General features: G+C 33.4%; 40 protein-coding genes (2 of these 40 only partly in view). 9 read left to right on the top strand and 31 right to left on the bottom strand.

Annotated features, from left to right (window positions below):
- Positions 1-215: the 3' end of a DoxX family membrane protein gene (locus DK508_RS02450; protein WP_109299157.1), read on the top strand. 235 nt of this gene lie to the left of the window's left edge; only the last 215 of its 450 coding nucleotides appear in the window; its start codon lies off the left edge, out of view; the stop codon is at positions 213-215.
- Positions 216-288: 73 nt separating this feature from the next.
- Here the strand turns inward: DK508_RS02450 and DK508_RS02445 are convergent, their stop codons facing one another.
- The 13 genes from DK508_RS02445 to DK508_RS02385 all read right to left on the bottom strand — a co-directional run bounded on the left by DK508_RS02445 (position 289) and on the right by DK508_RS02385 (position 30,752).
- Positions 289-6,813 carry a T9SS type A sorting domain-containing protein gene (locus tag DK508_RS02445; protein ID WP_109299156.1) on the bottom strand — a complete coding sequence of 2,175 codons (6,525 nt, stop codon included), beginning with the start codon at positions 6,811-6,813 and terminating at the stop codon, positions 289-291.
- Positions 6,814-6,822: 9 nt separating this feature from the next.
- Positions 6,823-8,928, bottom strand: coding sequence for a fibronectin type III domain-containing protein (locus DK508_RS02440; RefSeq protein ID WP_109299155.1), 2,106 nt, complete (start codon positions 8,926-8,928; stop codon positions 6,823-6,825).
- Entirely contained in the window at positions 8,921-13,660 is a 4,740-nt protein-coding gene (locus DK508_RS02435) for a hypothetical protein (RefSeq protein WP_109299154.1), read from the bottom strand. The genes DK508_RS02440 and DK508_RS02435 overlap by 8 nt, the downstream gene beginning before the upstream one ends.
- Positions 13,661-13,719: 59 nt before the next feature.
- A complete protein-coding gene (locus DK508_RS02430) occupies positions 13,720-14,313 on the bottom strand; it encodes a porin family protein (RefSeq protein ID WP_109299153.1) in 594 nt (197 codons plus the stop codon).
- A 357-nt stretch (positions 14,314-14,670) separates the two neighbouring features.
- Entirely contained in the window at positions 14,671-15,384 is a 714-nt protein-coding gene (locus DK508_RS02425; protein WP_109299152.1) for a hypothetical protein, read from the bottom strand.
- A gap of 3 nt (positions 15,385-15,387) precedes the next feature.
- Positions 15,388-21,684: a DNA/RNA non-specific endonuclease gene (locus DK508_RS02420; protein WP_109299151.1), complete on the bottom strand. Its 6,297-nt coding sequence runs from the start codon at positions 21,682-21,684 to the stop codon at positions 15,388-15,390.
- A 3-nt stretch (positions 21,685-21,687) separates the two neighbouring features.
- Positions 21,688-24,171, bottom strand: coding sequence for a hypothetical protein (locus tag DK508_RS02415; RefSeq protein WP_109299150.1), 2,484 nt, complete (start codon positions 24,169-24,171; stop codon positions 21,688-21,690).
- Positions 24,172-24,286: 115 nt separating this feature from the next.
- Positions 24,287-26,032, bottom strand: coding sequence for a YfiR/HmsC family protein (locus DK508_RS02410; protein WP_160114529.1), 1,746 nt, complete (start codon positions 26,030-26,032; stop codon positions 24,287-24,289).
- A gap of 68 nt (positions 26,033-26,100) precedes the next feature.
- The gene (locus DK508_RS02405) at positions 26,101-28,758 is read right to left on the bottom strand and encodes a TonB-dependent receptor domain-containing protein (RefSeq protein WP_255411286.1); all 2,658 of its coding nucleotides are present in this window, start codon (positions 28,756-28,758) and stop codon (positions 26,101-26,103) included.
- 217 nt (positions 28,759-28,975) lie between these two features.
- Complete coding sequence (locus tag DK508_RS02400) at positions 28,976-29,389, bottom strand: response regulator (RefSeq protein WP_109299147.1); 414 nt, start codon at positions 29,387-29,389, stop codon at positions 28,976-28,978.
- Between the two features lie 12 nt (positions 29,390-29,401).
- Positions 29,402-29,800, bottom strand: coding sequence for a response regulator (locus tag DK508_RS02395; RefSeq protein ID WP_109299146.1), 399 nt, complete (start codon positions 29,798-29,800; stop codon positions 29,402-29,404).
- Between the two features lie 158 nt (positions 29,801-29,958).
- Complete coding sequence (locus DK508_RS02390) at positions 29,959-30,345, bottom strand: response regulator (protein ID WP_109299145.1); 387 nt, start codon at positions 30,343-30,345, stop codon at positions 29,959-29,961.
- Positions 30,346-30,347: 2 nt separating this feature from the next.
- Positions 30,348-30,752, bottom strand: coding sequence for a response regulator (locus DK508_RS02385; protein WP_109299144.1), 405 nt, complete (start codon positions 30,750-30,752; stop codon positions 30,348-30,350).
- Between the two features lie 230 nt (positions 30,753-30,982).
- Here DK508_RS02385 and DK508_RS02380 point away from each other — a divergent pair, with 230 nt between their 5' ends.
- Together DK508_RS02380 and DK508_RS02375 are read left to right on the top strand one after the other, a co-directional pair.
- A complete protein-coding gene (locus DK508_RS02380) occupies positions 30,983-32,221 on the top strand; it encodes a hypothetical protein (protein ID WP_235016248.1) in 1,239 nt (412 codons plus the stop codon).
- 5 nt (positions 32,222-32,226) lie between these two features.
- Positions 32,227-33,240, top strand: coding sequence for a metal-dependent hydrolase (locus DK508_RS02375; protein ID WP_109299142.1), 1,014 nt, complete (start codon positions 32,227-32,229; stop codon positions 33,238-33,240).
- A 55-nt stretch (positions 33,241-33,295) separates the two neighbouring features.
- On the opposite strand, the gene DK508_RS02370 is transcribed toward DK508_RS02375, so the two are convergent.
- Positions 33,296-33,796, bottom strand: a complete 501-nt coding sequence (locus tag DK508_RS02370) for a DUF1761 domain-containing protein (protein ID WP_109299141.1) — start codon at positions 33,794-33,796, stop codon at positions 33,296-33,298.
- A gap of 57 nt (positions 33,797-33,853) precedes the next feature.
- The gene (locus DK508_RS02365; RefSeq protein WP_109299140.1) at positions 33,854-34,453 is read right to left on the bottom strand and encodes a LysE family translocator; all 600 of its coding nucleotides are present in this window, start codon (positions 34,451-34,453) and stop codon (positions 33,854-33,856) included.
- A gap of 206 nt (positions 34,454-34,659) precedes the next feature.
- On the opposite strand from DK508_RS02365, the gene DK508_RS02360 reads away from it, so the two are divergent.
- Genes DK508_RS02360 through DK508_RS02350 form a run of 3 tightly spaced genes read left to right on the top strand, consistent with a single transcriptional unit; the run spans position 34,660 to position 38,184 of the window.
- On the top strand, positions 34,660-35,145 hold the full coding sequence (locus DK508_RS02360; RefSeq protein WP_109299139.1) for an acetyl-CoA carboxylase biotin carboxyl carrier protein subunit: 486 nt from the start codon (positions 34,660-34,662) through the stop codon (positions 35,143-35,145).
- Positions 35,146-35,196: 51 nt separating this feature from the next.
- Positions 35,197-36,639 carry an acetyl-CoA carboxylase biotin carboxylase subunit gene (gene accC, locus DK508_RS02355; protein WP_109299138.1) on the top strand — a complete coding sequence of 481 codons (1,443 nt, stop codon included), beginning with the start codon at positions 35,197-35,199 and terminating at the stop codon, positions 36,637-36,639.
- A gap of 3 nt (positions 36,640-36,642) precedes the next feature.
- On the top strand, positions 36,643-38,184 hold the full coding sequence (locus DK508_RS02350) for an acyl-CoA carboxylase subunit beta (protein WP_109299137.1): 1,542 nt from the start codon (positions 36,643-36,645) through the stop codon (positions 38,182-38,184).
- A 141-nt stretch (positions 38,185-38,325) separates the two neighbouring features.
- Here DK508_RS02350 and DK508_RS02345 read toward each other — a convergent pair whose 3' ends face one another.
- The 6 genes from DK508_RS02345 to DK508_RS02320 all read right to left on the bottom strand — a co-directional run bounded on the left by DK508_RS02345 (position 38,326) and on the right by DK508_RS02320 (position 43,998).
- A complete protein-coding gene (locus DK508_RS02345; RefSeq protein WP_235016247.1) occupies positions 38,326-39,495 on the bottom strand; it encodes an ectonucleotide pyrophosphatase/phosphodiesterase in 1,170 nt (389 codons plus the stop codon).
- 484 nt (positions 39,496-39,979) lie between these two features.
- A complete protein-coding gene (locus tag DK508_RS02340; protein WP_109299135.1) occupies positions 39,980-41,464 on the bottom strand; it encodes a serine hydrolase domain-containing protein in 1,485 nt (494 codons plus the stop codon).
- Positions 41,465-41,598: 134 nt separating this feature from the next.
- A complete protein-coding gene (locus tag DK508_RS02335; protein ID WP_109299134.1) occupies positions 41,599-41,994 on the bottom strand; it encodes a hypothetical protein in 396 nt (131 codons plus the stop codon).
- Positions 41,995-41,996: 2 nt separating this feature from the next.
- Positions 41,997-42,371, bottom strand: a complete 375-nt coding sequence (locus DK508_RS02330; protein ID WP_109299133.1) for a DoxX family protein — start codon at positions 42,369-42,371, stop codon at positions 41,997-41,999.
- Between the two features lie 4 nt (positions 42,372-42,375).
- Positions 42,376-43,038, bottom strand: coding sequence for a peroxiredoxin-like family protein (locus tag DK508_RS02325; protein WP_109299132.1), 663 nt, complete (start codon positions 43,036-43,038; stop codon positions 42,376-42,378).
- 84 nt (positions 43,039-43,122) lie between these two features.
- Positions 43,123-43,998 carry an AraC family transcriptional regulator gene (locus tag DK508_RS02320; protein WP_109299131.1) on the bottom strand — a complete coding sequence of 292 codons (876 nt, stop codon included), beginning with the start codon at positions 43,996-43,998 and terminating at the stop codon, positions 43,123-43,125.
- A gap of 178 nt (positions 43,999-44,176) precedes the next feature.
- On the opposite strand from DK508_RS02320, the gene DK508_RS02315 reads away from it, so the two are divergent.
- On the top strand, positions 44,177-44,995 hold the full coding sequence (locus DK508_RS02315; RefSeq protein WP_109299130.1) for a ThuA domain-containing protein: 819 nt from the start codon (positions 44,177-44,179) through the stop codon (positions 44,993-44,995).
- A 13-nt stretch (positions 44,996-45,008) separates the two neighbouring features.
- On the opposite strand, the gene DK508_RS02310 is transcribed toward DK508_RS02315, so the two are convergent.
- The 4 genes from DK508_RS02310 to DK508_RS02295 all read right to left on the bottom strand — a co-directional run bounded on the left by DK508_RS02310 (position 45,009) and on the right by DK508_RS02295 (position 49,469).
- Positions 45,009-46,118, bottom strand: coding sequence for a hypothetical protein (locus DK508_RS02310; RefSeq protein WP_160114528.1), 1,110 nt, complete (start codon positions 46,116-46,118; stop codon positions 45,009-45,011).
- A 42-nt stretch (positions 46,119-46,160) separates the two neighbouring features.
- Entirely contained in the window at positions 46,161-47,165 is a 1,005-nt protein-coding gene (locus DK508_RS02305) for a M23 family metallopeptidase (RefSeq protein WP_109299128.1), read from the bottom strand.
- 25 nt (positions 47,166-47,190) lie between these two features.
- Positions 47,191-47,952, bottom strand: a complete 762-nt coding sequence (locus DK508_RS02300; protein WP_109299127.1) for a cyclase family protein — start codon at positions 47,950-47,952, stop codon at positions 47,191-47,193.
- A gap of 293 nt (positions 47,953-48,245) precedes the next feature.
- Positions 48,246-49,469, bottom strand: coding sequence for a S8 family serine peptidase (locus DK508_RS02295; protein ID WP_109299126.1), 1,224 nt, complete (start codon positions 49,467-49,469; stop codon positions 48,246-48,248).
- Positions 49,470-50,151: 682 nt separating this feature from the next.
- Here DK508_RS02295 and DK508_RS02290 point away from each other — a divergent pair.
- Positions 50,152-50,508, top strand: coding sequence for a hypothetical protein (locus DK508_RS02290; protein ID WP_109299125.1), 357 nt, complete (start codon positions 50,152-50,154; stop codon positions 50,506-50,508).
- A 180-nt stretch (positions 50,509-50,688) separates the two neighbouring features.
- Here DK508_RS02290 and DK508_RS02285 read toward each other — a convergent pair whose 3' ends face one another.
- Together DK508_RS02285 and acs are read right to left on the bottom strand one after the other, a co-directional pair.
- Positions 50,689-51,201, bottom strand: coding sequence for a GNAT family N-acetyltransferase (locus tag DK508_RS02285; RefSeq protein ID WP_109299124.1), 513 nt, complete (start codon positions 51,199-51,201; stop codon positions 50,689-50,691).
- Positions 51,202-51,257: 56 nt separating this feature from the next.
- On the bottom strand, positions 51,258-53,165 hold the full coding sequence (gene acs / locus DK508_RS02280; protein ID WP_109299123.1) for an acetate--CoA ligase: 1,908 nt from the start codon (positions 53,163-53,165) through the stop codon (positions 51,258-51,260).
- A 134-nt stretch (positions 53,166-53,299) separates the two neighbouring features.
- Here acs and DK508_RS02275 point away from each other — a divergent pair, with 134 nt between their 5' ends.
- Complete coding sequence (locus DK508_RS02275) at positions 53,300-53,656, top strand: hypothetical protein (protein WP_160114527.1); 357 nt, start codon at positions 53,300-53,302, stop codon at positions 53,654-53,656.
- Between the two features lie 3 nt (positions 53,657-53,659).
- Here the strand turns inward: DK508_RS02275 and DK508_RS02270 are convergent, their stop codons facing one another.
- From DK508_RS02270 to DK508_RS02255, 4 genes are all read right to left on the bottom strand, one after another.
- Positions 53,660-54,559, bottom strand: a complete 900-nt coding sequence (locus DK508_RS02270) for a hydroxypyruvate isomerase family protein (protein WP_370443811.1) — start codon at positions 54,557-54,559, stop codon at positions 53,660-53,662.
- A 53-nt stretch (positions 54,560-54,612) separates the two neighbouring features.
- Entirely contained in the window at positions 54,613-55,497 is an 885-nt protein-coding gene (locus DK508_RS02265; RefSeq protein WP_109299120.1) for a carbohydrate kinase, read from the bottom strand.
- A gap of 124 nt (positions 55,498-55,621) precedes the next feature.
- Positions 55,622-56,899 carry an argininosuccinate lyase gene (gene argH, locus DK508_RS02260; protein WP_109299119.1) on the bottom strand — a complete coding sequence of 426 codons (1,278 nt, stop codon included), beginning with the start codon at positions 56,897-56,899 and terminating at the stop codon, positions 55,622-55,624.
- 30 nt (positions 56,900-56,929) lie between these two features.
- Positions 56,930-57,671, bottom strand: partial view of a M20 family metallo-hydrolase gene (locus DK508_RS02255; protein WP_109299118.1) — the 3' portion only. It continues 323 nt past the right edge of the window; 742 of the gene's 1,065 nt are visible here — the last part of the coding sequence; its start codon lies beyond the right edge, outside the window; the stop codon is at positions 56,930-56,932.

Raw genomic sequence — 57,671 nt, 5'->3', positions numbered from 1 at the left:
TATTTGGGATATTATTAATTATGCAAGGCACCGGATTTATTGGAGCTATTTTTTTACTTCCTATAACATTGCATATTTTTTTATTTCATTTGTTTCTAGAATCAGATGAAGTTGGAGAATTATTTCTTACAGGAGGGTATTTTCTTGTTAATACACTATTGATTGTTAAAGAATATGAGCGGTGGAAAAAGCTAGTGTGGATTAAAATTTATTAGCACAAAAAAGCATAAAATCAAAAGGGGAAACTAATACACAGTTTCCCCTTTTTTTGTATTGGTTATTTAGTATTTATTCCATGATTAATTTACGTACTTGACTTCCTGATCTAGTCTCTAACAAGATAAAGTAAATACCCGAGTTGAGCGAAGACATATCGTAATCAAACATATATGAGTCTTTACCTTGATCACTTCTCGAATCAATCAAGTTATTATTGACCATATTAAAAATTTTCACATTTATTGGCGATGGTTTTGCTAAACTAACATCTACTTTAAATATACCATTTGAAGGGTTAGGATATACTTTATACTCTATAGATGAAGTAATTGATTCATCTTCTTCATTTTCTTCCTCATTTTCATCAAATTCTTTTTCTACAACAATAACTTTCTTTGTTTGGGTCGCACTACACAATCCTCTAAAGGTGGTTACAGTAATTTCATACTCTCCCGGAGTATCAAATACAAGTTCTGCATAATTATCATCAGCAAAAACAACCTTAGCTTCTTCTGGGAATGTCCAATCCAAACTATCCGGTATCGGATTACTTATGTTTACAATCACAAATTGTTCATTAACAAAAACCTGCGTGGATGCAATAAATTGAGCCGCTACTATATCTGTAGTTCTATCTATAAAAATATCATCTGTTGCTATACAACCCTTGCCATCTGTTACTTCTACTGTATAGATACCAATAGCATCTACTTCTACGACTGGATCTGTACTTGTAAATCCGTTATCCGAACTCCATAAATAAGTTGCTGTAGGATCTGTAACAGTAGCATTTATTTCTGCTACCTGATCCTGGCATAATGTAATATCCTCACCTATATCAACAATGAATTCTTCTGGGCTATCCACCAATATTTCCTTACTAATTTGACACCCTTTGGCATCTGTAATAGTTACTTGATATGTATTTGCACAAATACTTACCAAATCTTCAGAAGTACTACCATTACTCCATTGATAACTATACGGTGGTGTTCCTCCACTCGTTTCTAATAAAATCTTACCATCACACCCAGCATAACATGTAGGATCTGTAACAATATGATCTGAAGTTAACGCTAGTGGAGCTGTTAGTACAACTGTACCCGAAGTAGTACATCCTCTAGCATCGATAATATCCAAAGTATACGTGCCTGCAATTACATTTTCTAACCTATCCGTACTAGCTCCTGTACTCCAAAAATACCTATATGGTGCCGTACCACCCATTACAGAAGTAGTAATTGTCCAATCGTTTTGATCACCACAGTTTACAAAGTCTGAAGATATTTGTAAGTCTAAAGCATCAGGTTCACTTAACTCAAATACATCACTAGTTGTCGATGTACTAACGGCATCAGAAACAATAATATAATAGTTTCCTGCAGGAATACCCTGTAATAAGAAACCATCAATTCCTATTGGTGTATTTAAATCAGCGTTATACCATTGATAGTTATACTGTTTTGTAGAGTTAAAAGGTACTCCACCTTGCACTACAGCAGTAAGACTTCCCGAGGTTGCACTTCCAAAACAAGAAATCACACTAATCGGCTCTATACGTACTTCTAAAACTGGCGGTTCAAATAGATCAACATCATCTATTTGTAATACACACATATTAGCATCTGTTACTGTAAGTGAATATTTTTCTGCTCCAACATTACTTAACACATTAGTTGTCGATGATTGTGGTACTCCATTAAAATCAAACCACTCAAAAGTATATGGTTCTGTTCCTCCACCAATATTTACTCTAATACTACCATCTGTTGCTCCAGCAGAAGAAGGGTATTCTCGATCTATTGTACCTCCAATAACAAATAAGCTTTGAGGTTGTCTTACTTGAATTTCTTTCTCTACAATACAATCATTAGCATCGGTTACTGTGATTGTATAGAAACCTGCTCTTAAAGAAGATACATCTTCAATAAGATCACCATTACTCCAACTATACGAGTAAGGCTCTACCCCACCAGTAACTGTTATATCTATTGCTCCATCACTATCTCCATTACATAATAAGTGAGTAGTAACTTCATTTATTTCCAAAAGATCTGGTTGTTGAACAGTATACGTGTGATCATCGGTATTACCATTCTCATCAGTTACCACCACGGTATATACTCCATAAGGTAATGTGGTATCTGTATTTGGTGTAGTAAACAAAATCGTAGTAGGATCATCTTGTTCGTACCATTGATACGTATAACTTCCAAAACCTCCAACTGTAGTTGTTATTAATGGTATTTGAGTTTCTTCTCCGAAACATTGAATTCCTTCCTCTAAAGTAATTGACTGAATTTCTACAATTAACTCATCGGGCTGTGTTAATCTTTCGGTAATTGTGGCTATACAATCATTATCATCGGTAACCACTAATCTATAATTACCAATAGGTACATCTTCTAAATCTTCTGTAGATGCCGAAAATGATGGATCATCTAGGTCCACCCACTCATAAGTATAAGGAGTGGTACCCCCAGTAACATCAAGTGTGATTTCTCCATTATTCGTTTCATAACCTGTAAGATTTACAGGAGTAACTCCCGTGATTTCTAAAGGTGCGTCTGGTTGGGTAATAACTACACTTGCGGGTAATGAAGTTGTACATAAATTATCATCAATAACTACCACTTCATATGTTCCCGATGACAACCCTGCTAAATCTTCAGTTGTTTCTTCAAAATCAATATCTTCTAATTTTGTCCAGTTAAAACTATATGGAAGATATGCTCCTGTAGTTTCATCTTTTGGTCCACCTACAACGGTAATATTAATTACTCCAGTAGATTCTCCGTGACAATTTACATTTATTGGGTCTCCATCAAGAGTAACTACCAAATCATCAGGTTGAGTAAGATTAAAAGTATCCTCTGCTTCTTCTCCTTTAGAATCCGTAGCAACAATTTTATACAATCCAGCTTCTAAATCTGATATTTGATCCAAAGTAAGGTCAGTATTAAGTGGTGTTTCGATTGCACCTTCAACCAAATACCATTGATAATCAAAATCAGCTGGTACAGACTCTATCGGAAAACCACCGCTTACTACTGCCTTTATTTCTCCTAGTGCATCATCATGACATAATATCGGTGTAACTCCTTCGATTTCTACGGTTATTGGTAAGGGTTGCAACACGACAAAAGTTTCATTTACTTCACAGTCTCTTTCATCTTTAACCGTAATTGTATATGATCCCTGGGATAAATTATCTATAAATAATGTATTACGTGAAAAAGAAATATCACCATCCTTAGTCCAAGTTAAAGTATGACTACCTGTTCCTCCTACTACATCAATTAAAATATTACCATCTGTCCCACCTATTGATGTGGCATGTTCAAAAGAAACTCTTGTAATTTCTATTTCTTCGGATTCTATAATAGTAATGGATTTAGATGTATCGAGTTCACAATCATTTGCATCTTTAATCCAAACCTCGTATGTGCCTTGAACTAATCCCTCTATGGTAAAGCTTGTTAAATCATCTTCAGAAACATAGGTCGCTTTATTATCTATCGAAAAATAATAAGGTCGCGTTCCTCCTCCTGGCGTTAAAACTATCTCTCCTGTATTTTCTCCAAAACAAGCAACATCGGTTTTCCCTAAACTTAAAGTTAAAGGATCAGGATCTTCAAATAGAAGATTATCTTCTTTAAAAGTAAACCCATCGTTTACTCTTACTCTATAATTTCCTGTTTGGATATTTGTAATACTTTGATTGTTTTCTCCTGTAATTAAGGTTCCCTCTCTATACCACGTATATGTATATGTTTCAGAACCCCCAATAGGTTCGGCCAGTAAAGTACCCACTCCTCCATCACAAGGTATGGCCATATCTATTTTAATAGAAACCAATAATTCATCAGGTTCATCAACTACAATAATGTTAGATGGTTTAGAACATGTACCTGTACCATCAGTTACTGTCGCTACATAATCTCCAGCTAAAAGATTAGAAATATTCGTACCTACATCTGATATTGCAGTTCCATTTCTAGACCAGGTCACAGTATACTCAGAACCTGATGGTCCTGGTGTACCACCAGATACGGATATTTGTATTGCTCCTTTATTATCACCAAAAATATCGTTATCTACAACACTTGTTGGAGTTATTCCTATTTCGATAGGTTGACTAATCGTTAGGTTTCCAGCAATATCCGACCTACATGTTGTTACATCTCTATCGCGAGCAACAAAACGATAAGGCGCTGTTCTTGCTGCCAAAGCAAATACATTACTATCCTGCCATGTAGTGGTGGTTGGCCCATTCCAAACGGCATATTGATATATTCCAGATTTACCTCCTTCAACGGTTAGCGTTACTGCAGCATTATCTCCAAAACATGTAATAGGCTGATCATCAATATCTGTGATTCTTATTGGTAACGGGATATTAGTAAATCTAATATCTGTTTCACTTTCACTTCCGCTCCTTGCATCTGTTACTGTTACGGCATATACCGCATCTTCTCCTGTTATACTTAACCCAGTTCCATAATCGGATGCACCTTTCTTCCAAGAAATACTATATGGCGCATATCCGCCAGCTATATCATATACTCTAATTGTTCCATCATTACCTCCAGCACAACTAGGTGCTACTTCTTCGACCTTAAATGTTATCGCTTCTGGATCGATAATCTCTGGGAGATCCAACACTATAAAGCAACCTTTGTCATCCGTATACTTAATTTTATGGTTTCCTTTACGCAATCCTATAATATCAAAACCATTAGTAAATGCTCTACCGGTTTCTTTAACGGTCATAGAATTACCATCCCACCACACTTCGTAATCATAGTATTGACTACTACCATCTACAATTGGATTTCCTCCTGTAACTTCATCAATTGTAATTTTGGCATCACTAGCTCCTGGTGCTCCTGGATGTAATGGGTTAGGGTCACTTCCTGTAGCAACCTCAACGATATTATGATCTATCTGATCTTTTCTTAAAATCTCAACCATTACGGCTGTAGGCGTTATACAACCATTATTGTCCTGAATCTTTACATTTTTAACTCCTACAGAAACTCCACTTACTAAAATTGGTGATTGAGCAGCCGTAAACGATGTTGTACTCCAGGTAGCTCCATTATCCAAACTATATGTATAAGGTCCTGTACCATTTGAGGCTGTTATCTCTATAGAGCCATCGTTCTTTTCAAAACATGTTTCATCACTTTTTTTAGTAGCATCGAATACTATTGCGTCTGGTGGAGTTATAGTAAAAGGATATTCATATTCTTCACAAAAAGGAGCTCCTTCACCAATTGATCGGTCATAACCTGTTACCGCCAATCGGTATTCTCCTGCTTCTAAACCTTTCCCAGGACTTGGTGCCCAAGTATATGTCCAATTACTTCCTTCTTGAACGAAAGATCTTATTCCTGTATTATTATCTACAGTTTGATAGGTACCATCCTGAAATTTTTTGAAAAGATTGAAATACATTTCTTCTGCACTATAAATTTGTCTTTTAAAGAACAGTTTTAATGTGGCATCATTACCTCCAAAACATTTGGGTTGTGTAACTTCAGGTACTCTAGCTATCTCTGGAGCTTCCGGTAAATACAAAACGGTTATAACATTAGAAACTTTATCCTCGGGACTACAATCGGGATTAAGTCTTACTCTAATAGGTTTATTAATTTTTTGTCGATATGCTGCAGAGTTATATGTGAACATATCTGTTAATTTCAGGTTTATGCTTTTATCACCTCTATACTTTGTTAGCTCTTTATAAACTGGTTCGTTACGATACTGCTGACCACTATTTATTAAATCTTGTACTTCTTGTTGAGCCAATTGCCAAGCAAAATAATAAAACTCACATGCTCCGTCTGGTGGAGCCAAAGGAGCTGGACTTGGGGCACCTATTCCCGCTAATGGATTTGGATCTGCCCCAGCTATTACTAGAGGAGTTCCTCCTCCATCAAGACATAATTGGTATTCATTATATGCATCCTGAGCTTGTCTTCTAGCTCTTTTAAACGCTTCTGTTTCAACTCTTCTGGATCTTTCCTCAAATTCCCATCTATAAATACTATTCCATGCCGGAAAGACACTTGGATCCTGAATTCCTATCCCTTCAGATTCGCAAGCCGTTTTGGTTCTATTTACACTAGAATTATCAGAAAATTTAATTTTAAGTAAAGGTTCTGTGAATATCTTTATATTGGCGCCACCCATAGCAGCTCCTAAAAAAGACATATCATAACTATAGGTTCTACAAAATGAATGAGAAACACCTGTTATAGTTTGTGTTCTCCTCCTTCTACTACCACTACCACATCCTCTTCGAATATGCCTCACGGCCTGGACTTGCCATTCGGCAATTCTTTTATTTGCAGGAACTGTAATAGAACCTCTTAAAGTTCTTCTACCTTCCCACCAAGGGCCTTCACCAACGGTTTCAAAATCAGACTGCCCAACATATTTCACCTTTACATAATATGAAAGACAACGATAATGTCTTCCTGTATCATTGTAACTCAATTCATATCTTATCGTATACTGATCTTGTGCCGCAACATCGGTAGTATAAAATGATAAAACAATAATTAATAATAACAATAGTCGTTTCATATCTTCCCTTTAATATTCCACTTCAATTTTTTTTATTGGAGACTTTGCTCCCGAACTAAATGACGCCTGTAATAAATAGGTGTATTTAGAATTAATTCTTAAATCTGTATCTACAAAATTTCCTTTATCTGATTTAAAAACCTTATACAATGTTGGTTTTTTTTCTTCTTCAGCTCTGTATAAAGAAAACTCTGTTACTTCTTCTTGTTTGTACTTCCAGCTTAAACCAATCTTCTTCTCTTCACGATTTACCAATGCAGAAAATCTATCTATATCAGGTTTTGGTTTGTTATCTGGTAAACTTATAGTTAACGGGGTAACCGGTTCTGACTCCAAACCAGATTCATCCATAGTCACCATGGTATACAAATACACCACAATAGGTTTTGCAGTAATATCTTCAAAACTATTCTCTGGCAAACCTATATCAGCGATTAACTCCCATGGTAACTCTCCTCCTTTTTCTTTTCTATAGATTAAAGTTTTCGCCGCATCCAGACTGCTACTGGTTATCCATTTTAAAGTTACAACCCCTTTGTCTGCTTCAAACGAAGTAAATACTGGTTTAGTAGGGGGTATAATATCTGGTTTTTTAAGTTCTAATACTTCTGAAAATCCAGACGGGTTATATCGCTGATCAAAAGATTGAACCTTATAATATACTTTGCTATTTAATGTTTTGATATTTACAGTATCAATAATTTTACTTTCAGGAATAGGTCTAAATGTGATCTGTGTATATTCTTCATTATCTAAATTTGCTCTAAACACCCGGTAACCTAAGAAATCTGCTTCGGTATTGAGTTGCCAATTTAACTGAACCACTCCTGTAGAATCTATAGTTCCTGTTAATCCAATAGGAACAGAAGGAGGCACATCATCAACAGGTTGCACCATTTGTGGGAATGATACACGTCTACTACCATCTAAGCCTACTGCTGTAATTGTAAAATAATTCACCGAATTAAGGTTGGCAAACGAAGTACTTCGTGAGCCTTTAGAAATTTTTGGAATCACCACCCGATAATTTCCTTTTACCAAATCCGATCTGTTTAATTCAAAATGCGATAAAGAAACTAATCCTTCGTCTGGAAACTCCCACGTAATTATAGCACTGTTATTATCAGGTTGTAATTTGGCTTCTGTTATGGCTGGATTATAGACTAACGCTTTTCTTCCCGAACCATACACGGTTTTTGAAGGCGGACCTACTTCTCCGAAAGGAGATATCCCTTTAATTCTATAATAGTAATCTTTATCATTTCTTGGTAAACTATCTACATAAAACATTCGATCCGAAGGATTTTTTTCACGCTCACCCAGATTAGCAATAGGAACATCTTCAAGAGAATTAAAGGTATTTCCATTATCTTCTGATCGTTCTATGATATAGTTATTATATTGTCGTTTAAGCAATACAAAATTCCAACTTAACATCACGCTTTTATTATTGAATACCCCAACAAAATCCTTGGGTTCTGGTAATGGTTGAAAATCTGCTAACCCAATATATACTCCGCCAAATTTAACCTGATGTTTTTCTGGGGGTATCGCAGTAAAGACTCTATACAAATACTGTTCATCAGGTTTAACGTTTGTATCTATAAAAGCTAATCCTGAATATTTCGCCACCTCAAAATTTTGATCAGCGGCAAAAAGAGCGAAGGAAAATCTCTGTTCTAGAGCTTCAGCTTTATTTATAATACTAATAATATCATCCCCGCCTTGTTCTAGTTCTACATTAAAACTTTCTCCATATATTGCTTGAGCTGCAATAGCTGCATTATTATCTCGATTACTAAACTCTTCCCATTCCATCATAGGTTTAGGTAAAATAGGAGTAGCGGTAAGTTTTTCTACCTCTGGGCTTTGAAGAATAACCCCGGCCCTTACGATAGTTTTACGTTCTATAGTAAAACCATATTGGTTAGCATATTTCCAAGCTAAAGGCGTAGTCACTCCCCATCGCAACATAATTGCATCTTTGGTAGCTCTACCTATAACCTTAACTTCGGGTTTTTCCTCTCCAATAGGTTCTTGCGCTTGGATAGTCCAAGAAGAAACGAATACCAGAAGTATTATTATAAATTTACTATTTTTCTTCAATTCAATCATATAACGGGTTCGTATATTTTACCGTTTGTATTTTTCCAGATTTAACCTGTCCAGGCAATACATATTTCAACTCTGTTTTATACTTTCCTTTTCTCATTAAAGGGAAAGGTTCTGTAATTAGTTTAGCATATTTACTTTCATTAATTGCCGTTTCAGAATTCACTAATTTATATCTTAAATCTTCATAATCTTGATGATAATAATGCGTCAAGTTATAGCGATACGGGTTATACAACTCTGTCTCACCAGTGTATTCGTTTTCTAGATAGGTCAAATACCATGATTGTGGTTCTACTCCTTCAAGTGGCGGAACTCCTACTTTTTCGGTATCTCGATCCACAGTGATTGTACCTTCTAAAGGATAGTTTTGATACAACATTGGATATATTTGATTCTTATAATAAGAATCATCCGGAACGGCTCTAACGATAACCAATGGTGTGTTTCCTGTATAATCGCTACCTACTAATTCTGAAAGATCAAAAGGCTCTAGAGGATCAATTGCAGAGGATAATGTTAATCCGTAAGGATATGTAACATGTTCATACAACTCTTTATTCTCTTTCATTTGCCTCATTTTCTTATCAAAAGTTGTGTATTGACTCGTTCCAAATTCGAAGGTCAACAACTCTCTTTCTTCACCTTGTGTAATTACACCATCTGCAGTTCTGTTTTTTAACTCGACATCAGACCCAGATACATTACCTCCAGATGTTCCAGCAAACGAACCTGTTTTATCATCATCTGAAGTAACTTCTCCTCCCAAATTCTCTTTAGAATATGATTCTATTACATTGGCTGATATATCACTTTGTGGGGGGATTAACTGAATTTGAACCGAATAACCTACCTGTGTATTCATATTTTTAGGCAAACTATATGACAATTGTTTTTTGCCTTTATTATATCCAAAGCTTTCTTGTGCATCAACACCATTATTACCATTCATGTTCATGGATTTCTGCCAATTAGGAACAGCATCAAACAGATATGATTGCCCACGTTTCAAGTTAATATACCCTGTTTCGTATTCGTCTATAAAGAAATTCTTTTGCCCAACGGCTGGATACATATAGGCTATATTACTTAAAGGTATAGTTTTGGGGGCCTCACCTGTCGTAAAATTAACTTCCTTAGTTTCTATGGCTACTTTGCCTTCATCCATTATATTTTGCCAATTTCCATTGACATATTCTTCAAAATGGACTTGTACATATCCTTTTAATCCAGCATTAGGTGGCAGTATCTCATGCGAATAAAATACCGCTACGTCATTTTTATTATTCCATTTCACTTCTCCAACGATAGGGCTACCATCCTTAGAGACATCAAATTTGTCTAATAATATTCTATATTTTCTATCCCCTGTCTCATCAGGAATTTCAAAAACTTTATTAATCTGTAGATTAAACACCACTTGTGGTGCTGCAAATACATCTACATCTGCCGAACCTTCTTTTGGTGTCATATCACCAATAACTACTATCCCATCAAGAACACTACCGCCTACTATTTCACATTTCTCTCCTAATTCTACTTTAAATCTAAATCTACCTTTGATTAGACCACCAAGTAAATTATAATGCCCTCCTAAATATCCTCTAAACCACACAGGGTTAGGTAATCTTGCTTGAAGAATAACTGCCCCTCCTCCTTTTATAATGGGTATTTTTTTCTTCGACCCAAATAGTTTAAATGTAAGCCCTAATTCTCCTTGAAGATATGCATATGATTGGCCATTAGCATACCATCCATTTAAACCAATTTGTTCTGTACTTCCTTTACAACGTGCATCACCATAATCCTTGACCATGATATCAAAACCAATTCCTGCATCGAAGCGAGCATAAAATATCAAGAACGAAAGATCTCCTGTTGTTACACTTAAATGTGCACCAAAAGCTAGTCCTTTTCCTGCTTCTAAAGCATTAAGATCTCGTGTATAATCTAATTCAGATGCATCTATCCCTAGTATTTCTGCCACAATTGATGGCGGTGGTGGACTACCTGGCAGGCCATCACCGGCCATAAAGTAACTACGTGTCTCTAGTTTAAGAATTCCCAGATTTAAAGCAATACCTACTGGATCATCTGGTGTACCTATTAAAATATGCCACTCATCTGGTGCTACATAAAAATCCATCCACCCTGCTCTACCTCCAGGTCCTACTCCTTTTAGTATTCCAAAATTGATATAGATTTCTGATGTTGAATGGAAAATATTATTTACAAAATCATAACCAATAAACACATCTACAGTCATTGCTCCACTAGGTGATTGAGCTGGCAGACCTATCGTGCCCCCTACTGAAGCTATATCTCCTAAATTATCGGTTAGTGTTTCAAAGAAGTTACCTGGTAAAGCCGCAACTAACTCACCATGACCTTTGAAATAAATATCTTGAAGGCCTCCTGATTTTAAGAACGTCATTCCAAACTCTACCGTAGCATGAAATAATTCTTCAGAGTTTTGGGTAATAATTCCTACCGAGGCTTTTAATCCTAATCCACTATTAACGTCTGGTTTATAGATCACTCCTGATGTAGATGCTCCAATTTGAGTATATGCTGCATTTGGATCATTGGTAACCCCTGCCATTTTCATACGGTTAGATGCACCGCCCCCAAAGGAGTTAAGTGCGAAACCTGTAAAAATTGGTATTCCCGATGGTATAGTCACGCTGGCATCAGCAAACCAATATCGAAATTCTGGAGTCCTACCAAATAGTGCTTTTGCTTCTACATCTAGCTTTACTCCCTTTGTAAATTTTGCACCTACAGCACCAGCAAATCCTTTCCCATATGTTGGGTCATTATCGAAGATAAAGATTGCACCTTTAAGTTCCATTCCGGCAACTTCCATCTGGATAAATACACGCTCCAGTTTTACTCCATCAAATTTCCAACGATCTCTTCCGTCGGTTTCATCCAGTTTCCCTTTTACGATAAGAGTCGATCCTCCTCCATTACCTCCATCACTCTCTGATGTAAGATTTATATTAAAGTTAAACAGAAGTTCTGCTGTTTTACCCCCTGCAGGCGTTCGCAAACCTATTTCATTAACTGTAAGCGGGAAATTGGCAATTTTCATCTCTCCTCGATACCCAAAATAAGTAACCGAGAATTTTGGAGACTCGGTTTGCAAAAGCATATTTTCAAAAACGATTCCTTTAAAATCCACAGTTTTATCTTGTGATTCGGATGCATTGTTATTGTTATCGTCCTCTCCTCCTTTTAGTCCAGAGGCTATATTTACAGTACCATTCAAATTGGCTTTCGGTTTAAACTTACCGTCTTTAACCTTCATCTCTATAAAAGAGTCTTTGGTCAAAATTACCTTAGCACTCCATACATCAAAATCAATATCTTTGGTACTGGTTACTCTTAGTGTATATTCATCTGGCTGTATAACTGCGGCATACTTTAAGCGATCTATTTTAGAAACTGGCAATACGAGCTCTCCATCAAACTCTCCTGCGCGTAGTCTATTTGTTTCTATATCTATTAAAAACCTATCTAATGAAAACTTCCATTTGGATGCAGATCCTTCATCGATAGAAATTATATTTTCTCCAATAAATTTTCCGGTTACTCCTTGAGAGTCAATTATCAAATTTGAGGCACCAAAAGTTACTCTCTTATCTTGATTTTTCTTTTTAAATTCTTTGGGCAATACAACTTCGAGGGTATTAATATACACTCCTCTCCACAAATCTGGATTTTCGCTATAATATTTACTTAAGTAACTTCCTGGCATCGCAGGATCATTGCGTAAATCACTAAAATCAAAAATTGCAGTATTTAACCTAAATGTTGTTCCTTTTAAACCTTTTACACCAAACTCGGGTAATGATATATTTACAACAATATCATTCCAATCTCCAACTACGGTTCTAAAACTAGATTCTACATAACCCAATTTTTCCTTACCATCTTTATCTACTGGATATAAAAAAGTGTTCGAAAATTTGATGTCGGCATCGATTCCTAATTCTTTAAACCCTGAACAATCAATCAAGGCATAGGTAGCAGGTTCTTCAAAACTTCCTTTTAGGGTAACTAACACTTTACCACTATCAAAATTAAAAGTAAATTGCGAAATCAAAGCCAGTTTAGCATCACCAACAATTCCTCCTTCATGAGATAATTTAATATCGTTTCCTCCCAAAATAAGAACTCCTTTGGGTGTTTCAACTTTAAGAAAAACAGTCAATTCTGTAAAGGCTGGTTTAAAAACAGCTTTTGCAATACCAACGGTATATGTTACATTACTAATTTTTTGCGGACTGATCGCAACAGGTAGTTCTTGAAGAACATCTTCGGTAAGGAGATCTACATAGTTTTGACTTTGGTCGATAGTGGCAAATGTATTTTCTGCCATATCCAACCATTTCTTATTTTTAAGAGAATCCTGGGTATTAAATTGGAACCCCTCTTTTATCTCTTCCATCATTGGCTTGGAAACCACTTCTGGAATATCAAATCTATCTAAAGATTTAAAATTACGAAAAGCTTTTACCGGTAATGCGGTTTTTTTGATAGCCGAAATCTCAATAGGTTCGGATAACGTATCCTTGTTCTTATCACTTTTTTCTACTTCAGTCTCTGAAACACCCTTTAGAAATTTAAGATGTATAGATGTATTGTTAGTAATACCAAAATCTGTAGCCGCATGAGTGGTTACAGATAGTAAAAGGTATATAATTGTAAGGAATCGTAATTGTCTAGCCATAAATAAGAACCCCTATTAATGTGTTAGTATTTTGTTATTGTCGAGTAGTATTATTTTGATTAAAATAAATAACCTACCGATAACTGAAAGACACCATTCGCATCCTCAAAGTTATTATCATCTTCAAACACATTAGATAAGCCTACATTATATCTAGCCTGTGTAAAAAAGTGTTGTGTCAAATTGTATCCTAAACCGAAACCAAAACTAAAATCAATGTTCTTGAATTGATCTTTTGCATCTTCTTCTCCCTGTAGCACACCGTCTATAGTATCTTGCACCCCTGCATCTATTAAAATCCCCAATTGCGGACCTGCCTCGACACTTAATCCTTTAGTCAAATAGTATTTCGCTAATATGGGTATATTGATATAGTTTAATCGAAGTTTGGTTTCTATATTTACGAGTTGTCCATTTTCGGCCGATGCTCCTTGCTCCGAGTATAATAATTCTGGTTGAAGTGCAAACTTATCATTAAACTTAACTTCTAGTACAGCACCCCCATGAAAAGAAGTTCGACCACTAATATTTGGAGAATCTCCAGACAATGTTGAAAGGTTTAATCCCCCTTTAACTCCGAATTTAATTTCTTGCGCCTGCGAAACTGCGGTTATAAAAATAGATGTAAGTAAAAAGAGTACAATTTTATTCATAATTAGGTTAGTTTATAAAAAATTGATGATTAGGTTTTAAAATGTGGTACAGTGTAGAAATACCCAACATAGAGGCGCATAAAATCGTTATGATTTCAAAAAGGAATATACTTATGTGAAGTAGTAATTCTAATGTCATAATTTAGGGGCCAACATTGGAAGAGCGAAAATACAAAAATTAACTGCATCTTAACAATTTTTAGAGCATTTTTTGAGCTAAACGTTAGTAAACCAATTTTTTAGAGTTTATATTATTTCCAAAAAAGAATTTATCAAGATTATACAATCTATTTAATCTCCTTTTCAAAAATATCATTTATAACTTTTACACATACATTTATAAATGTAAAAAAATGTTTATGTTAACAAGTCATCATATGTATATGAAATGTATTCATCAAAAGTATCATAAGGGATGGAATTATGAGGTGATTTAACCTCTAGTACATTCCATTTTTCCCAATCATCTTTCAATTCTTCGTTAGTTATTCTAAAATGCTCTAAAAATGCTTTTTCGAATTCATTTGAAATTGGCATCAACAAAACTCTTTCCTTAAGGTCCTTTGTTAACTTGATATATGTATTCAATTTACCTCCTTTAATCTTAAAAACAAACACCCCATTATCCCAACTATTATCATACTGTAGCTCTCCATCATCATCGATATAGGTAGGAATCATATCATTCTTTTGTTCATACTCAAAAATTGACATTATCATTTTGTCATTAATCCATTGATAAAATACATTCGCTGTATTTAATTTATCTAATTTCTCTTTTTCTTCGTCCCACCAAAATTTCTCGTTTTGCTTTCCATTAGAAAATACTTCTATTTCAACTTTATTAAAACGATTTACTTGATCATTAATTAGTTTATTATATTTTTCATCAATTATTTCTGAGATATCAAAAACTCCAAATCCACCCAAAGGATTTAATTCATTTTGGTATGAAAACATAATTTTTGGATTAGAAGAACCACTTTTAGAATATTGTGTAGTAAAAATTGCTTTATCCCATTCAACATTCTCCAAAATTTCGAAAAGTTTCTTATTAATCTCTATATTCATTTTTTATGGGTTTTTTATTACGAAAGGACCAATAGACGCAGGTGTTCCGTTTTTGGTTACTATTATTCTTATTTCCTTAGGGCGTTTAGAATTTCCTTCAAAAACAAATTGCATTTCAGCTGAAATTTTAGCGTTACCACTTGCTTCTTTTAATTCGGAAATACTTTTCTCCATCTGATACCATTCACCATATTGGTTTTGAGCAGAATTTTGTGGGAAATAGTTAATTTGTTCTGAAGGGCCAGCCCATTGATTTCTAAAAATATGCCCTCCATCATCATTTGGTTTCCCATCTTTCACTTTCTTAGTATGTTGTTGATAATCTTCTTTTCGTGGTCTCGAGCCTATTCGAAGATCATCAATTGTTGCCCTATCAACTCGACCAAAATTATCTGTCTGAAATATAAAATTATCATCAACAACGTATTTAAAATCCTTCATTAAAGGCGGATCAACATTTAATAATTTGTTCCAACCTCCATTACCAGATTTCCCTGTACCTGCAACGGCTTCGAATCTATCTCCAAAAATTTTCGCCCATTCAAATCCATTCTTATCAACCAATACTAAAATTCCATCAGAGTTCTTAACAACCTTCATTGTAGACGGCAATCTATTGATCATTTCAATAAATTCATCATACCTTGCGGTACCACCCAACAAAGACAATAGATCTGATTTTACTGTATCACTAATTCCATTTGACAATTTTCTTCCTAAAGTGACGTAATTATCTGTAGCATTAAGACCGCCTGTGGGTAGGTCAGCGAACTCATCCAAGGAACCATTAGGATAAGCTTTATACCATTGTCCTGTTTCTATAAGTCCGTTGTCATAAATTTTCATTTCACCAACCGAACCTACGACTTCTCTTCCCAAAATTTGAGACAGTTCTACAGCACTCTGTTGATCATTACAACTTAAGAGTCTTACCGTTTTATCAGATCCTTTAACTTGTATTAAAGCGGCCAACTCATCTGCCGAGATTTCATGATTAACATTATCTATTAAAACAGCAAATTTATTATTAGGAGCACTATGTATTAGTACGTCTAAATATTTATCTCCATCACTTAAATTACCTTTCACAGTGTTCACTAAATCGTCTCCAATTTCAAGAACATCATCTATTAAGTGTTCGGGTTTTAATTTAGAACCTAAACTTTTAATCTTATCTAAAGCCTTTTCTAATTTTGCAATTCTTGCAGCATCCGCTATATCAGCATTCTTAAAATCCTTGATATCTTTTTTCAATAATTCTTCAGAAAGCTTTATCTCCGAAACGTTAAGTTTATTTAATTCCGAAATATTATTTCCATCATTAATATAATCTGCTAATTTTTCCGTTCGGTTAACAACATCAAAATTAGTTAAAGCCTCATTATCTATTACTTTAGAAAGTTTTTTAGTGGACACAGCTAAATCTGCCATACTCAAAACTCCAGTAGCTAAACTTACGGCGTTTAAGTAGCCTGCAATTTCGTTATTTTCCTCCCTAACACCAGTTGCCACAATACTTGACACTGAACTTATTTTATCAGCATAATAAAATGCTCGTCCCCAAGCGTTTAGTTGCCCTCCCGGTATTACCAATGTTGCAATATCAACAGTTGTTTGTATTATATCCGTTTTCGTTTGGGCTCCGTCTACTTCACTTGCATAATATAATAACAAAGCGGGTGCAGGAAGAGCTTGAGGTTTTCCTGTATCATCCTTGAACGTAAAAGATTTTAATAGAGCATTTTTGGATAAATTCGTAAACATTGTAAAGTCAAATGCATCGTATTCAGCAGAATACTGTGAATCTACTTTAAAGCCCCATTTCAAATTTTGTTTAATAGAAATAGTATTACTCGAAGTCAAAGAAGCGTCTACTGCAAGAAATTTATCAGTCTGATAATCTGTATAATTGTAAATTGCTCCTACTACCCCCGCACTATTCCCCGCGCCATGTTTTAAATGAGTCCACCCTCTTCTAAGGATATTTTGATATTCGTTCTGAAAAGAAAATAAATTACTCTCTAACTTGGAATTTAACTCAACCAATTCTCCCAATTGCTTATCTAAAAGATACGTTTTCAACTCTGCCAAATCAAACTTAAAACTACTCGATTTATAATAATGCTTAAGTAAGATTTGCATTAAAGACTCTCTATTATCTCCAGGGAAAAACCAGCTAGAATCGTCTACTTTATTAAATAAAATTCTCCAATAAGGCGCTTCTTCTTCTTGCAATGCAGGATCATCATCATCTCCTTTGAAAAGATAATTAGCTGTATTATTAGTCAAAAATGTAATAAGATCATCTTCATTAAAAGAGCTGTTGACGTATTTAAGTAACCTGGTAAGTGCTTTTTCTTCATAATCTCTTAAATCATCATTATCTTCATCATTACCAACATATAAATTATTCAGTAATATTTTTTCAATAGCTTTTAACCTATTATCTTGCGAAATACCCTGTAACTGATCATTACTTGCCCTTGCTACACAATAATATATCTCTTCAGCTGTTTTTTCTGCTAAACTATCTAAGCACTCTTTATTATTTTCTGATCCGGTTTTAATGTATTCCTTAAGCCCACTAATAAACTCTTGATAGAATTTATAAACCTCTTCCCTGTTCTGTTTACTTACATTATCTTTCCATCGGCGATATAAGCTATTTGGATCATCAACATTACTGATGGTTACATGCTTCTCTTCCCATGTTCCCTTATTATACCCTATTATCTGACTTAAAATATTAGCATTAACATTTAAGTAGTTCTTTTTAGTCAATGCATAGATATTCCATTGATCGAACCATTTGGCATACTCATAAAACATTACGGGGTGCCTATTTTGTATTTCTGCTATCTTAACAATTAAAAACACCTCTGACTTCTCATTATGAGAAACTGTCGTTATCCCTTCTATTAGAGTTGTAAAGTCAGTAAACTGATTAATGTCAATATATTTACCGTTAAGAATTTTCAGTTCTTCCTCTGTAACAGATGTTTGTTCAGTTCCTATAATGGATGAAATGTTTTCGAAACTATGTTTTTCTAAAGGTTTATTCGATTGAAAAAGGCTTAATTTTTTAAATTCATTACTTAAAATACTAAGTATTGGTTTTTCAGTAGTTCCGCCTTCATAGAGTTTTAAAGAAAGATTTGAAAACTTGTAATTAAACCATTTACTATTTGTTTTTTCGTATTCACCATATGGCAATCCTATAACAATTGAATTATCATCATTTGGAATACTAAAACTCTTATGAGAATAATCGTTGTTATAACCAGCAAAATTATTATTAGATATTCTTGAGAAGTATTTATTACTTTTATTTTTTGTTTCTACAAAACCATGAAGTGTTCCTGGAATTAAATCGATATATGTATCATTCTTTATACCATGATAAAAGATTGGTGAATAATCTTGAGACAAAATAATTCTCTCACCTGATGGTGTTAAATAAGCATAATAATACTTCCCATTTGAATCTTCTTTACAGTTACCTTCACTATCACAGGAGTATTTTTTTTCATTAATTGATAATTCTTTATGCAGAGAAGTTCTAACACTTTCCCCATCTTCATCATCTTGGAAAATATACAATTTCAACCCAGGAGCGTGGATTTTTTTCCAATCCATATGGTTTAAGACAGTACCATTATTTTTCCCGTCCATTAACCAATTGGTACTTCCTGAGCTAAACCCATAATTATCCCATGGATGTTCTAAACCAAATATTCCATGTCCCAGTTCATGAGCTATGGTTTTCACCAAATTATTTGGATTAAAAGCAAAACCATATTGTCTCTTCAATGGCATAAATCCTTGTAAATCTCCTTTTGAAGGCTTTATATCATTTCCTAAAACAAAAATATAGTATCGATTTTTTTCATAGTTACCTTTGTCTTTATAATACTGATTTATTGCTCTTTCTTCTGCTGTATATTGAGCCAACAAACTACTATCTCCTACATCTATAGCATTATTACCATCAATATCCCATATACTTTTACCAATACTTAAAGGGTCCTCTATTTTGATATTAAAATTAACTCCTGCCTTATTATAAATTTCGTTAATACCGCCAATTACGTTATTGGATACCGTAGTGTTAACAGGTACTATAGAAACATTAATATCTTTTACTTCTTGAGAAGCCAAATGCACCATATTAAATACCCCAGCTATTGCATATTTTCCGCCAGAATCTTTTGGTTTTAGTGTTGCCAATACCTCTTCGATCGCATAATCAAATTTTTTCTGAAGTTTTAAGGTGGCTATATCTCCACTCCATGTTGCATTTACTTTTACACCATCTTTAGTTTTAAAAGCAATATCATCTTTGGTAATTGTATTATCTGAAAATGTTACTTTGGCCGTTATAATATCTTCTTCATGACCTGCTATACTTGCTATGGCTTTGTGCGGCACTATATATTCTCCACCATCAGAAATTGTAATCGTTTTATACTCACCCTTTACTTTATCTACAACATTACTAGGTGCAGCATCAAAATAATAATAGCCAGATTCCTCAAAATCCACACGAACTCCTTTGGCAGATATTTGAGAAACGCCATTCTGATCCATACCTGTAGTATTATCAGTAGTAGCAGCTCCTCCTTCACCTTTTTCTCCTTTAGTTATGGTCCCATCTTCTCCTACGGTCCATGGGGTACCTTCACTATCTGTAATGGTTATATCTCTACCTCCTGGAATAATTGCTTCTTCTCCATTTTCTCCTGTGATTACTATAGCTCCATTCTCATCAATCTCTACAGATGCTATTACAAAATCAACCGCTTGATCATCAGTTCCACCTTGATCACCTGTTACTCCTTCACCCACATTAGTATTTACATCAACGGTCATGGTAGCCCCTTCTCCAAAAGTAGGGTCATACAAGGTAACTATCTCACCTTCGGCCAGTTGATAGTCAGTATTTACCAAAATCCCGTTAAAAGTCACTCCAAATCGTGCAAACTCAAAATACGGAACTCTTACATATCCTTTTCCGGTAATTCTACCTCCAGATTCACTATCAATTTCGGTAATCGTTACTACAAAATCTCCAGCAGTAATTCGATCTCCTATTAATAATCCATCTATTGGTTCTCTATTGGTTATTGCTATTTCATCAGGTACGATCCCACAATTGTAATTTGCCGTTTCATCCTGAGCAGCTTCTGTAGATACACGTTGTGGTTGACTAAACTCTCCGTATTGATATTTACATTTACCACTTACTTTATATTCATATGTAGTATTAGGTTTTAAATCCCAAACCGTTGCCCATCCGCTATTAGTACGCATAGTAAACCATTGTGCTCCGCTTTTATCAGCTTCACGATACGCAATTGTATATTCTGTGTATACTGAAGGATCTTCATCCCAAAACACATTAATTTTAGAAATCCCTTTAGGTTCTGCATATACATTAAATGGAGTTGCACAAGGTTCGGTTTTAGAGAACCAAAAAATTTCACTTTTTCCCTCGTTTTTAAACAATCCTATTTCTTCTGCTCCCTGCAACGCCTTAGCTTGTACTCTCCAGGCATATCGTTTATTATTTAACAATAGCGGTTGTGCTGGGCCATATACAAATGAATTAGCCCTAGTGGTAGTTTGAAATACTGGAGGAGAAGATAAAAAAGCTGTTTGTGGATCCACACCATCATCCCATATCTCAACAATGCTTAATTCGTACTCTACATTACTTACATTAATATGTCGTGGTGTCCATTGAAATACAATATTATCAACCGGTTGAGGTTCCATATTGGTTCCATCCAACGGTAAATTAAGCAACGGTGGTTCATTTTTAAATATATATGTGGTAGCACATGTTCTTGACGAAAGGCGGTTACCTGTAACAAAATCAAAAACTTCAAAACAAAACTGATAACTTCCTTCGGGTATCGTTTGAGCATATATGTTTGCATTTATACCTCTTAAGTTTTGAAACTCAAAATATGGCGCCAGTTCTGTGTTTCTTAATATCAACGGAGCACCACCATCAATAAACAAGGGGTTTCCTCCAACTACCAAATCTCTACTTTCAAAAGCTATACCTTGTCCTTCAAAAGATACCTTTAAACGAACCTGAAGATTGCTTATCGAAATATCACTAAGAAGCAATTGAACTTGAAGTGGACTATTAATTGTCGTTCCATCTGCATAGTTATAGAAATTTACTGGTGCTGGTGAATTTACTTGGGGCACTACAGTAATAGGAAATCGTTGCGCATTGGATTGTAAAACGCAACATGTAATAAGAACAAGAGTAAGTAAAAGTTTCTTCATAGGTTAGTTCTTTTCTATATACTTTAAATCAAATTTATCTGGATCTGTATGATTGATTGATTCTTTCATATAAAAGTCGATAATCTGGGTAATCAAATATAACTGAATTTTTTGAGCATCTTCTCCTTTATCTCTCATCCGGAACATATTCTCTTTCTCCAGCTCCATTAATTCACTCAGATATTGATCCGATTTTTCTATTTTATCCAGGCTTTTATAGCTCTTAATAATAGGTAACATCCATCGATGACCTATAAGTCGTCCTAAGGCAATACCGCTATTTCGCTCAAGTCGATTATATTCTTTTTGAATATTTTGAGATGCGTTCCGCCTTTTCTCAATAGGTTTGCCATGTAGTTCATGATTATCCAGAGCTACTTTAGCTTTTACAAAAGCTTTCTCAAACGCATAATCCAAACGCTGCATATCTCGTCTTAACTCCAACATGGTTTCGAACACCATTTCATGATAACCAGACAAAAAATCCTCATAACTATACAATTCTTTGAGATAACCAAGTGCTTTAGGTCTGTACTCTTTTGGATCCTTCTGATCAGCCACGATTTCTCGAAGCATGGTCAGTTCTCCTTTTTTATAACCAGGAATATGATCAAAGTAAGAGCTATTTTGTAACGTCTTCAATTTACCATTAATCTCAGACATTGTTCCTTTATATGTAGAATCTCTATACTTAAACTGGATGATCTCATCCCTATTCGCCTTTTTACCCTTCTTTGGTTTTTCTTTTTTCTCTTTTTCTTTTCTTTTAGGCAGTTTTATTCGTGGTTTAAACTTATCAAACGTATAGTTATACGCAAAAGTGGCAGTAAAATCCTGATTAGAATTAGTTATATTATTCCTAAGTTGGGTTAATAAGTTTAAACTAAAATTGTGTTTTTTTAAATAAGTATAATTACCGCTAAGCCTAATATTGGTTACCTCAGCTTGTTTTTCTCCATTACTATTAGATTGATTATAACTCACTGAACCTGTGGTTCGTAATTTTTTTTCAAAAAATTGCTTATTTACAGAGACTGTAGGTCCAAAAGTGAGACTATTATCAGCTCCTATTGTACTATAACTAACATTAACCGCTGTCGAAACATTAAGACTACTTTTAGGATATCCCATACTATATGCGGCGTTACCGTTATAAAAATTAGAATCTCCATTTTCGGTAATTTCTCCCCCTTGTTTATTGATTGCATTTTGAAAGGACAATGCAATATTCAAGTTTCGTCTTTTAGACTCGGTATCTTTAAGTATATAGTTTGCATTAAGATTAGCATTTTGAGATATCTGTTGAAAATCTAAGGTGTCCAAATTATCTAACTCTGATACTTCATTGATAAAATCAAATTGATTTTTAATATTAGTAAATGATTGAAAGTTAGAATATCCTCCAGAAAAATTAAGTTTCTCTGATGCCGTATAGGTAACATTTACGGCACTTACTACTCGCTGTAATTGAGAACTCTTGGTATTATCTAGGTCATCTTTTTGTAACCCACCATTAAAAGATAGATTTACCTTATCTCCAAAAAGTGTTTGCGTTGCGTTAAGTGTTATGTTTTCAAGGTCATTATTAAAAAAATATGCTCCAAAAGTTCTATACTGAGGGTCTATATATTCATAACCAACACCTATGCTTCCCTGACCCACCTGATATGTTAGATTAGCATTATAGGCTTTAAAGTGTTCTGTAGTTGCATTATTATTCAATAATGCCGATAAAATAAAGGGGCTTTCTTCTTCTCCTACTGCATCAATGTCTTCTGTAATTGCCGATGATGCGGCTTCTATGCGTATCTCTCCTTTATCAAAAAGCTTTACCGAACCTTCAACACTCGCTACTATATTTTCTTTAGCTTGTAACTCCAGTTCTATCGGCACCGGCGTATCTAGAGAGTTTTTATCATCTGTTGCTTTAAAAAAGGTAAGTCCGACAGAAAATTGATCGGCTGTATATAGTGTTTTCAATCCATATCCAATACGTTTATATGCTGGTTCAGATTGTGGATCTTCCTCTACATATTCTGATTCTTTTAATAAACGCCCATACATTGCACTTATCTTAAACTTACCTTCTGGAGTAAGATCAACACCCAGTCCTGTAAATTGATGTCCACTCAAGGTATACGGAGAGAATGTCATACTTACATCCCCAATATGTGCAGTTACCCATTTATATGATGGATGTATACTAAGTCTATTAAAAGAAAATGGATTACTGTTTTCAAATTTTTGATTTGAATAAGAAAATGAAAACGGAATATTATAAACTCCACTAATATTCAAATTTACATTACCTGTAACAAAATATGTAAATGGATCTCTATTAGCTTCTCCTTCGTAGAAAACAGTATTTGCTGCAACACCACCAGTGAGCTTAAATAACTTAGCTTTCCCAATTTGTCCTAAATCCTGAGACCAAATAACAGTGGGAATACATAAAAAGAAAATATAACCAAGTAATTTAGGGGCCAAAAGTTAGTTTTTTTCCTAGGATTGAAGCGCGAAATTATCTCTTTTTGATGAGGTTACCAAAAATCCTAAATGCTTTTTAATGAAAAACTTGCATAATTAAATACCCTATTCATTATCAATCATTTTTCACAGGAATCGTAAAATAAAAAGTACTACCTTTTCCAAATTCTGAAGTTAACCATATTTTACCTCCATGAGACTCTACAATTTTCTTACAATGCGCTAAACCAATACCTGTTCCTTGAAATTTTTCTCTAGAATGAAGTCTTTGAAAAATTGCAAATATCCGTTCCCTATGTTCATCAGGAATTCCTATTCCATTATCCTTTACAGCAAACTTCCAATACTCCTTAGGCCCTTCACTTATATCAGTAATCTTAACACAAGATATATCTATTTTAGGCTCAACATCTGATTCTCTAAATTTAATACCATTACTAATCAAATTTTGTAACAACAATCGAAGTTCTATTTCCGAGCCTTTAACAACAGGTAAGTTCTTTACAGTAATTTTGGCCTTGGTTTTTTCTATGATATTTTTAAGATCTTTTTCTAATTCTGAAAACACTGTACTACAATCCACCAGAGTATACTCTTTGCCTCGCCCTAACCTAGAATATTCTAACAACGCATCAATAAGTTTTTTCATCCTGATACTCGCGTCTTTAATAAACGTGAGACTCTCTTTACCTACTTCATCAAAACTCTCTCCGTAATCTTCAGAAATTAAACCAATAAAACTAGAAATAGTATTTAACGGCTCCTGTAAATCATGACTAGCAATGTATGCAAATTGTTCTAATTCTTTATTTTTGGCTTCAAGCTCAAGTGACTGCTCGTATATTGCAAGATTTTTTTCCTGTAACTCTTTATTAAATTTTTTCTTTGCTACGTAACCTCTATAAATAATAAAACTCGCAAATAAGAAAAGTACAACAAGACTAATCAATAATATATTTATTTTCTTTTGCTTTCTAATTTCCGAAGTTTGCTGAACCAACACCTCTTCTTGATCTACAATTTTTGATTTTTGATCTTTTAGAATTTCACTCTGCTTTTGTATCTCTTCACTGCTTTCTTTTATTATTTCTCTTTGTGTTTTTATAAAAGAGATTTGCTCTTGAATGTTCTTTTCTAATTCACTCTCTATCAATATTTTTTCTTCATATTTTTTTTGTTGCACCTGACTTTTGGTGTATAAGTTCTCTATGTGTTTATGTTGTTGATTTATTTCTTCTTCTTTAACATCAATCTTCTTTTTTTGATTTTGAATCTCTTGCTCTTTGTTATCCAAGAGTGATTGTTGCTCCTTATTTTCTTTTTGAATTACATTTAAAGATTTTTCGGTATTTCGATATAATCGTTTCCATTTTTCTGAAGAGGAAATAGCGTATCTTTTTAACGTCGGAGCAATTACAAATCCTTCTTTTTCAATTCTGTTAGAATTGATTTCATACTCAAAAGAATCTCCTACATTGACCATATTTATCATTGAGGAATTGAAGTTATAGTCCTCACCGATAAGAAGAATATGCTTACCCGAAATTTTTCTTAACAAATAATGTATGTCATAATTATACTTATAATTTACATATAACAAATGAACATTTTTTATTTCCCGAATTTGCTGAAAACGTACTATTTCAACGGGCTTATTATATATCTTACGTTTTTGGGACATTGCCTGCAGATCAATAATTGTTCGATCAGGGCCCAAAACTCCAATTTTAAAAGTTTCTTGTTGTTCGACATCTGACCAACCCACTTGTTGTGCAAAATTAAAAATAAAAATAGCCCTCTGTAGTCGCTTGACTTCCTCGTTACCCGAATCTTGAGCCAAAACATTAACAGACAAAGCCATAAAAAAAATAGCAACTACTATTTTATTTAAATTATTGCTTGTATCGAATATGTTTTTAAATCTACATATCATAACCTAAGTAATACTCTCACAAAATAATTAGCCCCATTTACTCCAAATTGTTGCACTCTACGGCTATAGATAAAGCTTCCGTCTCCAGTATTAGCAGAGTGTTTATGTTTGTCCGGAAATATATTAAAAACGTTATTTCCTCCTATTGTACATTTTAAATAATCATTTACTTGATATGATATAGAAGTATCTGTAACCAATTTTGGAGAAAAAGTTTGATCTCTAGTTTCAACATTTCCTGTAAATTCGTTCAATACCCAATTGGCAATATCTCCATCTTGTGGATGTATAAATTTTACTTCTCCGAAAACAGTATTGACCATCTGAAATCTAAACTTATCAAAATCATATAACAGTAAGGAGTTTACTTTATAATTGGGTTGACCATACTCAACTCTTGCGATTTCTTCTCTATTAAATAAAACTTCTTCCTGTCCAACTAGTGCTGGCGAGACCATGATCGGTCCTTTAACCTTGGTTTTAGTAAGATTTACTCCCAAAGATGCATTTAACTCACCTCTATTAATCGGAGTTTTAAAAAATAAAACAGCATCTGCTCCTGATGTTTTAGAATCTATTGCATTAGTGAAAAATTGAGCAGCACCTACATCAAAAGGTTCTAGAATAGTTTCATAACCTTCGGCAAATCTCCCCGAAAGCACTATCCTATCTTCTATATCAATTAAATAATAATCTATACTATAGGTGAAATTATCATTAAATTTCCCACTTAATCCTGCGCTAAAATGGCTGGATAATTCCGGTTTTAATTGTCCTATTTCGAAAGCCTCAGTCACGATAGCACTTTCATTATTAAAAGTACCTACCTGAAGGCTTTCTCCGTTTACAAATTGCGTACTAATGTTTTGAAAAAATACCTGGTGTAAGGATGGCGCTCTAAAACCTGTTGAGAATCCAGCTCTTAAACTTAAATCATCATTGATCCTATATCGACCAGATAATTTACCAATAGTCTGACCTCCAAAATCATTATATGCCTCATATCGTACAGCTCCTCTAACTAATAATTTATCTGATAAGTTGGCCTCTACATCCAAATATCCCGAAGTATTTGTTCTAAAACGATTTAACTCGCTTTCAGGTTGAAATCCAGGAAAAACTTGAGCGCCAGTAATCCTGGGTTGCTCTACTCCCAAATCATTTATAAAGGTACTTCCTCCATTAACATACGAAGCTTCTTCTCCTGCAATAATTTGATAATTTTCTACACGTAATTCGGCTCCAAAGGCTATATTCACACCACTAAGCCAATCAAATGTTCTAGAAATATCTAGGTTAGTTGTATTTTGTTTATACGCAAACCCTCCTGCATAAAAAGTTCTTGGCGATGCTATTCCTAATGACGCATTATTAGAATTGTTAACTGTGTAATCTAATGTATTAATACCTATTGAGTGACTAAAATCTACATCCCATCCATTTTTCACTCCTTTAATCCCTCCTGCGACCGCATCATCTTGTATATCTGTAAGTATTTCGGGAGAGAAACCATTTGGAAACAATTCTAGAACTACTCTATCTTGACTCTTCGGGAAACGATAAAAGCCCTTAGATCTTCCTTCTCTATAATTCCTACCTCCATGAAAATAAAATGTAGCAGATTCAGACATTTTAGCCTCTCCATTAAAAGCCAATGTAAGATTTTGAGTTTCTGCACTCCCAATTTCCATAACACGTCTATTGGAATACCCAGTTTGTTCAAAAAAATTATTTTGCGCAATTAAAATTTGATCTTCTGCCACATCATCAGTGTAAACAGTACCGGTATAATCTCCTGCACGATTCACAGCATCTCTATCCCTATATTCTGCGGTAACATTTATATATCCCTCAGTTCCTATTTTTAAACCAAAGTTTGCAGAAGAATACAAACTAAACCCATCTCCTTCTGTAGTTACACTAACTCTATTATCTAATTGAATAATTTCAGTTTGTTTTTTCAGTATGATATTGATTACACCAGCGATAGCATCAGAACCATATTGCGAAGTTGCTCCATCACGCAAAACCTCAATACGTTCTATTGCCGCTATAGGTATTGCATTAAAATCAGTTCCTACAGAACCTCTACCAATGGTACCATTAACATTGAGCAATGAACTACTATGTCTTCTTTTACCATTAACCAAAACCAAAACCTGATCTGGTCCAAGTCCTCTAAGTGTTGCTGGATCAATATGATCAGTCCCATCTGCAATCGTCTGGTTAGTTGAATGAAATGAAGGAATTAGATAATGTAGGATATGGCTTAATTCTATTTGTGACGAATTGGTTAATTGTTGAGGAGAAACAATATCTACCGCCGCAGTATTTTTTAAAAGAGATTTTGGTTTTGCTCTAGACCCTAAGGAGACCGGTTGATCCATAGAAAATCCCGTTTCTAGAACAAAATCTAATTGAAAGGTTTCTCCAACTTTTACAGTTGCTGTTTTAGATACAGAAGTATACATAACAAATCCAGCATTAACGATATACTCCCCTTCTTCTACTTCGAATATATAATTACCATTAACATCTGTAGTGGTCATTTTATCTGTTCCTTCGATAGTCACTCTCGCACCAGGTAAATTGCCAAACTGATCAGAAATATTTCCCGAAATTTTGGCTCTGGATTGTGAGAAAGCGCTAGAAATGAAACAAAAAACAAGAATAGTAGTAAAGCATAATCTAAAGCTTACTGATGTATTCTTAACTCCTTTTTTTACGTTAGTTTCGATGTGTTAATGAGTTTTGAACTTTAATCATAAATCTTTTAAGGGTAACTAAAACTAATGTAAGTTAAGACAATTTGCAAACTTTTTAAGGCAATACCTCTTTACATTACGATTATCACCATTCAATTCGTAGTATTTAGGAACACATTGTAGAAGTTACATGATCAAAATACTTAGTTACCATATTGCAAACAATTTCTTTGGTAAGTATTTTATCTTGAAATTCTCTAATTTCCGAAGTGTTTTCTGCGAATTCCCTATCGTTTTCATCAAGTGCAGTACCCAACATTAAAATGATAATGGATCTCTTGTATTCCTCATTCAGCTTTTGATATTCAATGATAAACTCCCAACCATTCATAACGGGCATATTAACATCAAGAAATATCATTTGGGGTATAATTCCTGCCTTTAAGTAATCTAGGGCTTCGCTCCCATTTTTTGCTGTAAGTATCTCTGTTACTAATTCGGTCTTTTGAATTATTCTTTTATTATAAAAATTTGTTGCATTACTATCATCTACCAAAAGGATTCTTTCTATTTTATCCATCACACATAATTTTCATGAAACTTTGCTTAATAAATCTTCTAATAGCCCAAGTGACAATGGCTTATTGATAAAATCATTTATCAATTTATTTTCTATCGCTTTATTAATATCATTGGGGTCTGAAGAAGTAGTCACGATAAAAATTTTTATTCCAGCAGTTATCTCTTGATTAAGTTTTTTAAATTCGACAAGAAACTCCCACCCATTCATAGCAGGCATATTAAGGTCTAAAAATATAAAATTTGGTTTTACGTTTTTACCATCTTTTGATTCAATCAAATACTCTAAAGCTTCTTTTCCACTATACACCACTCGTATTTCATTAAATGAATCGTGTCTAGATAATACTTTTTTATTATAAAAATTAGTTGCCTTATCATCATCAATCAGCAAAGTACAATTAACTAACATGTTTTTAGGTTTTTAAGATGGCACAAAAGAAGTAATCATCTATGAACAAAATAGAAAAGAGGCAAAAATAAACAATAATTTCAGGTTAATCGGTAAAAAAACCAGATGAAATACATAATTCTTGTGTAAGAAAATGTAAACTACTAGAAGTAAAGACTCTAAAAGTACTTGGTAAGTATATTTTTCACTGCCTCTGTATTTAACATTTTTTCTTGAAATTCTTTTATTTCAAGAATGTCTTCAGCTTTTTTCTTTTCTTCATCATTTAGAGCCGTCCCCAACATAAGTACTATAATAGACCCTTTATACTTATTCTCCAAATTTTGATACTGTGTCATAAATTCCCAACCATTCATAACGGGCATATTAATATCCAAAAAAATAACTTCGGGTACAATTCCTGTTTGGATATGATGCAGTGCATCGTGGCCATTTTCTGCCATGACAATCTCCTCAACACATGCTATCTTTTCTATTATAGTTTTATTAAAGAAATTAGTCGCTTTACTATCATCAACAAGTAGAAAACGCTTTAATTTATTCATTATTAAAAATGATTTTGCAATACATTATCCAATAAATCTAGAGATAAAGGTTTATTTATAAAATCATCAACCGAATGATTCTTAGCTGATTCTTTAACATCATCGGGGTTAGAAGAAGTTGAAAGCAAAATTACTTTAATACCATTGGTCACACTATGATCCAATTTAGAAAACTCGATTAAAAACTCCCAACCATTCATTGCTGGCATATTTATATCCAAAAATATTAGATCCGGTTTTATTATCGAATCTTTTCCTACATCTCTAAGGTATTCAAGAGCTGCCAAACCACTTTGTACAGTATTAACTTGATGAAATCCCTGATGCCTGTTTACAACCCGTTCATTAAAGAAATTCGTCGCCTTGTCATCATCTATTAACAAGACGCAATTAACAGATTTTCCCATAAAAAAATTTCCAATTACACTCAAAGGAAATAAACTTATTTCAATTTCGCATCACAAAATTAAATTTTATGAAATAGTTTTCGTCTAAAAACTTGATTTTCACGATCAAATGATATTTCAAAATATAATTAGTAAAAAAAGTTTCTGATTTACTAAAAATTTAAAGATTAGGGGTCTACAGTTTTTTTGATAAACCTTTAACAAATAGTAATTAAAAAATAAACGTAATTTTGAAGTATATAGAACTTTCATTTATTCGAAGTTCTGGTAAGGGATATATGTTAGAAAAAATAAAAAAAAGATGCAAGGCCAAAACGTTGCAATATGATTATTATAATCATATTGAGGACATACCTACTCAAGATTGGAACTCTCTTCATTTTGGAGATAATTTGTTTTTATCACTTGAATATTTAAAAACCCTTGAAGATACATTGTATGAAAGTATCCAGTTTAGATACATCATATTTTATAATAAAAAAACTCCAGTTGCACTTGCAGCAACTCAACTTATAAAATTTAATTCGGCTCAATTAAAATTTCAAGAATTTCCATGCAAGATAAGTGACGCTATCAAAAACACCTTATTTAATAATCTAGAAGTACGGGTACTGGTATGTGGTAATTTATTTTCATGTGGCGAACATGGTTTTGCATATGATACAAAACGAATAAATGCCAAAGACGCATTTGAGAACTTATCCATCGCTTTACGAGATATACGGAAATCTGAAAATTCGGATAAGCCATCTTTTATTTTACTTAAAGAGTTTTGGCCACAATCCTTTGCTAATAGTGATTATATTAAAGAACATGATTTTAGGGAGTTTAAAATCGATGTAAATATGGTTCTGCATATACCAGAAAACTGGCATACTTTTGAGGATTACCTATCTAGTATGCGTACAAAGTTTAGAACTAGAGCCAAAAAAGTACTTAAGAATTCGAAAAACATAGTTGTCAAAAATTTTGATGATAATGATATAGAAACTTTCAAAAAGGAAATTAACAAGCTATACCTATCTGTAATTGAAAAAGCAGATTTCAAAATAGGAAAATTAAATGCTTCTACATTTAAACATTTAAAACAAAATCTAAAAGATTCTTTTGTTTTTAAAGGCTATTTTCTTGATGAAAAACTAGTGGGATTCACCACCTCGTTTATCCTTAATGATATTGTTGAGGCCAATCATATTGGTATAGACTACACCCATAATAAAGAGCATGATATTTATCAAAAAATGCTATATGACTACGTCCAACTTGCTATCTCTAAAAAAACAAAAGAACTTAGATTAGGCAGAACCGCGGAAATTATTAAAAGTTGCGTTGGTGCCAAACCTATAGCAATGAAATTATACGTAAGACACGGTAATTCTATCTCTAACACAATACTAAAGCCTTTAGTCGAATTAATTTCTCCTAGCGAATATGAAGTAAGAAATCCTTTTAAACTTCAATTAGATTAGATAACATGGATTCATTAACTCAAATTGTATTGGGAGCTGCAGTAGGTGAAGCTGTGCTCGGAAAAAAAGTAGGTAACAAAGCGATGTTATGGGGTGCTATCGCGGGGACAATACCCGATTTAGACGTACTTTCTAAACTTTTTGTAGACAATGTAACCGCTAATGAATTACACAGAGGGTTTTCTCATTCTATTTTATTTAGTATTCTCTTTGCTCCATTATTAGGATGGTTAATCTCAAAAATATATCAAAACAATGAAGCTGATTGGAAAGATTGGACCAAACTCATGTTTTTAGGTCTCTTTACCCATCCAATACTAGATTCGTTTACGACATGGGGCACGCAACTATTTTGGCCTTTAGATTATAAAATAGCCATTAATAACATCTTTGTTGCTGATCCTTTGTATACTGTACCTTTTTTAATTTTTGTAATCATGGCCATGTTCTATAAAAGAACAAATCCTAAACGAAAAAAACTTAATAACCTTGGACTATTTATTAGTAGTTTTTATATGTTGATCACTCTTGCATTGCAAAAAAGTGCTAAAGCAAATTTTTCGACTAATCTAGAAAACCAACACATTCAATACAAGAATATACAAACACGTCCTACTCCTCTAAATAGTATTTTATGGACGGCTAATATAGAAACTAATGATTCTTTTCTGATTGGTTACTATTCGCTATTAGATGAAGATGACATCATCAGTTTTGCCGAGTTTCCAAAAAATCACCACCTGCTAGATAGTATGAAGAAAGACCCTCTTATTCCGCGATTAATTAAACTAACTGAAGGTTGGTATACGGTAGAAAAGAAAGGTAATACTGTATTTTTTAATGACTTAAGGTTTGGGCAATTAGGAATAGGTTCTGACGCAAATCGTTTTGTATTCAGCTATGAACTGTATTATGATGATAAAGGAATCCTAAATGCAAAAGAAAGAGAACGCAATGTAGATGAAGCTTCTCCTCTTTTGAAAAAACTATTTAACCGAATGTTAGGGAATAAATCATAAAAAAGGCCTAAAAACACGTTTCAGACCTTTTTTACTATATTTTAAGTTTTACTTCTTATGCAAATTGGCAAATTACTCCCCCCATTAATGCTAAACAAACTGTCCAATATCCAACATTAACCGCTATATATTTAAATCCTTTTCTTTCGAATAAAGCATTCGTACCTAATACAGGTAACACAAAAAATATTCCTGTTAAAGCGCCATGAAATACTCCATGTTTAAATGTCCTAAAATTATTACCATAATTCGTCATAAAATCCTGCGCATATTGATACGTCTCAGTTCCTTCTTTTAATAAATCAGGATCGTTCATTAACGTAGAGAAAAAGCCAAATTGATGAATCACCAAGATATTTACCATTGTTGCCAGGAAAAAGCTAAACACATAACTAAGAATAAATATTACAGGCATATTACCTCCTTTTAAATCTTCGGTAGTAAAGCCGCAAGCATTCATCCAGGCAGTTCCAAAAACCTTGGGATTATACCAAATAAAACCTAAAACCATGGGGATTAATGCCGCTACTGCAGCAATCAAAAAATTGAATTCCATATTGATTAGTATTAAAAGTTGTTACTCAAATATAAGTAAAACTATTTTGACTAGTATTTACCACACCATATATATCAATCTGATTGCGAATAAGATAAGAACTACACCTGTGATTCTAAAAAAAACAGTGAGGCGTTCTACAGAAATAAATCTCTTTAATTTTTTAGATAAAAACACTTTTGATAAATCTGTGGCCAAAATCCCTAGTAAAACGAATCCCAAAAACCCTATTAAAGATGGAGTGGTAGGATATTTATGCTGCCCATAATTAAAAATCCCAATCCATATCGCAAAAACAAATGGATTAAAAAAATTAACACTAAACCCTTTCAAAAAAAAAGCTTTAACCCCTCTCGAATCAATAGTAGTCTTAGGTTGTATATTGGCTTTTTTAATTAAATAATTAACCCCTAGAATTAAAACTATAGTAGCACCAACAACTCCTATCCAAAATTGATTTTGTTCAACATTAAAAATTGAAGAAAGGCCGTAATAACATAATAATACACAAACTATATCACTTGCAATAATACCTAGTGCCACTGCTATACCTGCTTTAGTTCCAGATTGAAAACTACTATTAAGTAATAAAAAAAACACTGGCCCTACAAATATGACCATTCCCAAACCAATTGCAAAACCTTCAATTATTGACATGAATAGAATGTGTTTATTACATTGACGTAAATATATGAGAAACAATACAAAAGTTTTTAAATATTGAATCATAGAAATACCTACACTATGATCTGATCCTTTAAAGGTTCTTACAACATCCTCAATAAATTCATAATTAATTTGCTTTTACCGCAAGAAATTATTCTCTTTAGACCGTATTTTTATCAAGTAAATAAAAAGCTACTATGAGCAGTACAAACAAGGTTAAGGTAAATAATCAATTCGAATTTGACCTTACCGAAAAAGACATTGCAAACATCGATGCAATCTATACTTCTGACGCACAATATCATATCATCGAAGATAGTATTTCGTACCATACAGAAATTGTGTCCTCGGATTTCGACAAAAAGCAATATATCATAAAAGTCAATAATACAAACTATCAAGTACATATAGCCAATGCTTTGGATATGCAAATAGCTGCCATGGGATTCTCTATTGGATCTGCAAAACAGGTTAATGCAATCAAAGCCCCAATGCCAGGTTTACTGCTGGATATTCAGGTTACTGAAGGACAAGAAGTACAAGAAGATGACCCTTTATTAATTCTAGAAGCCATGAAAATGGAAAATGTGATCGTATCTCCCCGAGATGGAGTTATTAAAACTATTTCTGTTGCCAAAGGTGATGCTGTAGATAAAGGACAACTATTAATAGAATTTGAATAAAACAAAATGTGTACAAAGATCTTGTACACATTTGTTCTAAGATATTACATTATGAAAAAAATATTAGTTGCCAATAGAGGTGAAATTGCCATCAGGGTAATGAGCACAGCAAAGAAAATGGGAATTAAAACTGTTGCTGTATATTCTACTGTTGATAGAAATGCACCTCATGTAAAATTTGCTGACGAAGCAGTTTGTATAGGCGAAGCACCATCAAATCAATCCTATTTATTAGGTTCTAAAATTATTGAAGTTGCAAAACAATTAAACGTTGATGCGATTCATCCGGGATATGGATTCTTAAGTGAAAACGCAGATTTTGCCGAAGAAGTAGAAAAACATGGTCTTATTTTTATTGGTCCTAAATCCAAAGCTATAAAGGTAATGGGTAGTAAGCTTGCTGCCAAAGATGCGGTAAAGGCTTATGACATTCCTATGGTGCCTGGTATTGATCAAGCGATAACTGATGTTAATAAAGCAAAGACCATTGCTAAAGACATTGGTTTTCCGATTTTGATAAAAGCCTCGGCTGGTGGTGGTGGAAAAGGTATGCGCGTTGTAGAAAAGGAAGAAGATTTAGAGTCCCAGATGCAACGTGCCATTAGCGAAGCTACATCTGCCTTTGGTGATGGGTCTGTATTTATCGAAAAATATGTAGCCTCACCAAGACATATCGAAATACAAGTTATGGCGGATAGCCATGGTAATGTAATTCATCTTTTTGAAAGAGAATGTAGTGTACAACGCCGACATCAAAAGGTAGTAGAAGAGGCTCCTTCTGCAGTATTAACGCCAGAATTGCGAACTAAAATGGGTGAGGCCGCAGTAAAAGTCGCAAAAGCATGTGATTATCTTGGGGCGGGAACGGTTGAATTCTTATTAGACGAAAATCATAATTTCTACTTTCTAGAAATGAATACTCGACTACAAGTAGAGCATCCAGTTACTGAACTTATAACGAATATAGATCTCGTAGAGCTACAAATTAAAGTAGCTCGAGGAGAACAGTTGCCAGTGCAACAAAATGATCTTACAATAAAAGGACACGCTTTAGAGTTGCGTGTCTATGCCGAAGATCCTCTAAATGATTTTTTACCCAGTGTTGGACATTTAGACGTATACCGTATGCCAACAGGAGAAGGTATTCGGGTGGATAATGGTTTTGAAGAAGGTATGGATATTCCTATTTACTATGATCCTATGCTTGCCAAGCTTATCACCTATGGCGGTACTCGTGAAGAAGCTATTCAATTAATGATTAAAGCTATAGATAATTACCATGTTGAGGGTGTTCAAACAACGCTTCCTTTTGGGAAATTTGTATGTCAACACAACGCTTTTACTTCAGGAGATTTTGACACCCATTTTGTGAAGAAATACTATTCTCCGGATAAAATACAAGCAGAAACTGAAAAAGAAGCTAAAATAGCGGCTATGATAGCCTTAAAACAATATGTTAAAGATCAACAAACGTTACGAATACCAACTCACTAAACTATGGATGCTAAAATAAAAACATTACAAGAAAAAATTGCTCAGGCAAAACTAGGTGGGGGTGAGCAACGTATCGAAAAACAACATGCCAAGAAAAAACTTACCGCTCGCGAACGTGTAGAATACTTACTCGATGAGGGTTCTTTTGAAGAAATTGGTATTTTGGTTACTCATAGAACCACCGACTTTGGAATGGATAAAGAAATTTATTATGGAGATGGAGTGGTAACGGGCTACGGAACAGTAAACGGAAGATTGATTTATGTATACGCCCAAGATTTTACTGTCTTTGGCGGTGCTCTATCTGAGACACATGCTGAAAAAATTTGTAAAGTAATGGATCTTGCTGTAAAAGTTGGTGCGCCAATTATTGGTTTAAACGATTCTGGTGGTGCGCGTATCCAGGAAGGAGTACGTTCTCTTGGTGGGTATGCAGATATTTTTTATAGAAATGTACAAGCATCAGGAGTAATTCCACAGATTTCTGCAATAATGGGACCTTGTGCTGGTGGAGCCGTATACTCTCCTGCCATGACAGATTTTACGATGATGGTAGAAGATACCAGTTATATGTTTGTAACCGGACCTAATGTAGTAAAGACTGTAACCAATGAAGAAGTCACCTCTGAAGAATTAGGAGGAGCCAGTACACATTCGACAAAATCAGGTGTTGCCCATGTTACTTCTGCTAATGATATCGAGTGTCTTGAAGACGTAAAGAAATTACTAAGTTATTTACCCCAAAGCAATACCGAAACACCGAAAAATTTACCATACACTCTTGCAGATGAAGTGCGAGATGAGCTCACTAATATTGTACCCGACAATCCGAATAAACCTTATGATATGCATGAGGTTATTACAGGAATTATTGATGCTGATTCTTTTTATGAAATCCATAAAGATTATGCCGAAAATATTATCGTAGGTTTTGCTCGTTTAGGAGGTAGAAGCATTGGTATTATAGCTAATCAGCCACTATTTTTGGCTGGTGTTTTGGATGTAAACAGCTCAAAAAAAGCAGCACGTTTTACTCGTTTCTGTGATTGTTTTAATATTCCATTATTGGTACTAGAAGATGTACCAGGATTTTTACCCGGTACCGATCAAGAATGGAATGGAATTATTGTTCATGGAGCCAAATTATTATATGCGCTTAGTGAAGCTACAGTACCTCGTGTTACAGTAATCACTCGTAAGGCTTATGGTGGTGCTTATGATGTGATGAACTCTAAACATATTGGTGCTGATCTTAATTTTGCCTGGCCAACCGCAGAAATTGCCGTTATGGGTGCAAAAGGAGCTAGTGAGATTATCTTTAGAAGAGAAATACAAGCAGCAGACGATCCTGCGGCCAAACTTGCCGAAAAAGAAACCGAATATGCTGATAAATTTGCAAATCCGTATACAGCAGCTCAAAGAGGGTTTATAGATGAAGTAATCCTACCTCAAAATACTAGAAGAAAACTTATTAAAGCATTTAGTATGCTCGAAAACAAGGAAGTGGATAGGCCTAAACGTAAACACGGTAACATTCCATTATAAAGTAAATGCTATAGTATTTACTATAACTATTCTTATTAACTACTCATTCTTTTATAAGACTTTAAAACCCTCGAAACTCCTAAACAGGTTTTTTGAGGGTTATATATTATCTCTAATTACAATTTTTATTAGATTTTATGCTTATTGCTTATTCTGAAGAACACTTTTTATTTCATTCAAATTTCCGTCGATATTATCAGGGATTTCTAATCCTAAAATTTCACATAATAACGGGTAAATATGGATGTTCTTGATAGAAGGTATTACATACCCCTCTTTTAATGTTGGTCCATTGGCATAAAAAACACCATGCATTTCTTTAAGTTTTGGATCAAAACCATGCTGACCAGAAATTGTTCTTGACTCTTCCTTTGCAGCGACTATTCTAGCTCTAGTACTAAAAAAATAACCTTCATCTGGAATAATCTGAATAGTCCCCCAATTTTTATCTTTAGGCACATATTCAAAATTAGGTGTATTTTTAGTTTTATAAACTTTGAAATTCTCTTCTCTATTCTTCAAATCATTATAAATCGTATTCATATTACTATTATCTTTTGGATGAATATTTACAATAACTCCGTTATTAATAGTCATATATAATTCATCATTCATAAGATCTTCGATCGGAATGTATTTTTCAAAAGGCACCTCTAGCATCCCATGATCTGATACTATTACAATATTCACTGGCAATCCAGTTTTCGATACTCCATCAAATAAATTACCCAAAACAAGATCTAACTCCAGTAATCTTTCAATTAATTTCTCGTCATTATTAGGTCCAAATCTATGCCCTACTCTATCCATATCAGAAAAGTACATAGTAATCATATGTGGTCTTTTCTTTTCGGGCATTTGTAGCCATTTTAATGCCTGATCAACACGTGTCTCATTTTTTACGTTTCCATCGTAATTATAATAATAAGTAGGTTTAATTCCCTGAATATCTGCTTCAGAACCTACAAAAAAATAACTAGCCGTAACCATATTTGCCTTATTCGCTTGAATCCAAATAGGTGAACCTCTATAAAAATCGCCATCTTCTACTACTTTTCGGTCCCGTATGCGATAAACAGAATTTTTATCATAACTATAAAAAGTATTACCGATTATTCCATGTTTATCCGGATACATACCTGTTGCAATAGTATAATGATTTGGAAATGTTTTAGATGGAAAAGAAGGTATTAAAGATTCGGATTTTACTCCAGTTTTAATAAATGCACTTAAGTTTGGAGGATTAAACCTATCTACATAATCCCATCGAAAACCATCCAAAGAAATTAAAATAACGTAGGGTTTTTTCATCGAAGCGTCAGAATTCACTGTTGTTGTAGAATTAATAGCCGTTGAAATTTTTTTGCTGCAAGATGATAATGTAACCATTATAACTAACAAGCTACATATAATAACGCGTATCCCCATTTTTGTTTTCTTAAGTTTATCTATAATACCAATCCCTTAAACCTTATCTTTTAGGGTGGAAAAGTTACAGATTTCTAAAAGAACAAATGTTAAGGTTTTCTATTTTATATCTTAATTATTTCTTTTAACGATTTCATAAATGGCATGAGAAATATGATACACATTTCTATGTTTCTGATTGGTCAAAATTACTATAGTGATCCCTTCTTGTTTAAATCTTCTAACAACACATTCCTGTTAAGTTTTACTTCGTGATATAATCGATTAAGATAAATATCAATACTTTTTTGACTTTGACAAGCATAGCAATAAACCAGAATATTTAATGATCCTTATAAAGGGTTAATTGTTCTTGTATCCTATTAAATCAGTCGCTTTTAATTTGTTTAATTTTCTCGATCATTTTTTGTGCATTCTTGTTGTTAGAGTTTAACTCAAATGACTTATTATAATTCTGTAATGCTAAATCATATTGCTCATTTACGAGGTATCCTTCACCAAGGCTATCATAAGGATTAGAAGAATTAGGGAATTCTGACACTAATAGTTCAAAAACTCTAATAGCTTCTAAAACTCTATCTTCACTTAGTAGCTCATAACCTATTCTATTGAGCATAGATTCATTACCAAAATCATACTCGTTTTTATTTTCCTTTTTGAGTTTTTTATACGTTTCAATTCCTTTTTCAAGATCATTCAAAATTGCTTTACGAACGAGAAAGTATGGATTCATTCTGGGGTAATCTTCTAGATCATTATATATATAATTCGCAATTCTATTAATTAGTTTTCCCGAGGTTTTTCCGTTAGAATTAAACATTACTGTAAACCCCGTATTATATTTAGGCATTACAATTACCCAATTTGTACTTCCATTGGTTCCTCCATTATGCATAAAATCATCATCACTTAATTGCCAGAAATATCCATATTGATCTCCTTCTTCTTCATCCAAAAACAATGATGTTTTCATTTCCTTTATTACAGGGTCATCACTTTCTAACAAGTATGTAATATACTTTAATAGATCTGGGATTGTAGATTTCAATCCATAACCAGCCCCTATTATTGGAACGGGTAAAGGTTCTATTAGTTTACCCTCATCAGAATATCCATTGGTCACTTTTTTATCCTCAGTCTTTATATGAATACTACTATTATTCATGTGTGCCTTTTGAAAGATAAACTGTTGTAAAAGCTCGTCATAAGTTTTATCATAAACCTTTTCAAGAATCAAGGCTAAAATTTCGGGTCCAACTATTGGTGAATAATCATATTTTTTTCCTGGGATAGTATCTAGTTTATATCCCTTCAAGTCTTTAATAAACTTGTTCCTGTTATAATTTCTTATCTCTTTTTTATCTTGTTCTGACGCTGTCATCAAAAACATATTGGATAATGTAGATGAAAAATCTCTTGTTATTCCACTGGTATGTGTTAATAAATCTCGTATTTGAATTGGACGATTCTTATATTCTAGATTATCAAAAGTACCATCGAGATACTTTCTTATATCATCTTCTACATCCAATTTACCATCTAATACGGCGTGCGCAACTAATATCCCTGTAAATGTTTTTGTAACCGAAGCAATTTCGAAGAGTGAATTATCATTTGGTGAATTACTTTTTCCCTTGTCAATCTCTCCATAATACTTCGCATATGTTTTACCATCTTTGTAAACACCTATAGCTATAGAATTAATCTCAGGATTTTCTAATATCAAATTAGCGTTATTATCCATCGAATATGTAATAGGATTTAATGCCTTTTTAACGATGGCGGGTGCTTTTGATTTTTCTTTGCAACCAATAAAGATTACAGAAATAAATACTAGTATATACTTTGTCATTTGATTTATATTCGGTTGATTATTTATGGCAATGAATCACTTTCTTGAAGTAAGCTAAAGATATTAAAAAAGTGCAAACCAATACGGTTTACACTTTTTATCTCTTTTTAAATACATTGTTCTTGATAAATCAACTAAAATTCTTGCGGCATCAAAATCACTTCTCTAGTTACTTGCCACCTATTTTCACTCCAAATTAAATCAATGCTCAATATTAGCTTTCTCTCTTGACCGGTTAGATTTACTCTACGCATTACAATAACATGTCCTAAATTATTATTGACTTCTATATGATTAAATTTCCGCCAGGTATTTAATGGCGGATCTCCATTTTCTTTTTTTGAAGAAAATAGCTCTTTAAAAGATTTTTTATCCGTTATAGTTTTTTGCTCTTGATCATCGATCATGATAACCTGTAGATCCTCGTGATAAATTCTATCAAGTTGTTCTACATCAAAACTTGTTCCTGCTTCTATTAGGTTTTCAATTGTTTGTTTCAAACCTATTTCTGAAAGATTTGTTGGTTTCATTCTTAATTATTTATTTTAGAAGGATTAATAATTTTACGATCATATATCCATGAAAGTATGATCAAAATCAATGCAATAATGGCAAACATATATTCTCCATCTCTCACCATAATATGTGCTGCTAATGCTAAAATAGCATCAAACAAAAACCCAGCATACGCCAGTTCTTTTAAAAACCTAGACCACTTTGTGATAATCGTAATTGCCCCTGCAATCTTTAAAAAGGCCAAAGGATAAATGATCCAAGTAGGAAACCCTAAGTTTATAAAAAAACCTTCGGCTCTTGGGTAATTAAAAATATACATCATAGCGCCGGCAAAGAATAATAGACACAATATTCCTGTAGTAATCCAATAGATAATCTTATTTGTTTTCATGTTTCTAAATTTTAGATATTGTTTCTTTTTTTAATAGTGTTAATAATTGCTTTGGTTCTAGTCTTGTCATATAATCTTCTTCAAAATGCACAAATACTATTTTCATTTCCTTGTTAATTACGTAAACGGCTGGAACAGGGAGCTCATAGTTTTCATTTCCGTTAATTTTAGAGAAATCCATTCCAAAATTGACAAATTCTCTTTTCGATGCTTCATCTAACCTAAATACAATCCCCATAGCTTTCATGAATAGAGCGTCATTATCAGTTAAGACGGGATAAGATAAGATAGAGTTCTTACCTATTGTTTGTTTTGCTAATTCAGGTATTTCAGAACTAATTGCCACTAAGTCCGCTCCTATTTCATTAAACTCGTACATTAATTTTTCATACTCTCTTAATTCCATATTACAATATGGACACCAACCTCCTCTGTAAAAATTTAGGATTAAATAGTTTGATCGTATAAGACTGTTGAGGTAAATATTCAATCCTTGTACATTAGTAAGAGGAATATTGGGAATTGTCTCTCCTAACTGTAAAGCATTTTCTTTTAATCTATTTCGTTTAATTGTATTTATGCTATCGGTAAACACCTTCATAATGGTGCCTGGCATTCTTGCCACAGTAGCATCTCGCATTATTTTTAGTTGATCTTGAAGTGTCATAACTACTATCTTTTTGTTCAAGACAAAAGTATAAGTAGATGATCCAAAAAATATTATCTATCTAATTTTAAAAATAGTCAATCTCTAACCCTTATAGATTATTTTATTTTGAAACTGATTCGGTGTAATACCTGTGAATTTTTTAAAAAATCGAATAAAATTTGAAGGTTCTTTAAATCCCATTTTAAAAGCTATCTCTTGTGATGTGTACTTCTTTTCAGAAATATTTCTTTTTATTTCTAACAACAACCAACTATCAATAAATGCCTTTGCCGTCTTATTTGTAATCTCCTTGCAGATATCGTTCAAGTATTTATATGAAACTAATAATTTTTGGGCGTATTCTTTGGCATTATGACTTTCTGAATAATGATGAGAGATCAGTTGTTTAAATCTTATGAAATCTTTGAATCTTTGGCTTTCAAATGTTTTATGTTGATAGATTGATAATCGTTTTATCTCAAAAAGTAGCGCAATAAATAATGAACTTATAGTTTCTGATTTCATGTTTTGATTACCATCCTCATGTACATTTTTTAAAAGAGTTAAATACGGCTGTAAAGTTTTAAGATTTTCTTCTCCTATCAAAACAGAAGGTTCGTAATATATTTGAAGAAAATGAAATAAGCTTTTTTCGCTTATGTTTTGTGTGATAAAAGTTTCTTCAAACGAAATCACATACCCTTTAATAATAAGATCCTTGTTAAAAGCATGTACCTGATTCTTTGTAAGAGGCAAGATCGTACCGGGCATCAAAACCTCTTCTTTAAAATCTATAGTATGTTTACTATTTCCTTGAGTAACAATAATTAAAGCATGAAAAGCGATTCGATGAGCTATTGAAAGATCGTACCCACTTTTACTACAGCGATCATAAAGCTCTCTGATGGTAATAAATTCAAATGGAATAGGTTGTTTTACAAATCGCGAAAACAAAATATTTTCTATTTTGTCAGACATAAATCGGTTAATGGTATTTATGATTTTGGTTTCTTATTTAAAGCAACTAAGTAAGAATCCATTTATTCAAATTAACTACATTTTAAAAAGATATAACAAACAAGAACTAATAACATTTTGTAATTTGATATATTTGATATCCTTACAATTACTTCTTAAAATCTAAAGTTCTTAAACAATGTACTTCATAAAAACAGAAAAATCAAGAACAATAGTCAATCTATGCATTTGCCTTCTATTTATTGGATATATAAACGCCCAAAAACAATTTAAGGCATTATTGATTACCGAAACAGCGGGTTGGCATCATGAATCCATTCAAAATGGAATTACTGCATTATATACTTTGGGCGAAACTCACAACTTTGAGGTACAACGACAACAAAATGCAATTAAAATCACAGAACAAAGTTTGAAGAATTTTGATGTGGTAATTTTTCTAAGTACTACGGATGACATTTTTGATGATATCGAGCAAGCTGCATTTGAAAAATATATTCAATCTGGTAAAGGATATGTAGGCATACATGCTGCCTCAGACACCGAATACGATTGGGAATGGTATACCAAATTGGTTGGAAGAATGTTTCACATTCATCCCGTACAACAAACCGCAAAATTAAATATCATCAATCACAATTTTCCCGGATTAGAACATTTTCCTGATACACTATTATGGACAGATGAGTGGTACGAATTTGGAGAAGAAAAAGTCTCTGACTTACAATATCTAATTACTGTAGATGAAAAATCTTTTGATCCCAACGTAATTTGGAAAAACAGAGGCACAAATTCTAATGGTCAAGTTGTTGATCGTGTGGGAGCAGGAATGGGCAAGTTTCATCCTATATCTTGGTATCACGAATATGATGGCGGACGCGCATTTTACACATCCTTGGGACATATTAAAAATGTATATAAAAATCAATGGTTTTTGGATCATTTATACGGCGGTATTTATTATGCCGCTACCGGTAAAGGAGTTTTAAAAAAATAAAACTAGTCCCTTTTCAATATTGACTCAATAATCCAGTTTTGTTTTCGAAATCTTTACTTTTTATTTGATTTACTTTTATATCCGTAAAGTTATATTCAAAAATATCATTTCCTTGTTTAAAGGCTGCTTTTTTAAAGATTTGCACGTTGTTTATTTTCTCCCAAACATTGTATGTAACATCTACGGTATCGCCATTCGGATTAGTATTCAACACAAACCCTAAAGGAAGATATGTATTAAAAGAATAATAAAAATGTACAGGTTTATCAAACACATCTTTAAATTCAATTTGAAAAGCAGTTTTATCATTAAATTTAGAAATACCTTTAAAAACAGGGTCTTTATATCGATGCTCTGGCCAAAAACTTAACCAATGCAACTCGTGTCCGTTAACAAATACCATAGTCTCATTATCCATTTTTTCCTCTCCAGAGTTTGTAGATAAGTTACGGGTCCAGGATGTATTTTCTCCATGTTTCAATATTATATGTTGTTCTTCATAGAGTTGTTCCATCCTTCCATTTTTTTTATTAGATAATAGCAAGGTTTCAAAAGATCTTTCTGGGCCTCTACATTTTGCATACGCATATACAGATGAAAAATCGTTCTCTCCTATAACCCCCATTTTTTTTCTAACATGATCCAATAATACTTCAGCAGTAACCTTATTATCGCCTTCAGTATTTGTGGTGCTAATAATTTCCCATTCACCCTTATTCTTTTTTAATACACTTTGCCACGCTACCACCCAAAGAACTGGCGATTCATTAAATACGCCTTTTATTGTTATTGAACCTAAATAACTAGCCAAAGTAGCATCATCAGAGATTTCAATAACGGGATTGTTACGTTGTATCATTTCATGAAAATCCATATTATCTAGATACTTCTGAGTAGATGGTATTTTTTCTGATTTATCAATCAGTTGTACTATTCCATTTCTTACATCATACCATTCATTAGCATTGGATTCAAAAAATTGAATAGCATCTTTGTTGTAATGTGCCTGCACTACTAAATCAATCTTATCTTGAATTTTCTTCTTCTCTAATGCAATGTCTACAGGCTTTTGACAGGATAACATCACAAAAGTTATCATTATAAAAATTATTTTATTAATCATATCAGTTTTTTTGATTTATCCGAAATATCATAATTTCATCTTTTAGTTACTGATTTTATCTCCACGTTTAGGAATATAATCTTCCTTAATTTCACCGTTCACTTTAATTTTCTTAAAATGTACCCATGCTCCTTTGGCAGCTGCAAAATCCGGTAAGTTCTGTACTTGAAAATGAAGATGAGGTTCTGTAGAATTACCCGAGTTTCCGCATAGTCCCAGTAATTGCCCTTGTTTTACATATTGTCCTCTTTTAACTACAATAGAATGCTGTTTTAAGTGCCCCAGAAGTATATATTCTTTGTTTTTTGTTTCTAAAAGAACCACATTACCAACACCCGCCGTGGAGTTCATATTTGGCCAATCATTATCGGGCACCTCATCAAAAATATAAACTACCTTTGCATCAATAGGAGCCATAAGTTCTTTTCCAAAGGCATAAAAATCTTCATTTTTGGTTGCCCCAATACGATGTGATTTACCATTGCTACCCATCACCCAAAAATCAAATGCACCTTGCATACTTGGGTATGCATTATGATAATTATTACTCCCTTTCTTACCTCCCCAAAACACATACCACTTACCTCTAAAAGGTAGTATTAAATCTGAAACATTTCTATCTAATATTGGAGGGTTTCTGTATTTATAATCATTACTGATTTCCATTTTTGATACTTCGCCAATATCATTTATTCCCAAAACTACTTTTAGCGTAACCATTTTTTGATGCTTACTTTTATATATAAAAGTGAGGTCTTGAACCTCATCAAGCGTTAATGCATATATTTTTCCTGTTTGAGAGGAAATTTTGTCAAAATTATCTTTTAATTCTTCAATCGAGTTTCTGTGCTTTAATTCAGTATCAAACATTACTCTAAACTCTTCTATTCGCCCTTCATTAAAAGCATTAACAAATGCACTTTCTATGTTTTTTATATCATTATTTTGTAGTTTAGTAGATGACCTTGTCCTACTACAACTTAAAATTATTATGCAGAGTATTAAGACATTAAAAATGTTAGTACATCGAAAAAAAAATGAATTCATACTCCCTTCATTTTAATTAAAAAACCTAATCAAACATGGCCACTACTCGAGCAGGTGCTGCAGAAGCTCCTACTATTTTTAATGGAAATACAGCTACTTTAAATCCTACATAAGGTAATGCATCAAGATTAACCAATTGTTCCATATGACAGTATTCTTTGTCTTTTCCTACCAAATGCGCTTCCCAAAACAAATCAGGGTTATTCGTTTCTTTTGCTTTTTTAACCATATAAGGTAATGGCAAATCCCAACCCCAAGAATCTATACCCATAACTTTTATCCCATGGTCAATCAACCATGAAGTTGCATCTGCACTCATACCTGTACCTATTTTATGGAAATTTTTAGTACCGTTATATTTATCTCGTCCTGTTTTAATAAGTACGATCATTCCGGCGGAAAGTGACAAATTATTTTCTTCCAAAAAAAATTCTATATCCGATACGGTTATAGGATCAAAATCTTCTTTATGTTTCATATCGATCACAATCCCTTCTCCATAGCACCAATCCAAAGGTACTTCATCGATCGTCTTAGATTTTTTCCCTTCGGTAGTTGGGGAATAATGCCATGGCGCATCGATATGCGTTGTAGAGTGCACCCCCATCTTTTGGATGCTATCATCTGCCCAACCTACAAAATTCTTCGGAAATAATTTAAACGGTAATCCAAATACACGAATCAGCCATTTTGCTTTTTTATGAGGTTTATGCTTGATTTTAACGCGCATAAACCAAGGGTCGTTCTTATTGTATTGGATAGGTTTTGAGAGGTCTATTATTTTCATTTATGTCAGGTAAATTAGTATACATGAATGTACAAAATTTACATTAGAAAAATCCTTCTTTTCGACCCGCAACGTTAGAATTATGCTGAATACATTCTTTATCAACATATAATGCTATAGCTAATAAGTTGACGTTTTCATAAACATCAACGAAATAGTAATTAAAACTGCTCTAAAGCCTAATTAACTGCCTGTACGTTAAATTATGTTGATTCAATTTTTTAACAAAAAAAGAGGTTGGAATACTCCAACCTCTCTATTACAAATAATTATGAGATTATCTCTTTTTTTTTTTAATTCAAGGTAGCTACAGGAGCATTAGATCCTCTTTTTGTTACAGATCCACTTGTACCCGTACTGTTCCCTCTTAATAATAATATTCCTGCTACATGTGGTGATGCCATAGAAGTACCAGAGATTCTATTAAATTGGCCATTTAACCAAGTAGACCATACCGCGGTACCAGGAGCCCAACGGTCTACACTTGTTCCGTAATTTGAAGTACCAGCAGCCGTTCTTGAACGAGTCATATTACCAATACACCAAGAGTTACCTGTACGTAATCTTTGTGGTGAATAGAACTGTGTGTCATCATTACTATTTCCTGCCGCCATAGCTCCAATCGCTCTACTTTCAAGGTTTCTAAAAGCATTATCAATGGCCTGAGAAGTAGCTCGATTACGGAACCCTACACTGTAGTTCCAAGTATCTCCATTACTTGCATTATTAGCTACATAATCTACACCAGAAAGAATACCTGATGTAGCACCGCTACCCTGAGCATTTAATACTCTAACAGAAACTACAGTAGCCCCATAAGCCACACCTATAACCCCTGAGCCATTATTTCTTGCAGCTACGGTTCCTGCTACATGAGTTCCGTGCCCGTTTTGATCTTGCCAAGACCCACCAACAAAACTTCTACTTCTACTAGTATTAATATTTAGATCACTATGTGGTGCAATACCGCTATCAATAATCCAGCAGGTTCTACCGCCTCCATTTGCTCTTCCTACTAATTGCACACCCCAAGGTAAAAATTCTCCATTAGGAAGTCCAACATCTTTAGTAGCCCCTTTCTCATCTACTGTTGCAGGAAGTGAGCTTACAGGTTTACCCATATCCATATCCAACTTGTGGATATAATTTGGCTCTATAAATGCTACTTCAGGGTCGTTTCCAAGCATTTCTGCTTGTTTTTCACTTAAATTTGAAACCGCAAAACCTTGAATAGCATTACTATAAATTTGTTTTATGTCACTATTCGATATCGAATATTTTGCTAATGTTTGTTGGGATTTCGCCTGCATTTTAGCGCTTTCCCCATACATCGATTTATTTTCCTTATAAACTACGATATACTCTCCTGGTATTGCTTGATCAGCACCAATATTTACTGGAGTATCTATGTCAATTCCCGTTTCTAAATCTGTGAATTCATCAGTATCCTTTTCGCAACTATAAAAGAGAAAAGAAAAAACTGTAATTGCACTTAAAATCCTAAGTTGAGTTTTCATTGATTTTTGATTTTTGTGTTAAATAATTAAAGTTAAAATTAGTTGAGATCTCATTAAATTAGTGGATTAAAAGTATATATTAATTCTTACACGGAAATACGGCAAAAGCGTAGTCCAGTAAGGGTTATATTTGATTTACCTGTTTCTAAATTAGGTAAACATCTCTTAATATTCAATAATGCAACACTGTTGCATTATTGAATATTAAAGGGTTAAGCAAAAAAAAAGAAGGTGTCAAAACAAGTAGAAATTATTGTAAAATCATTACATTTAAAATTAACATTATTTAACTGTTAATTAACTTTAATTTAATAAAACTTTATTCATCAAAAGAGCTAACTATTAATGTATTAACCATAAAGTCAACGCTATTTCTTTATTTGATCGTAAATTTCTTTCAAAATTTCCCGATCTCATTTATCACGTTTTGTTATGTAAAAAAACAGTAGATTTTATCGTTATTTCAACCTAAGAAAAATTGATTTTTTGTTATTCGAAAACTATGCCCAATCAAGTTTAGGTAATTCTACTCATTTTTACAAAACTGGTAATTCTACTCAGTAAAAAACCTTTTTAAGCTACTACATTTGTTATCAATCATATACAACAATTATGATTCATTTTTAAAGGCGAGATCTGAAAAGCCAGTATTAAATAGAGTAAGAAACAAAAACGTTTTATTATGGGATTTTATGGTAAAGAGCCAATAGATGCGGCTAAATGTGAAGCAACTTATTTATGGACAGGTTTACGTACTCCAGGGATATTTTTAGTTTCGGTGCAAGGAGATGCACCTAACTATTCATATGGTTTCAGTTTGGTTCGGGATTCAAATTTTGTAGGAGGATTAAAAGTTGATGCTATGGGATGGACTGGACCACTTGGTAAAGGAACTTCTACTTATAAAGTACATAACTCATTTGCGGGAGAATATTCTTCTAAAATTACCATCTCAGGATCTAACGGAGATTTCTTAGTAGACGTCAAAGAAGTTCCGCATGATCAGGTTGATGATTTCATTAAATCAAAAGCAGGATAGAAATTTTATAGTTCGTTCTTAAAAATGACATATTTATTTTCCAACAAATACTCTAGAGAACGAAAAGCAAGATTATTTACCCTAAAACATATTCACAAACCTATACAGTGTACAGTAGCTGTATAGGTTTTTTATAGTTGCGGACGTTTATTATTCCTTCCTCTAATCTCAACAAATACTTTATCTGGGGTTTAGCATATAATAACGATGCTCATCCCAAATTTGATCATTTTTAAGTATAGCCTTTTTAGATATACCCTCTTTTAAAAACCCACCTTTTTCTAAAACTTTCATAGAGGCCTTATTATACTCAAAAACACCAGTATATATCCTTACAAGATTTAATTCATTAAAACCATAATCAGTAATTAATGCTAATGCTTTTGTCATAATTCCTTTACTCCAAAACGATTCTCCTATCCAGTATCCTACTTCTGCAGATTTTTTATACACATCATTTTGGGTAATTAAACTTATTACTCCACATAACGTATCCTCATACGTAATCCCAAAACTTTGCAAAGGCTTTTGTTTATGAGTTAAATCAATAAAAAACAAAGCATCTTCTTTGTCGTAGGGATGCGGAAAATAATCTCGCACATTATCCCATATCTTCTTATTATTAGCTAACTCTGCCAATTGCATGGCATCATCTTTTCGAAGTTTTCTTATGCTGACTTTTTTATTACTCATTTTTTTGATGTAAAAGCGCTTCTTTGTACTCTATTGAGTTTATTGTTCAATAATCCCTATAATGCTTTATCTATAATTTCCTGTACTACTTCTGGATTTAGTAAAGTACTCGTATCCCCAAGATTACTTGTGTCATTAGATGCGATTTTACGTAAAATACGTCTCATAATTTTACCACTACGTGTTTTGGGTAATCCTGGTACAAATTGTATTTTATCTAATTTTGCGATTGGGCCAATACGCTCTGTTATTTGTTGATTTACCTCTTGACTTAAATTATTGCGATCACGGTTTTCTCCAGTTTCTTTTAAGATAATATACCCATACAAAGCATTTCCTTTGATATCATGAGGGAAACCTACTATTGCAGATTCGGCCACTGCAGGATGCTCATTAATAGCATCCTCGATAGGAGCCGTACCTAAATTATGTCCAGAAACGATGATTACATCATCTACTCTACCCGTAATTCTATAATATCCCACCTCATCACGCAATGCTCCATCTCCTGTGAAGTACTTATTTTCGAAAGCCGAAAAGTAAGTGTCCTTATAGCGTTGATGATTTCCCCAAATAGTTCTTGCCATCGATGGCCAAGGGAATTTAATACATAAACGACCATCCACTTGATTTCCTTTTATTTCAAGACCATTCTCATCCATTAAAGCTGGTTGTATCCCAGGCATTGGTAAAGTGGCATATGTGGGTTTAGTAGGGGTTGAATATGGTATAGGTGAAATCATAATCCCCCCAGTTTCGGTTTGCCACCAAGTATCTACAATAGGACTCTTTTTTTCACCCACATGATCATTATACCAATGCCATGCTTCTTCATTAATTGGTTCTCCTACTGTCCCCAATATTTTAAGGCTGGAAAGATCTCGATTGGTAACATAATCAAGGTTTTCTTTGGCCAATGCTCTTATTGCCGTAGGTGCCGTATAAAATTGTGTGATTTTATGTTTTTGGACGATATCCCAAAACCGTCCAAAATCTGGATAAGAAGGTACTCCCTCAAACATCACAGTTGTAGCACCATTAGCCAAGGGGCCGTAAACTATATACGAATGTCCTGTAATCCAACCGATATCGGCAGTACACCAATAAATATCGTCTTCTTGATACTGAAATACATTCTTAAAAGTATATGCAGTATACACCATATAACCTGCTGTAGTATGCAACATTCCTTTTGGCATTCCTGTAGATCCTGAAGTATATAAGATAAATAATGGATCTTCAGCATCCATAATCTCTGGTAAACAATCTTTATCAGCATTATCAAGTAAAGGTTGTAACCAATGATCTCGTTCTGGTTTCATATTAATATCTATATTGATTCGTTTGGCCACCAAAACGGATTTAATTCCTGGGCAATTTTCTAAAGCATCATCAACAATACCTTTAAGGTCAATGGTTTTTGCTCCTCTATACGATCCATCCGAGGTTATCACCATAGTAGCATCACAATCATTAATTCTAGTTGCTAATGCGGTTGCCGAAAAACCAGCAAAAACCACCGAATGAACGGCTCCAATTCTTGCACAAGCCAATACAGACACTGCCAATTCTGGTATCATTGGCAAATATATACACACCCTATCTCCTTTTTGAACACCTTGTGCTTTAAGTACATTTGCGAATTTACATACACGTTCATGTAATTGTTTGTAGGTTATATGTTGTGCATCTTCATTAGGGTCATTTGGTTCAAAAAGAATAGCCGTTTTATGCCCTCTATTTTGAAGATGTCTATCAATACAGTTTTCAGTAATATTAAGTTTTGCTCCTTCAAACCATTTGATTTCAGGTTTTGTAAAATCCCAGCTCAACACATCATTCCATTTCTTATGCCACATAAAATGTTCTTCGGCTATTTCGGCCCAAAATGTTTCTGGATCTCTTACCGATTTTCGATAAACCTGATAATACTCTTCTAGATGCTTTATGTGATAATTACTCATTAAATATGGCTTTAATTTCTTCTTATTTTATTTTTCAAAAAAGTATCTTTTCTTTGAATATCAAATATAAGATTTTACCTTGGGAGACAATTAAATTATACGAATCGTTTTACGTAAAAAAGCCCCCTATTATTATGAGTAATCGACAAACTACCAAATATGCAATATATGCCGTGGCTGTTCTATGTGCAGCTTTGATTAATGAATACATTATAAAGTACGTAAAAGAGCATGTGAATCAGCAAGGATACATTTTGGTATTAATTGATATGATAATCGTTGTTTTAATTTTTGCTCCTGCATTTGCTTTGGTAACCAAGTACACAAAAAAATTATCAAAGGCATATATGAAAACTTCTAAAAAAATGTCGAGTAATAAAAATGGGACTTTATTGGGTTTCACCATAGCAGTTTTTATTCTATTTATACTTTATGCTAATCTAAGACACAATATAGATGTCATTAGTGATATCAAGAGTCTGGTCCCTTAATAATCATACATCACAAATAGAGATTCCTTCTTGTAAAGCCGAAAGTTTATCATCGTAGGTAGGAATGAACTCCTGAGCAATATATCCCTTAAAACCAATATCAACAATTGCTTGCATAATTGCAGGGTAATTAAGTTCTTGATGATCATTTATTTCATTTCTACCAGGAACACCTCCTGTATGATAATGATTTATATACGTATGATATTTTCTAATCGTTGCAATAATATCACCTTCCATAATTTGCATATGATAAATATCGTATAATAGTTTAAAATTGGAAGAGCCAATTTTATCAACCAAAGCAACACCCCAAGGTGTGCGATCACATTGGTAATCTTTATGGTCTACTTTACTATTAAGCAATTCCATTACTAAAGTTACATTCTTTTTTGCTGCATGTTTTACAAGATCATCCAACCCTTTTGCACAATTTTCTAAACCCTCTTCTTCTGAAATTCCATTTCTATTTCCCGAAAAAACTATTACCTGTTTTATACCTGAATTTGATGCTTTAGAAATGAGATCAATGTAATGGTTTTGTAAATTTTCATGGTTTTTTGGACTATTAAATCCATCTGTTAAACTTGCAAAACTATCTGTAGCCAATGAGCATTCAAGCCCATGATCTTGTACTATTTTCCATTCGTCAGGTTTTAATAAATCAATTCCTTTAAGTCCTATTTCTTTTCCTTTTTTAGCAAATTCCATCAATGGGATTTTCTGATAACACCACCTACATGCAGAATGATTTAAGTTACCCTTTAATTTTTTTGGTAAGTTATACTCTAGGTTTTCTAAATTATCATTGGGATCTTGTCCAAAAACAGACGGCCCTATACTCATTGCGCCAACTCCAAGCGCTATGTTTTTTAATGCTTGTCTACGTTTAATTTTGTTCATTGCCATACCGAAATTATAAGTTGTGTGATCTTATTAAAGATACCGATTAAAAATTAGATATGCTTGCGTATAAAATCTATCACTTCTTTTTGTGTAAATATTGTATTCGCTCCTTCTGAAGCTGCAACCATGGCGCCTACAGCACAAGCATAATCAATAGCTATTTGAGGTAAATTACCTTGGATTAATTCAGAAATTAATGTGGCAAGAAAAGAATCTCCTGCACCCACGGTATCAACTACTTTTATTGCATAACCATTATTGTGATAAAAATTATTCTCAAAAAATAAGGTTGCTCCTTTTTCACCTCGAGTTACACATATCTGATCCGTCTGTGTATATGTTGCAATAGCATAAATTTTATCAAGAAATAAGGTTTCTTTAATATGAAAATCAGCACATAGTTCGTCTACCTCCTCCTCATTTAATTTTATAAAATTGGCACTTCTCATTAATTGTGAAAGTAATTTTACATTATAATGAGGTGGTCTTAAGTTTACATCTAATATCTTATACGTTGCTTTATCCAAAAGTTGAAACAGAGTCTTTCTCGAAACTTCATTTCTACTGGACAAACTTCCGAATATAAAGGCATCTGATTGTGCTACCTCATTCAAAAGAACATCTGAACATTCGATAAAATCCCATGCCACTGGTTTACTTATATCATAAGTAGCTGTATTATCATTATCAAGCAATACTTGAACTTCACCTGTTTTATATGTTTTGTCTTTTTGAAAAGTATGAATAGGCATACCTCGTTCTTCAATATAAGCCAAAATATTTGCGCCCAAAGTATCATCTCCTATTCTTGTGATAATTGACGAATCAATCCCCATAGAATGTAACCGTAAAGCAACATTAAGTGGTGCTCCACCTATCTTTTTATGTTCTGGAAATATATCCCACAACACTTCTCCGAAACAGGTTATTTTCATATTCTTCAATTTTATATCAAGGTACTGCTTATTAAAGTATAAAAAAACAACCCCCAGCGGTTAACAACTCCTCTGAGGGTCTAGGCCGAAACTAAAAAATTAAACTAACTCAACTTACACTCAATTAAATCTGTTTCAGCTTCTCTTCTATATGTTCAAGGCATAAATTATTAATACTACCTATATGAGTATGTTTTGTGCCTTTTTCTGGTTTATATATCCCTTTTTCAATGTCCTTTCCTATTTTAACATAAGCATCTCTAAATGACATCCCTTGCATTACTAATTCGTTTAATGTATCAACACTAAATAAATAATCGTACTTAGGATCGCTTAGTATATCTTTATTTACTTGGATTTGTGGCAACGCATATATGGCCATTTCTAAAGATCCTTTTAAGTTTTGAATAGCGGGAATGATACCTTCTTTTAGTAATTGTAAATCTCTATGATATCCGCTGGGAAGGTTATTGGTTAAAAGGGTAAGTTCATATGGCAATGCTTGAATTTTATTACATTTCCCTCTTATCAATTCAAAAACATCTGGGTTTTTTTTATGCGGCATAATACTCGATCCCGTAGTCAACTTGGAAGGGATCGTCATGAAATCAAAATTCTGACTCATGTATAGACATATATCCATAGCGAGCTTAGACAATGTGCCAGCTACACTACTTAGCGCAAAGGCAGCAGATTTTTCGGATTTACCTCTACTCATTTGTGCAGCCACAACATTGTATTTTAAGGTTTCGAATCCTAGTTCTTTTGTTGTAAATTCTCTATCAATAGGAAAAGAACTTCCATAACCAGCTGCACTCCCCAATGGATTTTGATCTATCACTTTTAATCCAGCATTAACAAAATATAGATCATCTACAAAACTCTCTGCATATGCCGAAAACCATAACCCAAATGATGATGGCATAGCTACTTGAAGATGAGTATAGCCAGGTAATAAAACATTTTTGTACTTCTCTGAAGCTACCAAAAGGTTTTGAGATAGCTCCTTTACCATAGATTTTATTTGAGTTAATTCTTCTTTTAGATATAGATGCATCGCTACCAATACCTGATCATTACGCGATCTTGCAGTATGAATTCTCTTTCCTGCATCACCAATTTTATGAATTAATTCAAATTCAATCTTAGAATGTACATCTTCAAATTCATCTTCGATTACAAAAGTGCCTTTTTCAATTTGGTTTTTCAAATCATTAAGTACTGTTTCAATTGCAATAATATCTTTTTCTGAAAGTAAGTTTATACTATATAGCATTTTGGCATGTGCCAATGTTGCCTGTACATCGTATCTGGCAATTACCAAATCCAGTTGCCTGTCATTACCTACGGTAAACATATCTATTTTTTGATCTGTTGGTAATCCTTTATCCCAAAGTTTCATGTTGTTCTTATTGTATATTAGTATACTTGCTTATACTATGTTTTCTAAAATTTTAATATATAATTCTACACCCTCTTTAATTTCATTCACATAAATAAATTCATCTGCAGAGTGAGATCTAGTAGAATCTCCAGGGCCTAATTTTAACGAAGGGCAGCTCAATACTGATTGATCAGATAAGGTAGGTGAGCCATAGGTTTTTCTACCCAACTTGATACCAGATTGTACAATTGGATGACCTATCGGTATTGACGAGGAACCTAAATGCAATGACCTTGGTTTTATTTCTACGCCTTTTGGCATTGCTTCTCTTACTACACTCAAAATCTCTTCGTTATGATACTTATCATTTACTCTTATGTCTATTACCAAGTCACAATGAGCAGGTACTACATTATGTTGTTTACCTGCATTTACTTGAGTCACTGTCATTTTAACCTTTCCTAAAGTTTCTGAGTTTTTTTCGAACTCAAACGTTTCGAACCATTCTATTACTCTAATTGCATTATAGATCGAATTATCATTATTTGGATGTGCAGCATGGCTAGCTGTCCCTTTTACCGAAACATCTAATACTAATAGACCTTTCTCGGCAACTGCCAACTGCATTAATGTAGGTTCGCCAACAATACCAAACTCCACATTTTTCAAATATTTTAATACGCTTTTTAACCCTAAAGGCCCACTACTCTCCTCTTCTGCAGAAGCCACTATCACAAAATTGTATTTTAAATCTTTCTTACTATAGAAATGTGTAAATGTTGCCAGTAAA

Origin of the sequence: Aquimarina sp. AU474 (assembly GCF_900312815.1) — a bacterium.
In the GTDB taxonomy this organism is placed as follows: domain Bacteria; phylum Bacteroidota; class Bacteroidia; order Flavobacteriales; family Flavobacteriaceae; genus Aquimarina.
The sequence above is the reverse complement of the archived record's forward strand: the minus strand, read 5'-3'. Positions and strand labels throughout refer to the sequence as shown.

Excerpts from the sequence above, each read along its gene's own strand:
- DK508_RS02375 (WP_109299142.1), top strand. The coding sequence starts at position 32,227 with ATGGATTCATTAACTCAAATTGTATTGGGAGCTGCAGTAGGTGAAGCT.
- DK508_RS02300 (WP_109299127.1), bottom strand. The coding sequence starts at position 47,952 with ATGAAAATAATAGACCTCTCAAAACCTATCCAATACAATAAGAACGAC.
- DK508_RS02365 (WP_109299140.1), bottom strand. The coding sequence starts at position 34,453 with ATGTCAATAATTGAAGGTTTTGCAATTGGTTTGGGAATGGTCATATTT.
- DK508_RS02340 (WP_109299135.1), bottom strand. The coding sequence starts at position 41,464 with ATGACAAAGTATATACTAGTATTTATTTCTGTAATCTTTATTGGTTGC.
- acs (WP_109299123.1), bottom strand. The coding sequence starts at position 53,165 with ATGAGTAATTATCACATAAAGCATCTAGAAGAGTATTATCAGGTTTAT.
- DK508_RS02320 (WP_109299131.1), bottom strand. The coding sequence starts at position 43,998 with ATGTCTGACAAAATAGAAAATATTTTGTTTTCGCGATTTGTAAAACAA.
- DK508_RS02420 (WP_109299151.1), bottom strand. The coding sequence starts at position 21,684 with ATGAAGAAACTTTTACTTACTCTTGTTCTTATTACATGTTGCGTTTTA.
- DK508_RS02440 (WP_109299155.1), bottom strand. The coding sequence starts at position 8,928 with ATGATTGAATTGAAGAAAAATAGTAAATTTATAATAATACTTCTGGTA.
- DK508_RS02335 (WP_109299134.1), bottom strand. The coding sequence starts at position 41,994 with ATGAAACCAACAAATCTTTCAGAAATAGGTTTGAAACAAACAATTGAA.
- DK508_RS02360 (WP_109299139.1), top strand. The coding sequence starts at position 34,660 with ATGAGCAGTACAAACAAGGTTAAGGTAAATAATCAATTCGAATTTGAC.
- DK508_RS02270 (WP_370443811.1), bottom strand. The coding sequence starts at position 54,559 with ATGAACAAAATTAAACGTAGACAAGCATTAAAAAACATAGCGCTTGGA.
- DK508_RS02390 (WP_109299145.1), bottom strand. The coding sequence starts at position 30,345 with ATGAATAAATTAAAGCGTTTTCTACTTGTTGATGATAGTAAAGCGACT.
- DK508_RS02435 (WP_109299154.1), bottom strand. The coding sequence starts at position 13,660 with ATGGCTAGACAATTACGATTCCTTACAATTATATACCTTTTACTATCT.
- DK508_RS02295 (WP_109299126.1), bottom strand. The coding sequence starts at position 49,469 with ATGAAAACTCAACTTAGGATTTTAAGTGCAATTACAGTTTTTTCTTTT.
- DK508_RS02325 (WP_109299132.1), bottom strand. The coding sequence starts at position 43,038 with ATGACACTTCAAGATCAACTAAAAATAATGCGAGATGCTACTGTGGCA.
- DK508_RS02410 (WP_160114529.1), bottom strand. The coding sequence starts at position 26,032 with ATGGCTTTGTCTGTTAATGTTTTGGCTCAAGATTCGGGTAACGAGGAA.
- DK508_RS02310 (WP_160114528.1), bottom strand. The coding sequence starts at position 46,118 with ATGATTAATAAAATAATTTTTATAATGATAACTTTTGTGATGTTATCC.
- DK508_RS02275 (WP_160114527.1), top strand. The coding sequence starts at position 53,300 with ATGAGTAATCGACAAACTACCAAATATGCAATATATGCCGTGGCTGTT.
- DK508_RS02345 (WP_235016247.1), bottom strand. The coding sequence starts at position 39,495 with ATGAAAAAACCCTACGTTATTTTAATTTCTTTGGATGGTTTTCGATGG.
- DK508_RS02290 (WP_109299125.1), top strand. The coding sequence starts at position 50,152 with ATGGGATTTTATGGTAAAGAGCCAATAGATGCGGCTAAATGTGAAGCA.
- DK508_RS02385 (WP_109299144.1), bottom strand. The coding sequence starts at position 30,752 with ATGGGAAAATCTGTTAATTGCGTCTTGTTAATAGATGATGACAAGGCG.
- DK508_RS02350 (WP_109299137.1), top strand. The coding sequence starts at position 36,643 with ATGGATGCTAAAATAAAAACATTACAAGAAAAAATTGCTCAGGCAAAA.
- DK508_RS02285 (WP_109299124.1), bottom strand. The coding sequence starts at position 51,201 with ATGAGTAATAAAAAAGTCAGCATAAGAAAACTTCGAAAAGATGATGCC.
- DK508_RS02370 (WP_109299141.1), bottom strand. The coding sequence starts at position 33,796 with ATGGAATTCAATTTTTTGATTGCTGCAGTAGCGGCATTAATCCCCATG.
- DK508_RS02315 (WP_109299130.1), top strand. The coding sequence starts at position 44,177 with ATGTACTTCATAAAAACAGAAAAATCAAGAACAATAGTCAATCTATGC.
- DK508_RS02395 (WP_109299146.1), bottom strand. The coding sequence starts at position 29,800 with ATGTTAGTTAATTGTACTTTGCTGATTGATGATGATAAGGCAACTAAT.
- accC (WP_109299138.1), top strand. The coding sequence starts at position 35,197 with ATGAAAAAAATATTAGTTGCCAATAGAGGTGAAATTGCCATCAGGGTA.
- DK508_RS02330 (WP_109299133.1), bottom strand. The coding sequence starts at position 42,371 with ATGAAAACAAATAAGATTATCTATTGGATTACTACAGGAATATTGTGT.
- argH (WP_109299119.1), bottom strand. The coding sequence starts at position 56,899 with ATGAAACTTTGGGATAAAGGATTACCAACAGATCAAAAAATAGATATG.
- DK508_RS02430 (WP_109299153.1), bottom strand. The coding sequence starts at position 14,313 with ATGAATAAAATTGTACTCTTTTTACTTACATCTATTTTTATAACCGCA.
- DK508_RS02400 (WP_109299147.1), bottom strand. The coding sequence starts at position 29,389 with ATGGATAAAATAGAAAGAATCCTTTTGGTAGATGATAGTAATGCAACA.
- DK508_RS02445 (WP_109299156.1), bottom strand. The coding sequence starts at position 6,813 with ATGAAACGACTATTGTTATTATTAATTATTGTTTTATCATTTTATACT.
- DK508_RS02305 (WP_109299128.1), bottom strand. The coding sequence starts at position 47,165 with ATGAATTCATTTTTTTTTCGATGTACTAACATTTTTAATGTCTTAATA.
- DK508_RS02425 (WP_109299152.1), bottom strand. The coding sequence starts at position 15,384 with ATGAATATAGAGATTAATAAGAAACTTTTCGAAATTTTGGAGAATGTT.
- DK508_RS02265 (WP_109299120.1), bottom strand. The coding sequence starts at position 55,497 with ATGAAAATAACCTGTTTCGGAGAAGTGTTGTGGGATATATTTCCAGAA.